The sequence below is a fragment of the Capsulimonas sp. genome, assembly GCF_039929585.1.
Classification (GTDB): domain Bacteria; phylum Armatimonadota; class Armatimonadia; order Armatimonadales; family Capsulimonadaceae; genus Capsulimonas.
On record NZ_JBDSQY010000039.1, the window covers coordinates 1 to 42685 of the forward strand.

Genomic DNA, 42685 nt, shown 5'->3' on the forward strand with positions numbered 1-42685 from the left:
GCGCTTCGCGCGAAGCGCGGGGGTAGGTCACTCGGGGCCGAGTCCGGGATAGGTCTTCACAACCCGCCCATCCCACAAATCAACTCAAAATGCGCTTCGCTCACCGGCTGAACCGACAGGCGCGAGCCTTTCTGGATCACGACCAAGCCGTCCAAGCCCTCGGTCGCCTTCAGTTCCGGGAGCGACACTTCGCGCAGGAACTTAGAGACGAACTTGATCTCCATCATCATCCAAATCGGTTTGTCGGGGGTGGACTTCGGATCGAAGTGATCGTTGGTTGGGTCCCAGGCGGTGTGATCGGGGTACGCCTCGCGGCTGATTTCGGCGACGCCGACTATGCCGGGTGGGTCGCAGTTGGAGTGGTAGTAGAGGACTTTGTCGCCCAGCTTCATGCCGTCGCGCATGAAGTTGCGCGCCTGGTAATTGCGCACGCCGTCCCAGTGGGTCGAGCCGTCTTGCGCCAGTTCGTCGATGGAGTAACACGTCGGTTCGCTTTTCACAAGCCAATAATTTGCCATGCGAATATTATACTCGCTCGCCGGCGCTCTGCGATCCTTCATGAAGGTCCTGTGCGCTGGGAATACGGCGGCTGGCGTCCAGCAGCGTCGTGAGAGCGCTGAGGGCTGCGGCGCACTCGTCCTGGTCCAGTTGTGAGAGTACTTCCCGCACACGGCTGATACGGCGGCGCTGGCGTGTCTCCATCACATCCACACCATGCTGCGTGAGGGAGATATGGCGGATACGCCGGTCGATCGGGTCGGGGATCCGCTGGACGAGACCGGCTCGCTCCAGGCGGTCGGCAAGCTGCGTGGCGGCGCTGACCGAAATGTCCAGCTCTTCGGCGAGCGCGGTCATTCCGGAGGGACCGCCGAGCAGAAAGCCGCAGACGCGAAGCTGGGCGAGGGGAAGATCCCCCGTGGGGTCGCCCGGGGGGATCTCGAAGAGGCGGCGATTGAGGCGCGGCAGCAGGTCTTCAAGCTGCCGCGCCTGATCGGTCAGCGCTTCTCGGGCGGGGTCGGCGGGGGCGTTCATACTTCCAGTCTTTCTGACGGCTCTGCCGCCAGCGATCCGTCGCCTACCGCTGCTGGGGTCGGTCCCACCAGCACCGGAGCGGAAAGGTCTTTGTCGTTCTTGCGGAACCGACGGCCCAGGTCGTCGAACAGCGTGTAGACAGTGGGAACGACGAACAGGGTCAGGATGGTCGATGTCAGCAGGCCGCCGATCACGGCGGTCGCCATCGGTCCGTTGGTCTCCGAACCCTTGCCCAGCTCCAGCGCGATCGGCATCATGCCGAGCACCGTGGCGCTGGTCGTCATAAGGATGGGGCGCAGACGGGTGGGGCCGGCTTCTAATACGGCTTCGTCGCGTTTATAGCCCCGGGAGCGCAATACGTTCGTATATTCTACCAAGAGGATCCCGTTTTTGACGACGATGCCCACCAGCATCAGGACGCCGATCAGCGCCGTCAGGCCAAACGATCGTCCCGTTAAGAATAGCGCGAGCAGCACCCCGACGGCGGCCACGGGGACGGAGCACAGAATGGTCAATGGGTGGACGAACGACTCGAATTGCGCGGCGAGCAGCATGTAGATCAGCGCGATGGCGAGCGCTACGGCAATGCCCATGCCGCCGAATTCCTGCGCCTGCTGCTTTTGCCGATAGCCCCAATCCCAGTAGTAGCCCTGCGGCATCTGGTAACCTTTCAAAGCCGCCGAGATGTCTTTTTGTAGATCGCCCGTCGAGCGTCCCTGCGGCGTGCCGGTGATGGCGATATAGCGCTGCCGGTCTTGGCGCGTGATCTCGCCCGGTCCTTGATTGTATTCCGGGTGAGCCACTTGCTGAAGCATGATCGTGTGCGGAGTCGCGCCAGCGAGCGTCGGGGTGATCGGCAGGGTATTGAGCTGCTGCTCGGTGCGCCGCTTTTCTTCCGGGACCTGCACGACAATGGGGTACTGGAAGCCGTCTTCCTGGTAGTAGCTCGAGATCGAGCCGTTGGTCGCCGCGCCGAGCGTGGTGGCGATATCCTCGAACGTCACGCCCTGCTGGATGGCCTTGTCCCGATCGATCTTCCACTGCATTTCCGGGGAAGACTCCTGCCAGTTTACATCCACGCCGCTCATGCCAGGAACCGAGCGAAGCTTCGCCACGATATCCTGACCGATGCTGGAAAGCTGCGGGATGGAGCTTCCGAAGACATCCACCTCGACATTGCTGTTTCCTCCTGTGAGGATGCGCGAGACCACATCGACCTGACTGACGCTGACACGGGCGCCAGGGAAGCCCATGAACTGCTTGCGCATGTCATCGACGACATCCGCAGTCTTTTGTTTGCGGTCTTCTTTGAGGCGCACCATCAGCGCGCCCTGGTTTCCGTTCATTGCCGCGCTCGTGCCGCGCAGGCTCAATCCCGATCCCGAGGCGGCGAAGACCTGCTCCACATTCTCATTCTTTTTCGCCGCCGCCGCGATGTTCTGGATCACTTTGTCCGTGGTCGCCAGCGCCGTTCCCGGCTGCAGTTTGACGTTGATCTGCATATCGCCGCTGTCGGTCTGCGGCATAATCTCTGTTCCAATGTGCGGGACCAGCAGGAAGCTCAGCGCCGTCACGCCGATCACGCCGACGATTACGATTGGGCGATGGCGCAGCGTCCAGGTCAGTCCGCGCCGGTAAGAGTTGTCCAGCGCGTCGAACCAGCCGCCGAATTTGTCGAACATCTTTTGCAGAGGGCTGTGCGACCGTTTCGCCGGATCGTGATCGCTGTCGTTCATCAGGCGCGATGCAAGCATCGGCACGACCGTCACGGCGTCGAGCAGAGAAATCGAGATGGAGAAGATGACAACGAGCGCGAACTGCGTGAACATCTGCCCGGTCTGCCCTTTAATGAGCAGCAGCGGCAGGAACACGACGATGACCGTGATCGTGGAGGCGAAGACCGCCGACATGATCTCGTTCGTCCCCGCGATCGCCGCGTCTGCGGGTCTCACTTTGTCTCGCTCAAAGTGCCGGTAGATATTCTCCAGGACAACAACGGCGTCGTCTGCGATAAGCCCCGTTGCGAGCGCCAGACCACCCAGAGACATCGTATTCAGCGTGAAGCCGCACATGTACAGCAATGTGAAGGTTGAGAAAATCGAGATGGGAATGGAGATCGCCACAACCAGTGTGCTGCGGATGCTGCGCAGGAAGAACAGGAGAATGATGATCGCCAGCGCGCCTCCAAGAACGGCGTTGATCTTCAGGTCCGTGATGGCGACGTCGATAAACTGCGACTGATCGTAAACCTTGCTGAACTTGAGTTGTGGGTAGCGCTTCTCGGCTTCCGCGACTTTCTCCTCCACGGACTTCGCCGTTTCAATCGTGTTGGAGCCGCTTTGCTTGCTGATGATAATTCCCGCGCCAAGCGCCCCGTTAAGTCGCGTGAAGAGCCGCTGCTCCTGCTGGGAATCCGTGACGGTTGCGACATCGCCGACGGTCACGATGCGCCCGTTCGTGGATTTGATCGGGACCTGCGCGATCTGTGACGGATTGTCGAACCAGCCCAGGCTGCGGATGGTGAGTTCGGTATTGCTTTGCTTGGCGATGCCGGCCGGCAGGTTCAAATTTTCCTGCATGATCCGCTTGCTGATATCGTCGATCCCCAGTCCATAGGCGCGGAGCCGATCCGGATCGGCGTTCACCAAAATCGATCGGGTGTTGCCGCCGGTGGTGACGGCCGAGGCGACGCCGTTCGCCGCTTCGACAAGCGGGGAGACTTCGTTTTCCAGCAGGGTGCGCAGCTTGACGGGATCGTCGATCCCGCTGACGCCGTAAACCAGAATCGGCTGCTGAGACGGGTCGAACTTAAAGACGGTCGGCGACTGAATGGTCGGGTCGTTCGGGAGCCGCTGGCGCGCTCGCTCCACGACTTGCAAAACGTCAATGGCGGCCTGTCCGACATCCGTGCCCCATCCGAACTGGATACGCACCGTCGAACTGCCCAGAGTGCTGGAGGAGGTGACGGTGGCGACGCCTGGGGTGGCTGAGACAGCCTCCTCGATCGGGCGCGTCAGCTCCGTCTCAATCTCCTCGGGAGAGACGTTTGGCCACTGAGTTACGACCGCGACGGTCGGAATGGAGACGTTCGGCAGCAGGTCCACCGGCAGCTTGCTCAGACAAACCGCGCCCAGCAGTACCAGCGCGGCGATACGCATTGTGACCGCAACGGGGCGGGTGACGGAAACTCTGGCGATACTCATAACGACTGGCTCGTTTCTAAAACAACGTGCTTATTTCTAAATCGATCGAATCGGCAATGTCCAACAGATATCCAAGTTAGGCGCGGCGCTTTTTGCCGCCGCCCTTCTTGTTACTGATCTCCGTCGGACTGTTGATCTTGACATCCTGCCCATCCTTCAACCGTCCGCCGCTGACCGTGACGACCTGATCCCCAGGCTGGATTCCCTTTGTGATCTCCACGGCGGCGGCGCTGCTTGCGCCAGTCTGCACGGGAGTGCGCTGAAGCTTGCCGTCGGGAGTGATAAGCCAGACGAACGAGCCGTCTTGATCCTTCTCCACGGCTTCTGGGGGAATGGTGGTCACGTGGGGGTAAGACTCGGTGATCAGTGAGACGCGGGCGAACATACCGGGCTTGAGCGCGCCGTCTCCGTTGTTCATCGCCAGTCGCACCGTGAAGTCACGGCTGGCCGGATCACCCGAGGGATTGACTTGAATGACGCGCCCCGTCAATTTCCGTCCGGGGAGCGAATCAACCGTGACTTCGGCGTTTTGGCCGACGCCGATATGCCGGATCTGCTCCTGCGGAACGGCGATCGTGGCCCACACTTGTCGCAGCGCCTGGAGCGCAAGCACCGGTGAGCCGGGGGAGGCCAGCGTGCCTGGGTCCGCGTAGCGCGCGGAGACGAAGCCGTCGATGGGGGAGATCAGGGATGTCTGAGCGAGCTGTGCGCGCGCATTGGTGAGATCCGCCTGCGCCGACGCGACATCGGCCTGCAGCGCGGTCAGATTGGCCCGGTATGCGGCCGGTTGGGTAGTATTCGCCTTGGCGTTTCGCAGAGCCGCCTGCGCCTGCGTGACCTTGGTCAGCGAGGACGCGATGGTCGTCTTCTGCGTTGTCCGTACGATCTGGGCTTGATGGCGCGCGGATTCGAGCAGGGACTGCGCGGAGGCCCGGCTGGCTTTCGCGGAATTTAGCTGGGCGATTGCGACATCGACGTTGCCCTTCTGCACGGCGGCTGTGGTGCGCGCTGTGTCGGCCTCCTGCTGCGCGACGGCGCCCTGCTGAAGCAGCGAAGTCGTGCGCGTCAATTGCGTGTTGGCGTTGTCGTAGTTCGCCTGCGCGCTGCGCACGCCGGCCTGCGCGTTGGCGATCTGGGCATCCGCCACCCCGACTTTGCTCTGCGCGTCCGCAACGGCCGCGTCGGCCGTCGCCACTTGCGCATTGTAGGTCTGACGGGCCTGAGCGTAGTCCGCCTGCGCGGCGGCGACGCCCGCCGCCTGCTGCTGGATCTGCGTGCCGACGCCGACGCCAACGGTGTTTTGGGTCGCCTGCGCTTGAAGAAGCCGCGCCTGCGCCTGCGCCACCGTGGCGACCTGCTTGCGGACGGTGGCCTGAAGCTCGGTGTCATCCACCTTCGCCACGATCTGGCCTCGCCGCACGGAATCGCCTTCGTGGAGGGCCAGCATGACGATCTGTCCCGCGACTTTGGGCGAAAGCTTCACAGTCTGCGGCGATTCAATATTCGCCGTTGTTTGGAATGTCTTGACGATATCGCGCACCGTGGCCTTGGAGGCCGCCACGACTGCGGCGCCGCGTCCACGATCGGATTGCAGTTTCGTCGCGTCCGCCTTGTTGACGTTCAATCGCCAGACGATCAGCGCTCCGATCAGGACAACGACGATGACTATTGGGATTATACGTTTCATGGAAGCCAATCTAAATGTGAGATCTCGCGAATTAATAATTAATGTACCTTAAGTATATGCGTAATTGCAACAGGCAAGGGTATAGTTATAGAAAGCTAATCGTTGACTTTCTATTGTCTCAGACGACATCTTTCATAAAGATGTTCAGACACAAGCGCGGATCTTTTAAACTTGGGTATTCGTATTCATGAGAAACCGTGTGTATTGTATTCCTTCGGGCCGCGTTCGATCTTTCCAAAGCGCTGCTGGTGATGCTGAGACAGGAGACTGGGATGAGCAGCGCGCACTTGCCGGTTCCATGGCCGCCTGATTTGACGCCTGAAAAGGCGCCGGTCTATAATTTTCATGAGCTGTACATTTCTGCTTCGCCGGCAATCATCTGGCACTGGCTGATTTATGTACAGCTATGGTCGCGATACAATCCATATCTTTCCGATATTATTCTTTTGGATCCCGCCGCTACGGAGTTGATGCTGGGCACGTCGTTTCAATGGCGCCGCAGCAACTATACTCTTTTGAGTACGGTAACCGATTACCTGCCTTACGCAAGAATCGGCTGGAGGGTGGAGGGGCTGTGGCTGGACGGGTTTCAGGAGTGGCTGCTGATGGAAGACAGCGGCGGCTGTCTGGTGCGCGTCGAAGAGACGTTGTCGGGATTTGTTCCTCGTCTCCTGCACCGCTCCATGTCTCATGGTTTGGAGGTAGTACAGCATGAGTGGCTGAAGTCGCTGCGCCGCGTCTCAGAAAACGGTCCACCGCCAGTGTTGTTCTGAGCGCGCTGATCGGTAGCGACGCAATCGGCGCCGGCGCTATACTGGCGCATGAGTTTGGAAATCTCGTGCGGTCTCTTCCCCCACGCCTCCAAAGTTTTCCGCGATTTCTCGGGCGCGCGTCAGAGCGGCGTCGACATGCGGCAGAATATTCTCCGATCCGACACGCTGGACGAATGTGGACTGCGTCAGCAGCTGCTCGGGCTGATCGCGCGCTCCGCAGAGCAGCAGCGTGCGGCCCGAGGCGCGCAGGCGGTCCGCGAACTTCTCCAATTCATGCAGCCCTGTTGCATCGATCGCCGTCATATTGCGCAGGCGCAGCACCACGACTTGCGCGAGATCCCGCAGGTCGGCGGTTTCGTCCGCTAGTTTTTCAGCTGCGCCGAATAGGAACGGACCATGAATGCGCAGGATGGAAACATAGGCGGGAACGATCTTGTCCTGCAGAATATGCGCGCGCCCAGCGCGAATATACTCATCGGTGACAGTGGACACGGTCGTCGTTTGCGAGACGCGCTGAATATACAGAAGCGCGGCCAGAACCATGCCGACCTCTACCGCCACCGTCAGGTCCGCCAGCACCGTGAGCGCGAAGGTGACGATCCAGACCGCTTTGTCCGCGCGGGAGAGGCGCCAGATGATCGCGATCTCCCTCCATTCTCCCATATTGTAAGCGACCACGAACAGAACGGCGGCGAGCGTCGCCAGCGGGATATATCTTGCCAGCGGCGCCGCCACCAGCAGGATCAGCAGGAGCGTAAGAGCATGCGTTATTCCCGAGACCGGCGACACGGCGCCCGCGCGGATGTTCGTTGCAGTCCGCGCGATGGCTCCCGTCGCCGGCACTCCGCCCACGAGTGGACAGGCGATGTTGGCGATCCCTTGCGCGATCAGCTCGACGTTGGAGTTATGCTTGTCGCCGCTCATACCGTCCGCCACGACCGCCGACAGCAGGCTCTCCACAGCGGCGAGCAGCGCCACGGCGACCGCGGAGGGCAGCAGCGGCAGGATGAGTTCAGGCCGAAAATGCGGCGCCATGAAATGGGGAAGCCCGGTAGGGATGCCTCCGAATTTGGAGCCGATCGTCTCAATCGGGATGTGAAAGCCAGCGCAGATCAGCGTGCCGAGCAGCATCGCCACAATAGAGCCCGGGATTTTCTTGGTGACGCGAGGCCACAGGAGAATCAAACCCAGCGAAACGCCGCCTACCAGCAGCGTGCGCCAGTCCGCGGTCGCGATATGGGCGCACAGCACTTCCATACGCCCGAGAAACTCGCTGGGAACGGCGGGCGTTTTCAGCCCCAGAAAATCCTTGATCTGTGTCGACGCAATCAGCAGGGCGATTCCGTTGGTGAAGCCGATGGTGACAGGGCGCGGGATGAACTTGACTGCGGAGCCCAGGCCCGTAACGCCCATCAAGATCAGTATGACTCCCGCCATCAGCGTCACCATAAATAGTCCGGACAGTCCGAATTTGGCGATGATGCCCGCGACGATGACCACGAACGCGCCCGTTGGTCCGCCGATCTGGGTGCGCGATCCGCCGAGCGCCGAAATCAGAAATCCCGCGACGACGGCGGTGTAAATGCCGGCCTGCGGCGTCACCCCGCTGGCGATCCCAAAGGCCATGGCGAGCGGCAGCGCGACGAGCCCGACGGTCAGCCCTGCGACCAAATCGGCGATGAAATTTTGCCGCGTATAGGTTCGAAAGCAGAGAATGCTCTTGGGGGTCCAGCGATCCGATGGCTTCGCGCCCTTGTGGCGGGTATTTGCGTTCATTCCACGCTCTCTTCCAGCTGCGCGGATTTCAGAACGGCCATGGATTCTTCCAAATGGACTTCAAAATAGTTTCTCATAATGTCCAGAATTTCAACGATCATCGGATCGCGTATGGAATAGAAGACTTGGTTGCCTTCCTTGCGGCTGGTCACGATATGCCGGGCGCGCAGGACCGCGAGATGCTGCGACGCATTTGCCGGCTCCAGGCCGATTCGTTCGAGAATCACGCTCACCGCGACTTCCTGGTCCCGCAGCAGCTCCAGGATCGCGATGCGCGTGGGGTGCGCAAGGGCCTGAAACACAGCGGCCTTGAATTGTCGTAACGCGTTCGTCATGATGCGCGCCTTTCTTGGCTCCCCGGCTGTCAATGGAAAGGGAAATGATATGCTTATTATACCGTAAGTAATTTCGAAATTTCGAAATTGCATTTGCGTTTGACGGGCAGCGCCGCTTGGGTCTCGTGAAGATGTCGACAATCTTCATCTCAATCGGCTACAATAACGCATCTATGATTGCAACACTTTCACTCTTACGAACCCGATTTCAGGAAGCCGTCGCGCGGGCGCACGGCGTCGATGGCGTTGATGTGCAGGTCCTGCCGGCGAGCAACCCGCAGTTCGGCGATCTGCAAGTCAACGTCGCTTTGCAGCTCGCGAAGGCCGTTGGTAAGCCGCCGCGCGCCATCGCCGAGGGCATTGTCGCCGAGCTTCAGCTGGACGATTTTTGCGAGACGCCGACCATCGCCGGGCCGGGCTTCATCAATCTGAAGCTGAAGACGTCTTATCTCGACGCGACGCTCAACGCGACCTATGCCGACACGCGCCTGGGCGTGGCGCCGGCTGCGCAGCCCTTACGCACGGTCGTGGACTTCTCCGGGCCAAACATCGCCAAGGAGATGCACGTCGGCCATCTGCGCTCGACGATCATTGGCGACAGCATCGCGCGCATCTATGAGTTTTTAGGACATGATGTCCTGCGCCTGAACCATGTCGGTGACTGGGGCACGCAGTTCGGTATGCTGATCGCGTTTCTGCGCGACACACAGCCGTCCGCGCTGACCGACGCAAGCACGCTGGATATCGGCGACCTGGTCGGCTTTTACAAGCGCGCCAAGCTGCGCTTTGACACCGATGACGAGTTCAAGGAGCGTGCGCGCCGCGAAGTCGTCAAGCTCCAGAGCGGCGATCCCGAGAGCCTGTTCGCCTGGAAGCTGCTTTGCGACCAATCACGCGTCGCCTTTGAGAAGATCTATCAGACGCTCGATATCAAGATCACCGAGCGCGGCGAGTCGTTCTATAACCCGCTGCTGCCCGCCGTGGTCGAGGACCTGGAAGCCCAGGGCTTGCTGACGGAGAGCGACGGCGCCCTCTGCGTCTTTGTCGATGGGTTCATGAACAAAGAAGGCAACCCGCTGCCGCTGATCATTCGCAAGACCGACGGCGCATACAACTACGCCACGACCGATCTTGCCGCCGTGCGCTATCGAATCAATGAAGACCACGCCAAGTGTGTGGTGATCGTGACCGACATCGGCCAGTCCGATCACTTCGCGCAGGTCTTCGCCGTAGCCCGGCTCGCCGGCTGGCTGCCGGACGATGTCCGCATGGTGCACGTCCCCTTCGGTCTGGTGCAGGGCGAGGACGGCAAGAAGTTCAAGACCCGATCGGGCGAAACCGTCAAGCTCAGTGACCTGCTGGACGAAGCCGTCGTTCGCGCTCGCGCTCATTTGGACGAACGGCTGGACTCCGAAGGCCGTGAGGAGACGGAAGAGTTTAAGGCGGATCTCGCCGACAAGGTCGGGATTGCGGCTGTAAAGTATGCGGATCTCAGCGTCAATCGCGGCAGCAACTACGTCTTCAGCTTCGACAAGATGCTCGCCTTACAGGGCAATACGGCGCCGTACATGCTCTACGCCTATGTCCGCGTGCAGGGCATCGCACGCAAGGGCGATGTGGACTTCGCATCGCTGGCGGGTCTCGACAACATTCACATCGTCGAACCCTCCGAACGCGATCTCGCCAAGCACCTTTTGGAACTCGACGACGTGCTCGCCCGGATCGCCGAGGACTTCCTGCCAAGCCGCCTTTGCACCTATCTGTTCGAGCTGAGCCAGAAGTTCAACCACTTCTACGAAAACTGCCCGGTGCTAAACGCCGAGGAGCCTACGCGCACGTCGCGCCTGGCCCTCGCGGATTTGACGGCGCGGACGCTGCAATTGGGACTTTCGCTGCTGGGGATTTCGACGGTGGATCGACTGTAGGGAGGCCCTCACCCCCCAACCCCCTCTCCCAAGTTTGGGAGAGGGGGAGCCAGATTAAGATAGAGATATTCGGTTCCGAAATTCTAAAAACAAATACCCTCTGACTCCCCTTCTCCCAGAATTGGGAGAGGGGGTTGGGGGGTGAGGGCCACGCGCCCAAACAACAAACCCGGAGAATAACCATGGCTCAGTCACCCGCGCAGCGTCAGAAGGCGCTGCAAAAGAAGTCGAATAAGCGCAAGGAGAAGGCGGCGCAGCTGCGCCGGCAGTCGCAGAACCAGCCGGCGCGGCTGGATTCCAAGTCGCAGATCGAGGCGGCGTTCGCGTGGCCGATTCTCGAAACGTATCTGACCGAGGCGTGGGATGAGGAAGGCCAGATCATTCAGGCGCTCGTCTCGCGGGAAGGACCGAACGGACGGATCGCTGTCGGCATTTATCTGGTCGATCTGGGACTGCTGGGCGTCAAGAATTCATTTGTGCAGATGTTCGAGTCGCATTCGGCGTACAGCGAACTGCGGACCTCCGTGCTGGAAAGTCAGCCGATGATTTCCGCCGATATCAATTTGATCGCCAAGATCCTGCGTTCGGCGGTGGAGTACGCGGCGCAGTTCGGCTTCCGTCCGAACTCGGATTATCGGCTAGCATCCCGAATGCTGGCTGGGGCGGACCCCGACGCTTCACCTGCGGAGATTCCGTCCGGTGGTCCTGAAGGCAAGCCGCTCTTCATCCCCGGACCGCACGACAATATCGAAGCAATTCTTCTGCGCCTCGAAGACCGGGTCGGTCCGGACGGCTATCACTATGTGATGGACGGCCCCGAAGGCGGAGAGTGGATCGACGGCTACGGCGACGTCGATGAGGAAGAGGACGACGAAGAAGAGCTTGGTGAAGAGGCAGAGGAGCTTGAGGAAGTGGAAGTCGTGGAAGAGCCGGTGGAACCCAAGCCATGACCGATCTTGTCACTCGATGCTCCTGGGCGCAAAGCCCGGAGATGATCGAATACCATGACACGGAGTGGGGTGTTCCCGTACACGACGACATACGCCTCTTTGAGATGCTGACTCTCGAAGGCGCGCAGGCGGGCCTGAGCTGGGCGACGATCCTGCGCCGTCGCGCTGGGTATCAGAAGGCGTTCAACGGTTTCGATATCGCCAAAGTCGCCGCATTCGACGACGCTCGGATCGAGGAGATCGTCCTCGATCCGGGCGTGATCCGTCACCGAGGCAAGATCGCGGCGACGGTTGGCAACGCCAAAGCAACTCTGGCCGTCCAACAGGAGTTCGGCAGCTTCGACGCCTACCTCTGGCGCTTCGTGGACGGCGCGCCCATCGTCAACCACTACGCCTCACCCTCCGAACTCCCGACGAAGACCCCGACCTCCGACGCACTCAGCAAAGACCTGATGAAGCGTGGCTTCAAATTCGTTGGCTCCACGATCTGCTACGCTTACATGGAAGCTGTCGGGATGGTGGACGATCACATGGACGACTGCGTGCGCCGCACGGCAAAAAAATCCCCCCATACAGCGTAATTTTTACCCCATTCGGATAAACTACTTCCATGACAGGCATATTCCACTCGATCTATTCCCACGGCTTCATCCGCGCCGCCGTTTGCATCCCCAATGTCCGCGTCGCGGACCCCGTATACAATGCCGAGCATACTCTTGGGCTCGCCCGGCGTGCGTCGGAGCTGAACGCCGCTGTGGCGTTGTTTCCTGAAATGGGCCTCTCGGCCTACTCCAACGACGATCTTTTCCATCAGGATGCCCTTCTTGATGCAACGATTGTGGCGGTCGGGAAGGTCGTGGAAGAGAGCAAAACGCTGACCCCGGTTCTTCTTGTGGGCGCGCCGTTGCGCTTTGAAGGCAAGCTGTTCAACTGCGCGGTCGTCATCTATCGAGGGGCGATCTTAGGGATTGTTCCCAAGTCGTACCTGCCGAATTATCGGGAGTTTTACGAGAAGCGGCAGTTCGCGGCGGCGCGTGAAGCCGTTGCGCGGGAGGTGACACTGCTTGGGCAGCGCGTTCCGTTTGGCAGCGACATCGTGTTCCAGGCGTCGAACGTGCGCGATTTTGCGATCCATGTCGAGATTTGCGAGGACGTCTGGACGCCCGTTCCGCCCAGCACCTTCGGCGCCCTGGCTGGAGCGACCGTGCTCGCCAATCTCTCCGCGAGCAACATCACGATTGGAAAAGCCGAATATCGGCGCGATTTATGCGCGTCGCAGTCGGGTCGCTGCGTGGCGGCGTATTTGTACTCGGCGGCGGGGCCGGGCGAATCGACGACGGATCTCGCCTGGGACGGTCATGCGCTGATTTACGAGAACAACGAGCTTCTGGCGGAATCGACGCGCTTTTCAGCGGATGAGCAGATCATCGCAGCGGACATCGATCTAGAGCGTCTCGCGCAGGATCGGATGCGGCTGAGCAGTTTCCATGACACCGTGGGAGATTATCGGGAGAAACTCAGAGAAATCCGTCAAGTGGAGTTCGCGTTCCAAATCCCCGAAGGTGAGATCGGCCTGCTGCGGAGTGTCGAGCGCTTCCCGTTTGTGCCGAACGACCCGGCGGTGCGCGATGAGCGCTGTTTCGAGGCGTACAACATCCAGGTCCATGGTCTGATGAAGCGTTTGGCAAGTACAGGATTACAAAAAATCGTGATCGGTGTGTCGGGAGGATTGGATTCAACGCATGCACTGATCGTCGCCGCCCGCACGATGGACCGTTTAGGACTGCCACGCAAGAACATCCTCGCCTTCACGATGCCCGGTTTTGCGACCAGCGACATCACGCTGAAGAATGCGCGCGCCTTGATGGAATCGCTTGGGACGACAGCGCACGAGATCGACATCAAGCCGTCGTGCCTGCAAATGCTGCGCGACTTAGGCCACCCCTTTATCGGCGGCGAGCCGGTCTACGATATCACCTTCGAGAACGTGCAGGCGGGCGAACGCACCTCGCATCTGTTCCGATTGGCGAACTTCCACGACGGCTTTGTGCTGGGGACGGGAGACCTGAGCGAACTGGCGCTGGGGTGGTGTACCTATGGGGTGGGCGACCATATGTCGCACTACAACGTGAACGCTTCCGTGCCCAAGACGCTGATCCAGCACCTGCTGCGCTGGGTGATCGGATCGCAGCAGTTCGACGCCGCGACGAGCGACACGCTCCAGTCGATCCTCGATACTGAAATCTCCCCCGAACTCGTCCCGCACGACGCGGACAACAAAGACAAGCCCGCGCAAAGCACCGAGCAGAAGATCGGCCCCTACGAATTGCAGGACTTCAACATCTACTACGTCACCCGCTACGGCTTCCGCCCAAGCAAGGTTGCCTTCCTCAGTCTGCACGCCTGGTCCGACAAAACACACGGGGATTGGCCAGCCGGCTTCGATCTTTCCAAGCGCAGCGAGTACGATCTGTCGACGATCAAGAAGTGGCTCGGGATCTTCCTATACAAGTTCTTCAAGACCAGCCAGTTCAAACGATCCTGCATCCCCAACGGCCCCAAAGTCGGCAGCGGCGGCTCGCTCAGCCCGCGCGGCGACTGGCGCGCCCCGAGCGATTCCGAGGCGAATGTGTGGATGGATGAGCTGGCGGCGAATGTGCCAGACACGAATTAGGGCTTGATGTTACTCAAACTCTACGACTGGCGATTGAAATCGCAGCTAGAAGTGCACGATGTCGGCCTCCGCCGACTCCAGAAAGTAAACGCATTCGAAGACGCTCTGCTGGAGTGCCCGCAGGGGCACATCGTGCATTTTTAGCCGCGATTTCAATCGCCGGGCACGACGTGCGTCACATCAATAACGTAAGCCTTTAGCCGGCAGAATGAACTCGCCGGCTATCTTACGTGGAGCTGGGTGGGAAATTCGGGGGACGGCTCCACTTTCCTTCGCTTTGGCGTAATGTGTCCTGGACACGTTTCGCCACGCTTGCTCCAACTCCCGGACTGATGCTATTGAGCTGGTCATCCCGCGCCGCAGCGTCGGGCATGCCGAATGGGAAATTCTCGACGTAGGAAGTGCTGCCGAAGCCTGTGCATTTTGCGAACACTCGCTCAATATCCGACAGAGACTTCCAAGAGCGAAGATGAAGCCCGGCCGGCGTGAGTGTCGAACGTCTGGGATGGTGCATGGAGAAGTACAATCGCCGCCATTCCGAAGCGTCCAGCGCGACGAGCTCGTAGATATCGAGGTTTTTGGACGGCCCCGCAGTCGTACTGGAGCCTATGCGATGCCACAGAAAACCGCATCCGTTTTTACAGCGCAGTTGGTTGAGGTAAATCACTTCCCCATCGGGACCGTTGACGGGGATCGGGCTGTCGGCGCTTTCCCCAAACGGTCCGGATGATCCGGGCAGTTCGTCGCAGGCCGATAGTAAATGAGGAGTGACGCCTGTTCCCTCGCCGACGGCTCTACGCCACCACTCAAAGGATTCCTGTTGGCTCGCGATTGGCTCATCGTCGACGGATTGTTTGCCTAGCAGGCGTTTTAGAAGGTTCATAAAATACTACTCAGCGGAGAAGGGGCGATCCGGAAACATCGATGATTGCTTTTTTTCTCTATTATACGGTTACTTCTTTCACCATGCAAGCACATACTATTTGCCCCAGTCTGGCTGGTTGACAGAAATTCTTAGAGGGCAGTATAATTCTGACAGCAGACTTTCCCCATAAGGAAAGTCAACAAAAGGCAAGCTGACTGGGCGACTGGAGGCTGGGGAATGTTCTGAGCAGGACGTTCGCCAGCCTTCGCAATTTTGAAAAGGAGACTCGATGATCGTTCTTGTGCCGGAAATGCTGTATGGACGGCTGCTCCCAGAGGCTCGGCGCCTCGCTCCGAATGTCACGCTGCACCCATACTCGGAGGACGCTGAGACGCATGTCGAGGGGCTGGACGAAGCGGAGGGAGTGCTGCGCTGGGTTGGGGGGAATCGATTCGGACAACTCGTCGCCGATGGACCTAAGATTCGCTGGCTGCACACGGCGAGTGCGGGCGTCGATCACGTTCTGCGCCCCGCCGGCGTGCGCGACAAGCCGGGGCTGGTGCTGACCGACTCCGGACCAGCGTTCGAGATCGCGATCTCCGAGTTCGTGATGGCGTGGGTACTTCTCGTCGCGCGTCGCATGCCGCAGCTGATGGAGAGCCAGCGCCAGCATGTCTGGAAGTCCGAGATTCAAGATGAACTGTACGGCGCGACCGTGGGGATTATCGGTTTGGGACCGATTGGGCAGGGGGTTGCCTCCCGCGCGAAGGCGTTTGGAATGAACACCATCGGCCTGCGCCGCAAGCCCGAACCCGTCGCGAATATCGACGAAGTTTTGACCGGCGAAGACGGCCTGAATCGTCTGCTGGAAGCGAGCGACTATGTGGTGATCGCCGCAGCCGCTACCGATGAGACGCGCGCTTTGATCGGCGCCGATCAGCTCGCCAAGATGAAACCGGCGGCGTGGCTGATCAATATCGCGCGCGGCAGCCTGATCGATGAGCCGTCACTGATTGAGACATTGCAGGCGGGGCGGATCGCCGGTGCGTGCTTGGATGTTTTCGCCAAAGAGCCGCTGTCTGCGGACAGCCCGCTGTGGGATTTGCATAACGTCCACATTGCTCCGCATAATTCTTCGGGGTGGTCGCCGGGATTACGCGAGCGTCAGCGGGCGATCTTTTTAGAAAATCTTCGCCGCTTCGCCGCTGGCGAGCCATTGGAAAACGTCGTGGATATTGCCCGCGGTTATTGACACAAGACCATCACAAAGCACGATCTGAGTCTGGGCGGTATTATCCCGAAGGCAGCGGCGTTGGCGGCGTGTTTGGCGCTCTCTGGTTCTTCGTTCTCTGCCTGCCTTCCGCGATGGTCTGAGTCCGATCTAGACGGAGATGGGCATTCTGCCACGGCCTGCGACAGAATGCCCATCTCCGTGTAGATCGCTCAATTCATAATCTCCACCATCGCCTGCTTCCAATGCAGGCGGCGGCCGTCTTCCCACGCGGCGCCATAGGCGTTATCGCCGAGCGCCGCGTGGGCCTGGGCCATCCGGGCGTCGAGCTTGGCGCGGTCGTTGGGTGAGACGACCATCCCGACGCTCTCCCGCAGCGCCGCGACGGCGCCCCAGAGACGCGTGGTGCTTGTTGGCGTTCCCTGCGCCAGTGATACAGAGGCAATCCCGTCCAGATCCTCTGCAATCCCATCTAAGTCCTCCGCCACTTGGAAGAGTGTCAGGCTGTCTTTGTAAAACGCGCGCGCTTCGGAGAAGTCGCCACGCGCATACGCGATGTCGCCTAAGCCGTTCAGCACCCAGGCGATGTGCAGCTTGCTCCCCAATTCCTGAAAGAGGCGCAGGGCTTCTTCCTGATACTGCTGAGCGCGGTCGCAGTCGCCGAGGTCACAAACGGCTTCCGCGAGTTTCATCAGAGAAAAACCGATGCTGTGCTGATCGCCCCCGGCCCGGCGGATTTCCAGGGCTTCTTCGTGAATCCGCACGGCCTCCGCGCTTTCGCCCCGGGCCTGCGCTAAGTCGCCCAGGCAGGTCAAAGACCAGGCGATATGCTGCGCACGATCCGCATCCCGAGCATGGCGCAGCGCCTCTTCGTATCTTTTTTGTGCTTCGTCTAACTCCCCCAAGGCGTAATAGACATTGCCCAGACTGTTGAGCGCCGAAGAGGTTGCAACCTTGTTGCCCGACTGCCTCCGAATGCTCAGGCTTTCCTCCAGCAAAGCCCTTGCGGTGGGATAATCGCTGAGCTGATTGGATATTGTCCCGGCCGCATTCAGCACGAGCGCTCGTTCCGGGGTTGCTTCCTGCGCTCCCGGATGATCCAGAATCCGCTGCAAATGCTGTCGCGCCTCTGCGCTGTAGCCACGCGTGTACCAGAACGGCCAAAGCGCGCCTCCCAGACGCAGTCCGGCTTCCCCTCCCTTCGGGTCTCTCGCGCACCCGGCCAGCGCCGCCCGCAGATTGTCGTGCTCCCGTTCGATGCGCCGCAGATTACTCTCCGCTTCCGGCCCCGACATATACCGATCGCTCACAAGCGTCATGCACCAGTCGAAATGCCGATCTCGAACGGCTTCCGCCCCGGCGCCGTCGCCGAGCTTTTCCGCGCCATATTGCCGCATCGTTTCCAGGAAACGGTAACGGCCTCCAGTCTGCTCATCGCGCATTTCAAACACTGCAAGAGATTTGTCCACCAAGCCCGTCAGCAAATCCGGGACCTGGCTGCGTCCGATCCCATTCCCCGCGCAGACCTGCTCCGCCGCCTCCAAGGCCCAGCCGCCGGCGAATACCGATAGCCGCGCGAGCATGAGTTGTTCCTGGATGCTGAGCAGCGCGTGCGACCAGTCCAGGGTCGCGCGCAAGGTTTGCCGACGAGGCAGCGCTTCGCGGCTGCCGCCGGTAAGTAAGCCCAGCTGATTGTCCAGGCGTTCGACAATCTGGGCCGGGGTCATCGCCTTGATCCGGGCGGCGGCCAGCTCAATCGCCAGCGGAACGCCCTGCAAGCGAGCGCAGATTTGCGCCACGGCCGGAGCATTCCCCGGCGTCAACGCAAACGACTGATGGACCGCCTGCGCACGCTCCACGAAAAGCCGAATGCTTTCATATTGGAGCAGCAATTGCTCGGGATCAGTCTCCTCCGCAGTCAGCATTTCTGGGATCGGGACCGAGAGCGAGGGGACCGCCCAGACCGCTTCGCCGGTGATTCCCAGGGCGGTCCGGCTGGTGGCGAGGACTTTCATACCCGCGCTGTTTTGCAGGAGATACCCGGCAGCCTGCGTGCATGCTTCCAGAAGGTGCTCGCAGTTGTCCAGCACCAGAAGAACGCGCTTTGCGCGCAGATGCTCGGCGAGGGTTTCCAGCAGGGTGCAGCCCGCTTCCTGACGCACGCCCAGCACGGCGGCGATTTGCGGCGCCACCCGGTCCGGCTGGGAGAGCGCTTCCAGGCAAATCAGCCATACCCCGCCCGGGAAGTCCGGGGCGGCTTTGGCGGCGACGGCCAGCGCCAGCCGTGTTTTGCCGATCCCGCCCGGCCCGGTCAGCGTCACCAGACGGGATCGCCGCAGCAGGCTGGCCGCTTTTCGCTGCTCGCCCTCCCGGCCGACCAACTCGGTGAGCGGGTGGGGCAGGAAACCGGCGATCACCGGCGCGGCGTCGTCTTGTGGTTCCGCTCCTGGCGCCTTGACGGACAAGCGCGCCTGCCGCGATTCTTTGCGTAGGCGTGCGTACAGGGCGCTGGTCCGTTCATCTGGCGCGGCGTTTGGGTCTCCCTGGAGCAGTTCGAGAAACTCTCGGTAAACTTCCAAGGCGGCGTTCGTTTCGCCATCCCGCGCCAGGGCTTCCATCAGCCCGCGCCGCGCCGTCTCCCACCAGGGCGCCAAGGTCACGGCGCGCCGCCAGTAGCCCGTGGCGGCGAGGAACTCTTGGGCGGCCTGCGCGGCCTCCGCCAGCGTCTCCAAAGCGCGAAGACAGCTTTGTTCGCGCGCGCCGCGCTCCGACGCTACCCACTCTTCGGTCAATCCCTCCAGCAGCGACCCCTGATAGAGCGCGATCGCTCGCTCCAAAGACGTTGGAGTATTTGCCGAGATCGCTGTATCGAAAAGGGTGACGTCAATATCCACGCCCGTCAATTCCAGACAAAGTGTATGACGGTGGGGTGACTGTAAATGCCCGGCTTGAGCGCCAAGCGCCTGGCGCAATTCGCTCAGAACCGCACGCAGGCTGGCGGCCGCCCGGTCCCGATCTGTGTCCGGCCACAGCGTTTCGGCAAGCCAGGCGCGACCGACGGGCCGCCCGTGGCGCAGCGCGAGCAGCGCCAGCAGCGACAGGGCTTTGCGCGATCGCAGCGGGGGCAATGGCTGGTCTTGGACGCGTACTTGCATCGGCCCAAATAGCGTGAGAGTGAGATCTTTGTTAACGATCTCGGGTGCGGTCATGATCGGGTCCTCAATACGGGAGGGCGTCACGGAATAGACGCTTCGGAATACGCCTTCGACTCGTCGAAACAATATTCCTCCCAAACCGGAACGTTACAATAACGCTCACCTGGGATAATGACGGCAAGTCTGAAAAGACAATGCCTAAGATGGAGGAACGAAAGCATGAGTACGATCACGACAAAAGACGGAACAGACATCTTCTACAAGGATTGGGGAACGGGCCGCCCCGTGGTCTTTTCGCACGGCTGGCCACTGAACGCCGACGCTTGGGATGGCCAGATGGTCTTTCTCGGCGAGCGTGGCTACCGGGTGATCGCGCATGACCGGCGCGGACATGGGCGTTCGTCGCAGACGTGGACCGGCAACCACATGGATACTTACGCCGACGATCTCGCCGAGCTGTTCGAAGCGCTCGACCTGAAGGACGCCATTCTCGTGGGCCATTCCACGGGCGGCGGCGAAGTGGCGCACTATATTGGCCGCCACGGAACGTCACGCGTCGCCAAAGCCGTTCTGCTCGGCGCGGTGCCGCCATTGATGCTCAAGACCGACGCCAACCCCGGCGGCCTGCCGATCGAAGTCTTCGACGGCATTCGCACGAACACGTTCAATAACCGCTCGCAGTTCTTCAAGGACCTTGCCGTCCCATTCTACGGCTTCAACCGCGAGGGCGCCACACCCAACCAGGGAGCGATCGACGCATTCTGGCTCCAGGGCATGCAGGCCGGGATTAAGAGCGTGCTGGATTGCATCCAGCAGTTCTCCGAGACCGACTTCACCGAGGACTTGAAGAAGTTCGATATTCCCACACTAGTCGCGCACGGCGACGCTGACCAGATCGTCCCCATCGGCGCGTCGGCGCTTCTCACGGCAAAGCTTGTCAAGGACGCCACCCTGAAGATCTACCCCGGCGCCCCGCATGGCCTCGCCACTACACATCAAGATGAGTTCAACGCCGATCTGCTGGCGTTTATCGAATCCTAAAGAGGGATCGGCTCGGCGCGAGCGGAATACGCACTCGCGCCGAACCAGACCGTCCCATCACATCCGCCCTTCCGAGGAGAGTATCATGACCGAAAGTACTTCCGTTCCAAAACTTGCCGATACCATCGTCCTGGTCCACGGCCTCTGGATGACGCCACGCAGCTGGGAGCACTGGGTCCAGCGCTACACGGACAAGGGCTACAAGGTGATTGCCCCGGCGTATCCCGGCCTGGAAGTCGAGGTCGAAGCCCTGCGCGCGGACCCATCGCCCATTACGGCGCTGACCATGCCCGGCGTGGTCAAGCACTTCGAAGACATCATCGGCGCTCTGGATACGCCGCCGATCCTGATCGGCCACTCCCAGGGCGGAGTGATCGTGCAGATCCTGCTCGACCACGGCTTCGGCGCGGCGGGCGTCGCGATCGACTCCGTGCCGGCCGAGGGTGTCTACGTGGTCCCGCTGTCACAGGTCGAGGCCATTTTCCCAATCCTGAGCCACCCGTCCACGCGTCACGACGTCGCGCCATTCACACCCGAACAGTTCCACTTCGCGTTCACCAACACCTTGACCGAGGAAGAATCCCAGGCGGCGTGCGAGCGCTACTACATCCCCGCGCCGGGCGCCTTCGTGTGGGAAGGCGTCCTGGCGAACTTCACGCCCGGCCACCAGTCCGTCTACGTCAATTACCATAACGACGACCGCGCGCCCTTGCTCTTCCTCGCCGGCGGCGCCGACAACATCATGCCCCCCGCCGTGAACAAGGCCAACGCGGAGCATTACAACAAGTCGAAAGCCGTCACTCACTACTACGAGTTCCCCGGCCGCAGCCACTACACCGTCGGCCAGCCCGGCTGGGAATCCGTCGCCGACTACGCTCTCGACTGGGCGATCACTGCGCAAAAATCAGCGGCGCCCGCCGCTGTTTAGCCGCAAACGAAACACGCCGCCAACTCTGCATTGAGATGGCGGCGTGTTTTTTGTTTGAGAGTAAATGGTTAAGGTCCAATAATCGTAAAAGGCGTTTTTCGTCCAATACGGTATGTGGAAAAATCTTTGCGATCTACCGTAAAAACCTTGGTGAGTGATAGGCGTTCCGCCAGCGCCACGAGCGACGCGTCCGCGAAGTCCATCGGCCGATCATTGTACTTACTCATCAGTTCCTCCATGCGAACGAGTTCGCTTGCGGAAGGATGAGACAGGAGCAGATCGCCTCGGTTGATGAGTCGCCAGAGCGCCTCTTGGGCTCGCCAGCCCGCTCGGTCCATGAGGATATACATAGCCTCCGTAAGTACCGGCAAAGTTGTGTAGAACTCACAATTTAGACTGAGCATCGTTTGAGTGCATACCGTGTGATGATCGTCGCCTCGGTGGAAAATAGCAACCAGTGGACCGGCATCCATGAGAATGTCAGTCATTGGATTGTGTCGCCTCGTACTTTCGGTTTAATATTTCACGAAAAACCTCTTTGTGTCGTGTCGATAAATTGGCTTCACCACTATCGAAAATTCCGATAATATCACTGTAACGGCTTTTTTGCGGCAGGTCGCTCTCGCGCTCGAAATATTGCTCCAGAGCTTGGCGATGTACTTCAGAAACCGAAATCCCTTTCCTTGCCGCCATTTGACGTAACTTATCCTGAGTGGTAGAATCTAGTCGAACGCTGCTCATAGCGATACCTCCATCGTTATTGTACCACATTGTATTACACTGTGATGCAATGTAATACACAGGACACTCATGCCCATCCGTACCTCCCAAAAAGCTTCGCTCTTCGGCGAGTCCGTCATCCGGGAAATGACGCGCCTCTTTCTGGCGCGCGGCGATAAGCCCGGCGTCAACCTCGCGCAGGGCTTTCCGGACTTTCCCGCCCCCTTGGCGATGAAGGAAGCCGCGTGCCGTGCGATCATGAATGACGTGAACCAGTACGCCGTCACGTGGGGCGCTCGCTCACTGCGTCACGCCATCGCGGATAAGACCGCGCGCTTTTACGGGGATCGCCCGGACCCGGAGCGCGAGATCACGGTGGCGTGCGGCGCGACCGAGGCGATGATGGCGGCGCTCATGGCCGTCGTCGATCCCGGCGACGAAGTGATTGTCTTCGAACCCTTCTACGAAAACTACGGCCCCGACGCTATTTTGTCCGGAGCCACCCCACGCTTCGTCACCCTGCACGAACCCGATTGGTCGTTCGACCTTGCCGAACTCACGGCGGCGTTCAACGACAATACGCGCGCGATTATCATCAACACGCCGAATAATCCGACCGGCAAAGTCTTCACGCGCGAAGAACTCACCCAGATCGCCGATCTCTGCCAAAAATGGGACGTCACTGCGATCACCGATGAGATCTACGAGCACATGGTCTACGAAGGCCCGCACATTCGGATCGCCGACCTTCCCGGCATGCGCGAGCGGACCATCACCATCAGCGGCCTTTCCAAAACCTACAGCGCCACCGGCTGGCGCATCGGCTGGCTTATCGCGCCTCCCGAAGCCACCAACGCCATCCGCAAAGTCCACGACTTCCTCACCGTCGGCGCCGCGGCGCCCCTCCAAGAAGGCGCCGCCCTCGCCCTGACCTTCCCCGACGAATACTACACCCGCCTCACCAACCTCTACCGAGAAAAGCGCGATTTCATGGCGAACGTCCTCCGAGAAACAGGCTTCCAAGTCTACGACCCGCACGGCGCCTACTATATCATGACCGACATCGGCGGCCTCGGCTGGGACAACGACATTGCCTTCACCCACTGGCTCATCGAAACCCACGGCGTCGCCGTCGTCCCCGGCAGCAGCTTCTACCGCGATCCGGCGCTGGGCCGCACCAAGGTGCGCTTTTGCTACTGCAAGAAGCCCGAGACGTTGGAGACGGCGGCGAAGTTACTGCGCGGCTTGCGGGGCGGGTGAGAAAAGACGATGGATGAAATCGCTGAAGACGACAATTGGCTTAACGCTAGTTTTCTCAATTGTCAAAATTGCCAGGTCGCGCTTTATCGTGTCGATCATTCGGGGTTTCATGACTGCCACTTCCTCTATTGTGACTCCTGCGCCATCTGTGCGGAAGTTGATTTTTATGATCCCGTTTATGCCGAGATCAATCGCTCTCTTGTCACAGATGCCGGTAAGTCAAAATATCGGCTTATCATGGATGCGATTGAGGAGCGATTGAAGCCTTGTGATTGCGGAGGCAAATTTCTGGCAAATGCTGCGCGCCGATGCTATTCCTGTGCGGCGGTTGTGCTGCAAGATACTCCTGATGTCGATCTCTATCCCGCTTTATTTGGCGTTGATCCTGATGAACATGAGATCACGGAACAAGAGGAGCAGGCGGCGGAAGAATTTCAAGCGAAGTTTGTCAGAACGGAAGATCTATGGAAGCCATAGACGATTACGAGCGCAGTGCGATGGATTGGTTTCTGAGGACGCTGCAACATACCAGCAACGGAACATTGTATGGGGCAACACTGACCGTTGCGCCGGAGACATGGCATCTCTTCCAAAGCCGCCAGGACTTAATGACGGACGATGAGCGTGCGGCAAGGCTTTATCTGGCGATGGACGACTACGCGAATGCTTTTACGACAAAACGGGAGCGTGTCAAAGGGCAGAATAGGGCGAAGCGAATGCTGACGCCGGCGATTGAAGCGCAACTGAAAGATGGCTCGAATGCGTTTCTGGCTTCCGTGGCGGCGCGAATTGTGCGGGAGCACGGGGCTGGAGTTCTCAATTACTGCCCGAAGTGCGGAGCGCTGGCGCGCACGCCACAGTCGCGTCAATGCCCTAAGTGCTTCCACTCATGGCGCAACGCGTAATGTGTTCGAGGTGGCGATCTTGTCTGAGTCGGACACAACTCCGGAATGTGGCGGCAAGGTGGCGGCGTTCCGGAGCGGTGTTTCTTCCGCGGCTTTAAAGGGGACTAAAGGCGGCCGCGAAATCGTTCGGTAATGGGCGGCGCATTTGCGCCTATTTCTTTAGATCTGTGATGATTATAGCGTAGCAATCGTGACGGCGCCGTGACGATTGGCGCCCAAAACGTGACGGATCAAAATCGATCAGTGCGTGGATCCTACCAGCGCCCAGTCGGCGCTCAGGGTGGTGGGGGAGACGGGAATGGGGCCGATCTCGGGGTCGATGCGGCTGCCGGACAGCAGCTGGGCGCGGGCCATGAGCCGGTCGAGTGGTTCGGAGATGGACGGCATGTTCCAGACATCTAACTGATCTTTCGTGGACACCAGAAGTCGATTGCCGGTGAACTCAATGCCGTCGCTGGAGAAGAGTGGGTTCTGCGCTGAGAATAGCGGGCTGATAGCTTCTCCTGTATTGGCGTCCCAAATCCGGCACATTCCGTCCCCACCCAGCGTAGCCGCCATGGTTCCATCCGGGCTAAATTCGGCTGCGACAATACCATTCTGATGGAGCGGCGCCGTCACCGGCCGTCCGCTCCGTGCGTCCCAGACATTCGCCGTACCGTCCGCCAGGACTGTCAGCACGCGGGCGTTATCAGGGCTGAAGACGGCGCTTTCCGGCGGCGTGGCGTAGTCGATCGAGAGCGGGATGGGCGTGAGACGCTCCGTATTCCATAGCCAGTTCTTCCAGCCAGGCGCAACGAACGTTTTCCCATTTGGGCTGAAGACCAATGAATGCGTCCCAGCAGGCTTAAGCATGCGTGGATGAAGCGTGTTGTCTCCCGTGAGGGGCCAGAAATAGCTGTACGTTTCACACACGGTGATGGCGTACCGGCCATCTGGGCTGAACTGCACGGATGCTGCGTAATCGGCCCGGTTTCGATGAATAACGCCCGATGCAGGCGTCCCGCTGGGGAGATTCCGTATCTGTGTCTCGGCGTTATCCAGCATGAGCACGAGATAACGGCCGTCCGGTGAAAACACCCAATTCACCACACGATTTTGCTGCTGCATGCTTGCGCCGAGCGGGAGACCGGTCCGTGTGTCCATCAGACGGACACTTTGGGAGCCTTCCCGTATCAGAACGCCCCGGCCGTCTGGGGTGAACGGGGATGTAATGTCGTTCCGGCTTGGCTGGTCTGGAAATGGCGGCAGCAGGGCGCGTCCCGTTGCGGGGTCGAGGATGCGGAGCGATCTACGCGCGCCGTCCGCTTCCCGGAGCATCAGCATTTTCCCGTCCGGGCTCAGAAATGCTTGGACCCCATGCAGAATTGGCGAGATCGGCGTCCCGAGCTTTTGGTCCCAAACCTGGAAGTCCTGTGAGCCGTAAAGTCCTGCATGGGGCCCATACGCGGTCACGAAGCGTTCTGAGCGGGGCGGAGGTTTGTAGCACTGGTTTTGGGTCGTGGCGCGGGAGGAAATCAGGTTTGCCGATGCGAGGTCGTACATCGAGATTTTTTTGTTGGCGACGACTAGCCTCGCCCCACTGGCGACGACGATGTGACTCTGGACAGACGTAAAATGCAAGTCCGGCTGCGGGGTAGAGGGCGGCAGCGCCCAGAGCCTGGCGGTTCCATCGTGGCCGGCGGTGAAGACATGGGAGCTATCCGCGCCGAACTGCGCCGCTACGAGAGGTCCTGCGTGACGCAGAGGAGCGCAAACGGCTGCTCCCGTGGCGGCGTCCCAAACGTGCGCCGAGCCGTCGTCACAGGCCGTTAAGATCCGGCGTCCATCCGGACTGAATGAGACATGGGTGACGGACCGCGTGTGTGTGAGCGGCGGCGTTACGGGAAGGCCCGTGGCGGCGTTCCAAACGCGCGCGACGCCATCCGCGCCGGCAGTGGCGATCCGCCGTTCGTCGGGACTCCAAGCAGCGTCCGAGGCGAACTGACCGTGCCGCATGAGCGATGTCAATTGAGTGGTGGCGAGCCTCGAAGGAGCCTGGGAGGAGAAAACGCAGGCGCCGGCCTTCTCTCCATTTTGTCCAAACATACCAGCGACCAGCAGACGCTGGCCGTCGCGGCTGTACGCCGCTCGGAATCCTACGTAGCATCCGCCCAGCGCTTTCGATCCTAACGCGGTAATCGTATGGCGACCAGGAATGGAGATCTGCAGACCGATAAAGTTCGTGGCGATGATCGTGGCTCGCTCGCCATTCGGAGAGAACACGATGCCGGACAGACGGGCGCCTGGAAGCTGTGGCCGCGGAGTTGCGAGGATCGGCTTGCCGTTCTTCTGGATATTCCAGATGTTCATGGCGCTGCCCCAGACCACGGCGATGCGGCGCCCGTCCTGGCTCCATGCCGCCCGTGTTGTCTGGGTGCGTCCATCCGTCTGCGCCAGATTGAGTTCCTGGATTGGGGCGAGCGGGCCCAGTGTCCAGAGCAGGCGGCGCGCGTTTAGATCCCACACGCGCGCGCGCGCGTCCTCGCCGCAGGTCATCAATCGGCTGCTGTCCGGGCTGAAGACGGCGTCGGTGATCGCGCCGTCATGGGCCATCGTCAGCGGCAGTTCACGGCCCGTCGCCACATCCCAAACATGCGCTCGCCCATCCTGGCCGGCGGCGGCGACGCGCTTCTTATCGGGCGAATACGACGCCCAGCGCAGCGGGCCGCCGGGCTGCCATAAGTACTGGATCCGGGGCGCCAGCGCGAGAGCGGCGGCGAAGCGCATTCGGTGCTGAACCATGCGCGTCGGGTCGTTGTGATCCAGTGTCATCGCTTCCACGAGGGGCGCCAATGCGGCGCCGGCATCGCCTGCGTCCACAAGACGAGTGGAGTCTTCCACATACGCGCGGCTCAGTCGCGCGCGCGCGAGCGTTTCCTCATGGGCGGCCAGCTTGCTTTGCGCCACGGCGCGCGCCGTGGCGAGGCGCGCGACATCGGCGCGGTTGATGGCGACCCCGGCCAGCGCCGCAACCAGCAGCAGGATCGCGCCGCCCGCCGCCGCCGTCCGCAGGGCGCCGCGCAGATACGCCTGGCGCTGCCGACGCACTTCTTCCCCAGGCAGGCTCGACAGCACCCAGGCGCGGTCAAATACCTCCGCGTAAATACGATTGCGGACGATCAGCCTGTCTCCAGACCGCGCCACGATCCCGGACAGCAGCAGCAGAGAGCAGAGCGGGTTTGCGGGATCGTCCCGCACGCGCTTTCCCTGCCGGATCGTTAAGTAAAAGTCCAGCAGCGTTCCGACATCGGCCTCACTGTGGAGCAGCCGGTTACGGACGAATGCGAGATTGTCGTCGGTTTCCTGGGCGGCGTGCGTCAAAAACAAATCACGGCAGCGGTTGTCCACGAGCGCGCTGTCGTAACGCGGGCCAAGCGGCTTACTGTCGGCGGTCAATCGTTCCGCGACACTCCGGCACAGGCGCTGCGTCATGTATGGGTGACCGTTCGTCCAGGAGAGGATGCGCTGGATCAGGCGCCGGGCGCGCGAATCCTTTCCCGCCAATCCCTTGGTCAGCGGCTCCGCTTCGTCCAGCGTGAAGTCGCGCAATTCGATCCGGCGTCCAATATTAAACGGGCTGATGCGCGTGTCCCGAACCAGATCCGTGGGGGCGGCCACTCCCAGCAGGCAGAATGTCAGGCGCTCGAACGCCGGGTCCTGGGGGCGTCGGTTGTAGCACTCGCGGATGCCCGCGAAGAACTCATCCGCAGAGAACGGCAAGATGCGAACAGCGTCGATTTCGTCCACGAACAAGACCAGATCAGCGACGGAATCGACGCCGGGCGGCGGCGTGAGCAGCACCTCCCGCAGTGCTTCGAGGAAGCGCTGCATTGGCCCCAGGTCTTTGTGCTCCTTCCAGAAGGCCATCAGCTCCGCCATTCGGCCCGTCTGCGTGGCCGTCCGGCTCAGCAGGCCGCTGTACCACTGCTCGACCGTGAGGTTCTGCCCCAGCGCCGTCAGATCCAGCACCGCCACACGCCGGCCATCTTCCCGGAGACGCTGCGCCGTCCGCACCATCAGGCTGGACTTGCCCATCTGCCGCGTGTCGAGGACATAGCAGAACTCACCGGCGCGCAGCCCGTCCAGAAGCTCGGCGTCCGCCCGGCGTACGACATAAGATTCGGCCGCCGGCGGCAATGTGCCGCCCGTGATATAGAAGTTGTCGCTCATGTGGAAGCTGGTCACCATCTCCCGGACAATCCGTCCGCTGTCCAGAAGAGTCTAACACGCCATTCGTGACGGCGGTGTGACGATTGGGGCGCGAAACGTGACGAAATGCCTTGTCTCCACAAGACTCACTTGCGGGGACAATCACTCATCTCTAAAACGCCGGGCGAAGAACGATGCGTAGAGAGGACAGCGGAACTGGGCTTCCTGTGAGGATGGCCCGGAAAGGATGCCGGCGGCGCGCAGGCGAAAGAATGATTCCGGGGATGGGCGTCCGCGGCCGTCGATTATGTCTCGGACGGCGTCGGCCTCGGCGGGCGCCCGCGAAAGGGACATCCACAGACGGCGCAGGTGCTCGCCGAACAAGCCGTCGTCGCCGACGGCCTCCGCTTCGATCTGTTCGGGTGGGATGCCCTGCGCCGCCTGATCCAGTCCCAGGCGCACAAGGTACGGCTGGCCGCCGACCAGCGCCCCAAAGCGCGCCAGATCGGCCACCGTCCACGGGCTGCCGTAGCGGCGATTGAGTTCGGAGATCTCAGTCGGGTTGAAGTCCGCCAGCGCCAGTCGCGTGCCGACATTGAACGGAGACTGGTTCGGATCGGTGATGAAGAGATGCGCTTCAGTGGCGTAGGCGATGGCGAGGGTCAATCGGCACAGCGGGCTGCTGGGGTCCAGCGAACGTTCGTTATGCCAGGATCGAAACAATCCAAAGACTTCCCCGCCGAAGGGGCAGGAGAATAAGCGGTCCACTTCGTCCAGCCCCCAGAGCAATGGCCCAGGGAGAGCGGGGAGGATGTGCAGGCGCAGAAACAGCTCCATGTTCATGTTCGGGCCGAAATCTTCGTCCCACACGGCGCGCGGCGAGACGGAAATCCCAAGCTGCCGCGCGATGTCGGCGGCCAGCGCCCGGTAGAGCGCATCGGGCGTGGCGAGCTGATCGGCGTTAAGCTTTTGGAAATCCGTGGTCACGACCGAAGCGCCGGCGCTGCGCGCCTGCTGAAGTCCACGCGCCAGCAGTGACGTTTTGCCGACTTGCCGTGCGCCCTTGACTAGCACGATGCTGTCGCCGCGTGTCAGGGCGGCATGGAACTCCGCGTCCGTCACACGCTCAATATAGAACGGCGATTGAATGGGCACCGCGCCGCCAGGCGCATCCAGTGTCAGCGTCTCCATCTCTTGCGCCAGCTCCCGAACCGGGGCGGGTGTCGGAACGGGAGCGGGGCGAGGCGTCTCGGTTTCCCGCGCCCGGCGCAACTCTGCGGCCAGTTCCACCGTGTCCGTCTCAAGCGTCCGCCCCGCCCCCGTCGCCGCCTGTGACAGCTTCTCTAGTACCCCAAGAGACTCGGCGTGACGCCCGCCCACCGCCAGCACCCTGAGCAGATCGCGTCCTGCCTCTTCGTCACTGGGCCGCGAAGCGAGCAGCAGGCGGAGCCACTGTTCCGTCTCCTCTACGCGCCCGTCCCGACGAGCCCGCAGCGTCAGGCGCCGCAGTACGTTTTCATACTGGAGCCGCCGCTGCGTCCGCGCCTCCACTGCCCAATTCTCTCTCCACCCATCCAGCAGCCCCCCCCGGTAAAGCGCCACGGCGTCCCGCTCAGCCTGCGCGGCCGCATCGCCATCAATTCGAACCAATCGATCGAACGCGAGCATATCGCACTCAACCCCAGTCAAATCCAGCTGTACAGCCGCCCGGCTCGGCCGTGTCAGTCGCTCCGCGTCTGGTCCCAGCGCCTGCCGCAGCGACCGCAGCGCCTGCCGAACGCTGGGGAAGTCGCCCTGTCCGTCCAAACTACCCTGCGCCTCGGCGGGCCAGAACTTCATTGCCAAATCCCGGGATGCAACAGGCTCCCCGGCATGCAGCGTCAAATACGCCAGCAGCCGTTCGCCCTCGCGCAGATGCAGGCCAGGCAGGGGGACGCCGCCCTGTGTGGCTTCAAACTTACCGAAAAACCGCAGTGTGAATGGAGAAAATTGGGTCATTGAGGATTGCGTATGAAAATGGGAGCCTGTAAACTTACCGTGCTCTGAAACTTCGACGCGCAAGAAGGATTTTCCTGCCATTTTACGAAATTACGCTTACTTGTCAGCTGGAAGCGATTGGGGATGAAGATATGGGTGGAATGGAGCGATCTCTGGTTTCGCCGGAAGAGATGAAGGCGCTGTGGCGTGTTGTCCGTTCTGTTTATGTCATGCAGGCGATTGGCGCTTGCCTTGGCTTAGGATTCCTGCACCACTCCGACAGATTTTCCGATGTCTGGATTGGGGTCGCCCTGGGTACGATGATTGGCTTTATCGTAGGCCTTTGCTGGCATTTCTCGGATCCCGATCGACGTAACGGTGAACATCGTAATGCTCTGCTTTTAATGGGATGCGCGGCGGTTGTTCTGTGTGTCTCGGGGATTGCCTTGACCCTAAATCCTCTTCCCCCTGGCGCCAGTTCACCCATCGGCGGGAAATAGTTTAGCGCCAGGAAATACAATTATTGTGCTCAGCAAGACGCTTCAAGACCTTGACGGCGTAGATTGGGGCGAGCCAGATTACCCCAGCCATCTCGTGACGGAATGCCATCGTCTGCGCACTGTGCCGCTCAAGGATTTCACTGCGGGAAACTTGCGTATCCTGATCGGGCAGAAGTTCAGCCTGGACTATCTCGTTCCTTTGGCGTTAATGCTTCTCGTCAATGAGCCGTTCGTTGAGGGGGACTACTACGAGGGCGATCTCTTAGGACCTATTCAAAAATAACCGCTTCTTCTGAGTTGGGGCTGATCCGATAGTTCCAATCGGGATGAAATTGACTGCCGCTGATGTTCAAATCGGCCATTTGCGCGTCTGAGACTTTAATGCCGCTCGGATATTCTCGGGTGTCCAGCTCACTGCGTACGATCAATCCCGTTGTGGTTTTCGTCCCAGCGATCAACTCCACGACCGCCATGCGACTGGTCAAGGGCGTCCCCCGCCAGTTCTGAGTGATGTGGCAAAACAATCGGTGCTCGATCTTATTCCACTTGGAGCACCCCGGGGGATAGTGGCAAACATAAATTTCGATCCCTAATTCGTCGGCGAGCTTCTGAAGCTCAAGCTTCCACATGCGAACCCGAGAACCATTGGATCCGCCGCCATCGGCGCTGATCATGAGCCGCTGCGCATTGGGATAGCGCGCTTGTCCCATCAGAAGCCACCAGGCGCGGATGCTATTGACGGCAAACTGCGCGGTGTCATGATCGACGCCCACGGAGACATAGCCTGTATTGGCGCCGACGTCGTAGACGCCGTACGGAACGGCTTTGCCAAGCTCGGGATCGATAAAATCGTGGACACGCACCTGTTCTGGGCATCCACGAGCGCGATAGTCACTGCCGGCGTTCTTGAAGTTGCCGATCAGTTCTTTCTTCTTGGTGTCGACGGAAATGACTGGCTGCTCCGCTGCCAGAAACGCCGTCGCCTGCTGGTTGATATACTCGAACTGAGCCTCGCGATCGGGATGACTGCTGCGCTCATCGGTTTTACGGACGACCAGTCGCAGGTAACCAATTTCTTCGATCAAGCGACTGACGGTGTTCTTGCTGACGCTATGGTTCAACTCCTTGAGGGCGAGCACGATCTTGGCCAGACTTTTGGAGACCCACAGGAGCGGACGCATCGGATCGCCCATGAGTGTCGGCTCGATCACCCGCTGGAGATCGGAAATTAAGGTCGGGTCCGTCAGAATGAGTGGCGGTCTCCCGCCCCCGGCGCGCCGCACGCTCCCTGCGAGGAGGGGCTGATGATCTAAATCTTTGAGTCCTCTTCCAATGGTGCTGCGGGCGACTTTTGTCGCCAGGGAGACGGCCAGGATCCCGCCATATCCGGCCGCGCGTGCTTCCGCCGCCGCCCATATTCGGCGGTCGCGTTCATCAAGATGGGCGGCCACGCACTCAAAGCGCGCCCGGATGGCGTTTTGGTCAATCATGCAGCTATATTCGACACCGAAAGCGGAAAAGACTCCCGCATTTCAGGATTAACAAGATTCACTTATATTGGACCAAGTCCTAAATGGTGTGCATATATTCTTGTAGTGCCTGCCGATTTACACCGCTACCATCGATGCCCCGCCCGCCTCACTTCTCCAGCCGCCTCCTAATCCCCGCCAGCAGCCGCAGCGTGTGATACTCCTCCGCCTCGCCGCAAGTGGGGTAGGGGAGCCTACAACCGCCCTGCGTCCAGACAGCTTGTCTGGCTGCAATGGCTACAGTGTCTCAATGCATCATTCCATTGCTTACACTGCGTTGTTAATTCAGTACATCAGTAAAATATATTCTATCATCTACACGCTCTTTAGCAGTCCATCCATGCTCAGTAGCGAAAGGCGTCAGCTTCACCAGGATGTTCTCCTCGCTTCCTACTCCTAACGCATCTTCAACATCCTCAATCATGACGCCAAACGACGCATATGTAAGTAAAGATTGCGCTACATAAAACGCGAGCTTCTGAGGAGTTTCCAGAAACATCCGTGCCTCTGCCCGTGCTTCATTTACTCTAACTTTCATGTTGCCCAAGCCTCCTCATTACCAAGCAGGTGGATTCGTCACTGGCGGCTCGCCGACAACAGATCCTGACCAGTCGCCGGGCGTTTCAGGTGCCGCTTTGGCCTGTGTCGCCGCCAGCGCTAGAGTCGCGTAGACCTGCGCTTCAGCAACATAGCTAGACCGCATGGCTGCCGCCGCTTGGATCATTGGGGCCTCATTTGCTATAAGCGTCGGAGTGAGCTCATAAGCGGACGCGAGACAGTTTTTTGCCTTCTCTGCGTAATATTCCGGTCGTTCCATAATCAATTCTCCTTAAACCAAAATCGATGCTTACTTGCCGGAGTCTACCACAAACAGAAGTTCGAATGCGAATCAATAGAAAATTTTTGTATCTTTAGTGCGTGGAGACGTGACACTGCTTCCACGATTACTGCCATGAACGCCATTCATCACTCCCACTCTATTTTTCTGATCAATCTAAATCACCATATCGCTCTCGACTCACTCTGCGCGCTTCACGGTCCTCTGCCGAAGTATGCCTATAGGAGTTGTGGATTAACTGATCGAGAACGTGGTCGAATTCGTGATCGCCATTAAAATTTCCGTACTTCTCTTCCCATGCGGGCATACATACATTTTTGTGAAGAATGACAGCAGCACGGCGTGGTATAGCTGTCGATGTTTGTTGGTCATAGAACCCAATCCATCCATTCTTAAATGCATCGGAAATAGGTTCACCACACAGAGCACAAATGAAAGTTGGTACAATATCACCTTCATTATCAAAAAATCGAATAGGGAATTCTGCTGCCATAGTTTTTCCTTAAATTATGTAGAATAACGGATCATTGGATATGGTTTGATCCGTCTCTAACTACCGCTACTAATAACCACCAGGAACCCGCGTGTGATGTAACGACTGTGTGAATGAGTGTTAATCAGTGCGTTGAGGGCCGATCCCTACATATTCCATCGGTTCCCATCGTAAAATCTCGCCCTACCGCTCTTCCACGGGAATATCCATTCCAGCCTGGATTGTTATTGCTTCCAAATCTAAAGTTTGAAGAAGGAGAAGCTTAACTAAATATGCCTTGTAAGCTACATGCCTAAACACTGGCAGATTAAGAAGATTATCTTCCTGAGAGTCGTCAGGGACAGTTCGAACGTATTGAGGATTGTGGTCTTCAATTCCGACCAGAGGTATTTTAAAAAGCCCCTTCAGTACATATGCGGTATGGGACCCATTCAATATGTCCTCAACCAGTTGCTCGCGTGATTTGACACCGCCACGCTCATTTACACCAAAACCGGCCGGAACAGCATACTCGAAATGGCTAATATGCTCATGACTATCACCTCCGAAGAAACGGATAAGTGTAATTTTCAGATCGCTCATCTTTACTCCTAAAATAGCTTCCCGCTCTGCTGATCGCGTTGCCACATGCGCAGTTCGTCGGCCACCATCGCCAGTTCGTCGATACTCACGATCGCTGCATAGCTGTCAAGTCTCATCGTGATTGCTGGGATCAGGCACAAAGATTTCAAGCCGGTGGTCCGCGAGGATCTTGAAGACGACTTTATTGTCGTCACCGTTAATTGTAAATATTCTGTCGATGCCTGCCATCGGCCAATTCTCCTTTCTTCCGCCACTTACCTCACCGACCCCGCGCTACCCCACCTTCCGAGGCAACGAAAGCAAGTTGTCCGTCCAAACGTCATCGCGCTTCGTCCGAACATAGGGCGGATCATGTCCTTCGACCACCAGCACCGACACTGTGTTCACGCCATCTGTGACATAAGCCTTATTGAACTCGCTTTCGTTCAGCCAAGCGACCATTTGCTCGCGCGTGAAAACACCGCACATCGCAGGAATGTCTGAACGACCATCAACCGCCCACCAAAGTCGGCTAATATGCTCGTGCCACTCGCCGCCGGTCAGTTCAACTGCAACAATTTGTATTTTGACCATGTTCACTCCGGTTTTTGACCACCAAGGCCCTTATGGAATCAGCGATCCGTCCATGTTGCGATGCTCGATATCGTGTTCATTTTCAGCTTCCCATGCAGACTTGACGAATTGACGTTCTGCCTCAGTCGCTGTTGCAGCCCACTTTATAGTGAGCCGTCCTTTATGATCTGACATAGAATCAATTTTCATTCGCAACGCAGCCGAAGCTTGCTCCAGAGCGTAAGTTAGCGTTCGTTGCAATCGCTCTTCGCTAGGCCGGTGTGCATTTGGGTGTATAAAAGTATCCTGCGACATAGAAATCCTCCCTATCAAGCTAGCAAACTAATGTTCGCCATCTGAAGAGGAGTCTCCTCCACGAATTGGGGAACGTATCGTTTTCAATCGCCGCCGCCTGGACAAATTGCCCAGACGCAGAGCATCATCGCCTAATGCCCTCCAGCAGTCACTTATTTGTCTTCCTGCTTTGCCTCCCATTCCGCCAGCGCCCATTTATCGTCCTGTCGCACAAACATCGCCTCTTTACTCAGAATGGGGCCATCAGCCGCGCATATACAGGGGACATCGTCGTACACCCCGCAACCTCCATGGCTCGCGCCAGATCCACCTCGTCCAGCGGCCGCCCATTAGTCCGAAGTGCCTTCTCCGCGTAGTCCTGGACGCGCTCGCCGGCAGGCGCCGCCGTCCCCGTCGAACCTCGTCGCGTCGGTTCCCTCCGCTTCGAGCCTCTGACCGCTTTAGGCAGGGTATCTTCCGGGAGAGGCAACTCCAACCGGAGGGTGGGGATGTAGTCACCGACAGCTTCTTGATCGCCGCCCAGTGCGCATCTCCGGCGGCGCGGACGGCAAGCCATTTTTCTTCTGTGTCAATCGGAGCAAAGTCTACCCTGACATCAAATCGCACTTCCATCATAAGTTATTTGTCCTCTACCCGCTTCCGCAGAAACACCATCGCCCGATTAAGTAGCACCTGATCAACTCCCGCCGTCGCCAGCGCGTCGTCTTCACTCTCGACGGTGTCACCGCTGTCTCATGACTATGCTCTCCTTAAACGCGACTGACCGTTATCCGTTCGCCGAGTATGTCTGACTCGCCTTTCGTTAGCGCTATCGCAAAGTGGACCGATGCTGTATTAACGGAGACGAGACACCGAGAAACAGCGCCTCCCCAATTGAGGAGGCGCTGTTTTATTCCCTTGTATAATTGATACTTAGACGTTTGCGGGATCTAAGATCGTGAGCCCGGAAGCGACACCATACTTTACGAAAGCTTTAGCTTCATAAGTCAGTATTGCGTCCAGACGATTGGCTTCGGCGACTGCGACGATACGACGCCATATCGTGTAAACCGCATGCGGTTCTGGAATCAGAACAAACTTTCTCTCATAAGCGTTCATGACAAGCGCTGTTTGTGTAGATGTCCAGCCGAGCCCATTTGATGCTGTCGGCCTCGTTGCTACTTGGCGAAGTTCCCCCATGTTTTGCGGGCAAATATTTAAAATCGTATTTTCGGCTGCCATTTTTGCCAGTATGTTCACCACCTCAGTGTGCTTTGGATCTGAGGGAGTAGCTAAGCGAACTAGGATATTGGTATCCAGCAAAACGGAGGAACTCTCAATCGGCATAAATAGCCTCGCGGGACAAATCAGCGACATAGCCGGGGCCAGCAACTTCGTCTGCGAGTTTCTGTACCCAGTCCGCAGAATCCGCGATCTTCTCCATGAGCAAGCGAAGCGCGTATTGGTCGAGCGAAAGCCCTGCGCGTGCGGCTTCCTCCGAAAGTTTTGCTTCGGCTTGCGGCGTCAAATCAAGTGTCAGTGTCATGCTTTTTCCCTCGCCTGGTGACAGACAGTTGTCATTACTATTTATGTTACCACGAAGTGAGTAGGGCGGCAACAAGGTGCAAACAAAACAGCGCCTTCCCGACTGGGGAGGCGCTGTTTCGTGGTGTCTCTGGCGGCGAAGCGTTAGTGCTTCGGCTTCTCGGGGGCGTGGTCCGAGGAGTGGCCGGGGTTGACTTTGGCGGTGGGGTCAACGAAGCCCTTGGCGTGGTTGACGGCGATGGCGGCTTCGCCGAAGCCGGTGGCGATGAGCTTGAGCTTGCCGTCGTAGGTGCAGATGTCGCCGGCGGCGTAGACGCCCGCAATGTTCGTCTCCATGCGCGAGTTGACGAAGATGGAGTTCTTCTCGATCTCCAGGCCCCATTCCTTGATCGGGCCAAGGTTGGTCAGGAAGCCGAGGTTCAGCAGCAGCGCTTCGCACTCAAGCTTGAACTCTTCCTTGGTGCGGTTGTCGAAGATCGTGACGGCTTCGACGTGCTCCTCGCCATGGACTTCCTTGAGCTCGTGGAAGGTGCGCAGGTCGATCGGCAGGCTCTTGACCTTCTCGATCGTGTCTTCGTGCGCCTTGAACTTGTCCGAGCGGTGGATCTGGGTGACGCTGACGGCGTCGCCGTGCAGGTTGATCGACCAGTCGAAGGCGCTGTCGCCGCCGCCGACGATCACGAGCTTCTTACCCGCGAGCGAACTCTTGTCGCTGACGAAGTAGTGCAGGCCGCGGCCTTCGAGTTCTGCGATACCAGGAATATCCATCTTGCGCGGCAGGAACGCGCCGACGCCGGCCGCGATGATTACGGACTTGGCGTAGTGCGTTGGGCCCTTGTCGGTCTCCAGCGTGATGACGTCGCCGGGGATCAGTTTGGTGACCTTCTGGTCGAGCGCCAGGGTGGGTTCGTACTGAGCCGCCTGCTCGTTCAGGTTCGCGACGAGGTCGCGGGCGTACACTTTGGCGTAGCCGGCGACGTCGAAGATGTACTTCTCCGGATAAAGCGCCGCAAGCTGGCCGCCGACTTCGGGAAGGCTGTCGATGATCTTCGTCTTCATACCACGCAGCCCCGCGTAGTACGCCGCATACAGGCCGACCGGCCCGGAGCCGATGATCGCTATGTCAAAAATTTCTTCGGGGTCGATTTCGTTTTCCGCCAAGGTAGTCTCCACATTTCCAAGTTTTTCTTTAAAATCTGTGCTTAAGCCCCATTATTATGGTGCGTACAGACCAATTTTGTCAAGGAATGCGCGCATCGCGATTTGACACTCTTCTGTCTTTCCGGGTAAACTATCGCGGTGTTTTTGTGTGCGCCGGGATCGAACAGGCGCCGGAGTAATGAACTTTTGACAACCAAAGTCGGTCTGGTGCAGCTGGGCTGCGCCAAAAATCAGGTGGACGGCGAGGAGATGCTCGGCGCGCTCGCCGGTGAAGGCGACGTGCAGTTCGTGGGCGACAAGAATGACGCCGATGTCCTGATCGTCAATACCTGCGGATTCATCGAGAGCGCTAAAGAAGAAAGCATCAACGCGATCTTAGACGCCGTGCGGCTGAAAAAGCGCGGCAAGATCTCCCGCGTCATCGTCACGGGCTGCCTCGCGCAGCGTTATGGCGCCGAACTGGCGCTGGAGATCCCGGAAGTCGATGCGTTTCTCGGAATCGAAAGCGCCCCCGCCGTCGGCAACGTTGTCTTTGGGCCGCGCCCAGGCATGAAGAACCTCGTGGTTCCGGTCGCCGACAAATACCCGCTGGTTCCCCCGGTTCGATTGCGCGCTTCGGGCGCCCCCTGGACCGCGTATCTTAAAGTCTCCGAAGGCTGCGACCATACCTGCACGTTCTGCGCCATCCCGGGCATCCGCGGCAAGCATCGCTCCAAGCCGATCGAACGATTGGTTCAGGAAGCGACGCAGCTCGCCGCATCCGGAGCGCTGGAACTGAACTTGGTGGCTCAGGACACCACGGCGTATGGAATGGATCTCTACGGTCGCCTCGCGCTTCCCGAGCTGCTCGAAAAGCTTTCGGCCGTGCCCGGGATTATGTGGATCCGTCTTCTGTACTGCTATCCCACGATGGTGCGTCCGGCGCTCATTGAAGCGATCAACAGTCTGCCGCAGGTCATTCCCTACATCGACATGCCGCTCCAGCACGGCGATGACGCCATGCTCAACAAGATGAAGCGCGGCGGTAATGTCGATCAGTACCGCCGTCTTTTTGACAGAATGCGCGAGGCAATCCCGGATTTGACCCTGCGCACGACCTTCCTGGTCGGATTCCCTGGCGAGACCGAGGAACAGTTCGACAACTTGGCCCAGTTCGTGCAGGATGTCAAATTCGACCGTGTCGGCGTATTCACATTCTCATCGGAAGAGGGGACGCCTGCGCATGAAATGGCGGATCCCGTTCCCGACGCCGTGATGCGCCGCCGCAAGGACACGCTCATGGCGATCCAGCAGCCGATCAGCCGCGAACGCAACGACCGCTGGGTCGGACGCGATCTTGATGTCCTCATCGAAAGCCGGCGGGGCGAAGCCGCCGTGGGGCGCTCGTTCCGGGACGCGCCGGAAATCGACGGCGAGGTTTTGGTGACAGGGACAGACGCCGCGCCGGGAACCGTGGTGCGCGCGCGGATCACCGAAGCGCTTCCCTACGACCTCTGCGCCGCCGCAGTGTCGCATTTGACCTCGTAACGGCTGCAAGATTTGCGTGACATTAACCCGTAAAGTTTCGGGCGCGCCGGGGCGCCGCACACACTATTTGTTTATTACCTCGAGGAGAACGCATGGCGACCACGAAGACCGCAGAAAAGAAGCCGACCGGCAAGAAGACCGGCGCGCAAACAGACGCCGACCCCAAGGCGGCTACCGCCAATGAACTTCTGATCGCGCGCTTGCATCAGGCCCTGGTCGCTCTGGGCGAGCCGGTCCGTATCAGCGAACTGGTCCGTGAGATCGGCGACGAAGGCATCACGACCGGGCTGGTCCGGCACACGCTGGACGCGAACCCCCGCCGCTTTGTTGCGGTAGACCGCCGCTGGGACATCGCGCAGCGCTACCTGGATAAGCAGCGCCCCGTGGGCCGCACGCTGGAGGAGATCGTCGGGATCTACGGCCAGCCGATGCCGGTTCTCGAAGCCGCGACGGAGCTCGGCCGCATCTATGGCCGTGTCCACGAGCACTTCGATCAAGTCGCGCCGCGCCTGTTCCGGGGAACCGCCTACTTCCCCGCCGGCGATAACGCATTCGGCCTGAGCTCCTGGCTGCTGAACGTCGAGAGCCCCAAGGAAGCCGATGTCCTCTTCTACAACTATCTGACCGCGGACAGCGTCGCCCCGTTCGCGGAAACCGCCGCCGGTCTGGACTGGGAGAGCGATCCTGTCGGCTCCGCCAGCGTCCTGGTCGACTCGGTCGATGGCGCCCCGATCGACAACCGCGTGGTCCAGTACTACGCCTGGAAGTCGCTGGGCGATGACTTCGACGGTCCCGCGCTCTACGAATCGATGTTCCGCAGCCCCGATCTCTTTATCGCGCTTCCGGAGCACCGCTGGGCCTCCGCCGCCGTGCTGGAGGATGTGTGCGCCGCCTGGGCCGCCCTGGCCGCGCAGGTCGGCGAAAGCGCCGATGACGCCGCGCCGGAAGTCAGCGATGAACCCGCCGCGCCCCTGTCCGTCACCGAAGGCGATCTGGTCGAACTGCAGCGCTACTTCGCGGACCGCGACGAAGTGGTCACCGCGCAGGAGCTTCTGGAGAACGTTCTGGAAGTGGCGCCCGGCGCCAAGACATTCGACGAGGATGTTGTCACTCTGACCGAATATCTTCGCTCGCAGCCCGATGACTTCATCTGGGTCGGCGCCAATCGCTTCCAGGCGCCGGACACCTTGCCGCCTTACCTGGGACAAGTGCCCGAATCGCTGACCTTCCCAGCTCTCCCGCGCTTCGAGATGGCCGACGGTGAAGTCCTCGATCAAATGCTGTCCGACGACGCCTTCGATCGCGGCCTTCAGGACGCCGTTCTGGACCCGATCGCGCAGGATGTCAACGATCAGGAAGACGGCGCCGACACGCTGTGGCCCTCCGGCGTTTCCGCCGCCTCCAAGTCGCTGCGTCTCGTGCTGAAGTCGCACCACAAAGAGATCGGCACCTTCCCGCTGGCTCAGATCCCGCGCGGCTTCTTCCCGGCCGAGCCGAACATCGTTGAAGTAACCCTACGCGACGTCGAAGGCGTGGCGTACTCGGTGTATGTCGACTACAACGTCCAGCTCGTCTACGGCCTGTTCGATGTCTACGCCGAGATCGCCGCCGACTCCGGCGCGGTCTTCACGCTGGAGAAAACGGACGATCCCGCCGAGTTCAAGTTCGTGTTTGGCAACGAGACGGACAAGGACGTATACGTGAGCGCCGATCGTTTCGCCGTGCTGACCGATTACCGCGCGGAAGTCGAGGGCGGCCCCGTATCGACCTACGATATTGTGCGCACGATCCTGGAGCACTACCACAAGGGCGCTTCGTTCCTGACCCTGCTGACGGAAGTCAACATCGTCCGCCGCACGCCGCGCCGCCTGCTGGCGAGCATTCTGAGCGGCTACACTGCGTTCTCGGAGCGCGCCAACCGCTGGACGTTCGACTCCAAAAAAGAGCCGGAAGGCTTCGACAAGAAGAAAGTCGAGTTCATCCTCCAGTAGCCTCTCGCGAAACGGCGGCCGCGAGGCCGCCGTTTTGCTTGGCTCAACATTCTCATGATTTACGCGATTGGGGACATACATGGGCAGGCCGAAATGCTTGCCACGGCGCTCAACTTTCTGATCCAGAGCCTTTTGGAGCCGCAGGATATGGTCGTCTTTATGGGCGACTATGTCGACCGCGGGCCGGACAGCCGAGGGGTCTTTGAGCTGCTGCACCAGTTCCGCAATCTCCACGGCGCCGACAATGTCGTGTTCCTGCGCGGTAACCATGAAGACATGCTGCTGACGGCGCGCTTCGATCCCGAAGAAGAAAGCCTCTGGCTCTTCAACGGCGGCTGGGAAACACTTGCCAGCTACGGCATTATCCACTCGCCGGAATGGTTCAGCCAGCTCCCGGAAGCCGACCGCGACCTGATCGCCAGCACTCAGCTGGAATTTCCCGCCGGCCGTTACCATTTCGTCCACGCCGGCATCCCCCCCGAAGGCTTCGAGCCGATGCAGCGCGATCCGCGCCTCTGGATCCGCGACGAGTTCATCGACAGCGAACAAGACTTTGGCGCGATTGTCGTCTTCGGCCATACCATCATCCCGACCCTTCAGCCGCTGGTCATGGGGAACAAAGTCGGCATCGATACCGGCGCCTTCCTGCCCGAAGGCAAATTGACGATGGCCGCCTTCGATCCCGAGGCCGAGATCGACGGAATGCCTGAGTTCACCTACTACCAGATCAACCACCAAAACAAGATCGAGGCGTTTCGCCTGCGCAAACCCAAGCCCAAACCCAAGCGCTCCCTGCTCCGCCGAAAAGCCGAGGAGCATTCCAAGGCTGAAGAGCCGAAGGCGGACGAGCAGGCCAAGGCAGAGGAGACTCCGATGGTGGAGGAACAGCCGCAGGCGGACGATGAGTTGAAGTTTGAAGAACAGCCTTCGGTGGGCGAGCCGCATCTGGAAATGCCGGCTGAAGACGCTGACCCCATCCCCCCATCGAGCTAAAGCTCGATTTCCCCCTTTCCCTGCTAAAGGCCCTTCGGGCGGGAAAGGGGGCGTT

The 42685-nt window shown here is 59.7% G+C and carries 39 protein-coding genes; 17 read left to right on the forward strand and 22 right to left on the reverse strand.

Translation table 11 applies throughout. The features are described 5' to 3' along the window. Positions 1-56: 56 nt before the first annotated feature. From ABIZ35_RS02315 to ABIZ35_RS02330, 4 genes are all read right to left on the reverse strand, one after another. Positions 57-518 carry an EVE domain-containing protein gene (locus ABIZ35_RS02315; RefSeq protein ID WP_348218256.1) on the reverse strand — a complete coding sequence of 154 codons (462 nt, stop codon included), beginning with the start codon at positions 516-518 and terminating at the stop codon, positions 57-59. 7 nt (positions 519-525) lie between these two features. Beyond that, positions 526-1032, reverse strand: a complete 507-nt coding sequence (locus ABIZ35_RS02320; RefSeq protein ID WP_348218257.1) for a MarR family winged helix-turn-helix transcriptional regulator — start codon at positions 1030-1032, stop codon at positions 526-528. Continuing rightward, the gene (locus ABIZ35_RS02325; protein WP_348218258.1) at positions 1029-4235 is read right to left on the reverse strand and encodes an efflux RND transporter permease subunit; all 3207 of its coding nucleotides are present in this window, start codon (positions 4233-4235) and stop codon (positions 1029-1031) included. The genes ABIZ35_RS02320 and ABIZ35_RS02325 overlap by 4 nt, the downstream gene beginning before the upstream one ends. 76 nt (positions 4236-4311) lie before the next feature. Continuing rightward, a complete protein-coding gene (locus ABIZ35_RS02330) occupies positions 4312-5922 on the reverse strand; it encodes an efflux RND transporter periplasmic adaptor subunit (RefSeq protein WP_348218259.1) in 1611 nt (536 codons plus the stop codon). A gap of 197 nt (positions 5923-6119) precedes the next feature. Between ABIZ35_RS02330 and ABIZ35_RS02335 the strand changes: the two genes are divergently transcribed. Continuing rightward, complete coding sequence (locus tag ABIZ35_RS02335) at positions 6120-6695, forward strand: hypothetical protein (RefSeq protein ID WP_348218260.1); 576 nt, start codon at positions 6120-6122, stop codon at positions 6693-6695. A 36-nt stretch (positions 6696-6731) separates the two neighbouring features. Here ABIZ35_RS02335 and ABIZ35_RS02340 read toward each other — a convergent pair whose 3' ends face one another. Both ABIZ35_RS02340 and ABIZ35_RS02345 read right to left on the reverse strand, forming a co-directional pair. Further along, on the reverse strand, positions 6732-8471 hold the full coding sequence (locus ABIZ35_RS02340; protein ID WP_348218261.1) for a SulP family inorganic anion transporter: 1740 nt from the start codon (positions 8469-8471) through the stop codon (positions 6732-6734). Continuing rightward, positions 8468-8806 carry a metalloregulator ArsR/SmtB family transcription factor gene (locus tag ABIZ35_RS02345; protein ID WP_348218262.1) on the reverse strand — a complete coding sequence of 113 codons (339 nt, stop codon included), beginning with the start codon at positions 8804-8806 and terminating at the stop codon, positions 8468-8470. Before ABIZ35_RS02345 ends, ABIZ35_RS02340 begins: the two co-directional genes overlap by 4 nt. Positions 8807-8979: 173 nt before the next feature. Here ABIZ35_RS02345 and argS point away from each other — a divergent pair, with 173 nt between their 5' ends. The 5 genes from argS (at position 8980) to ABIZ35_RS02370 (ending at position 14499) form a co-directional block, all read left to right on the forward strand. Next, entirely contained in the window at positions 8980-10731 is a 1752-nt protein-coding gene (argS, locus tag ABIZ35_RS02350) for an arginine--tRNA ligase (protein WP_348218263.1), read from the forward strand. Positions 10732-10913: 182 nt separating this feature from the next. Then, entirely contained in the window at positions 10914-11681 is a 768-nt protein-coding gene (locus tag ABIZ35_RS02355; protein ID WP_348218264.1) for a hypothetical protein, read from the forward strand. Next, the gene (locus ABIZ35_RS02360) at positions 11678-12262 is read left to right on the forward strand and encodes a DNA-3-methyladenine glycosylase I (RefSeq protein ID WP_348218265.1); all 585 of its coding nucleotides are present in this window, start codon (positions 11678-11680) and stop codon (positions 12260-12262) included. Before ABIZ35_RS02355 ends, ABIZ35_RS02360 begins: the two co-directional genes overlap by 4 nt. A 29-nt stretch (positions 12263-12291) precedes the next feature. Then, positions 12292-14355, forward strand: coding sequence for an NAD(+) synthase (locus ABIZ35_RS02365; protein WP_348218266.1), 2064 nt, complete (start codon positions 12292-12294; stop codon positions 14353-14355). A 3-nt stretch (positions 14356-14358) separates the two neighbouring features. Beyond that, positions 14359-14499: a hypothetical protein gene (locus ABIZ35_RS02370; protein WP_348218267.1), complete on the forward strand. Its 141-nt coding sequence runs from the start codon at positions 14359-14361 to the stop codon at positions 14497-14499. An 82-nt stretch (positions 14500-14581) separates the two neighbouring features. Here the strand turns inward: ABIZ35_RS02370 and ABIZ35_RS02375 are convergent, their stop codons facing one another. After that, a complete protein-coding gene (locus ABIZ35_RS02375; RefSeq protein ID WP_348218268.1) occupies positions 14582-15238 on the reverse strand; it encodes a hypothetical protein in 657 nt (218 codons plus the stop codon). Between the two features lie 271 nt (positions 15239-15509). On the opposite strand from ABIZ35_RS02375, the gene ABIZ35_RS02380 reads away from it, so the two are divergent. Next, positions 15510-16472: a D-2-hydroxyacid dehydrogenase gene (locus tag ABIZ35_RS02380; RefSeq protein ID WP_348218269.1), complete on the forward strand. Its 963-nt coding sequence runs from the start codon at positions 15510-15512 to the stop codon at positions 16470-16472. Positions 16473-16663: 191 nt separating this feature from the next. Here the strand turns inward: ABIZ35_RS02380 and ABIZ35_RS02385 are convergent, their stop codons facing one another. Beyond that, positions 16664-19732 (reverse strand): tetratricopeptide repeat protein, encoded by a 3069-nt coding sequence (locus tag ABIZ35_RS02385; RefSeq protein WP_348218270.1) that lies wholly within the window; start codon positions 19730-19732, stop codon positions 16664-16666. 93 nt (positions 19733-19825) lie between these two features. Here ABIZ35_RS02385 and ABIZ35_RS02390 point away from each other — a divergent pair, with 93 nt between their 5' ends. Both ABIZ35_RS02390 and ABIZ35_RS02395 read left to right on the forward strand, forming a co-directional pair. Continuing rightward, positions 19826-20647, forward strand: coding sequence for an alpha/beta hydrolase (locus ABIZ35_RS02390; RefSeq protein WP_348218271.1), 822 nt, complete (start codon positions 19826-19828; stop codon positions 20645-20647). Positions 20648-20732: 85 nt separating this feature from the next. Beyond that, the gene (locus tag ABIZ35_RS02395) at positions 20733-21575 is read left to right on the forward strand and encodes an alpha/beta hydrolase (protein ID WP_348218272.1); all 843 of its coding nucleotides are present in this window, start codon (positions 20733-20735) and stop codon (positions 21573-21575) included. Between the two features lie 68 nt (positions 21576-21643). Here ABIZ35_RS02395 and ABIZ35_RS02400 read toward each other — a convergent pair whose 3' ends face one another. After that, entirely contained in the window at positions 21644-22063 is a 420-nt protein-coding gene (locus ABIZ35_RS02400; RefSeq protein WP_348218273.1) for a PIN domain-containing protein, read from the reverse strand. Continuing rightward, the gene (locus ABIZ35_RS02405; protein ID WP_348218274.1) at positions 22056-22316 is read right to left on the reverse strand and encodes a ribbon-helix-helix protein, CopG family; all 261 of its coding nucleotides are present in this window, start codon (positions 22314-22316) and stop codon (positions 22056-22058) included. Before ABIZ35_RS02405 ends, ABIZ35_RS02400 begins: the two co-directional genes overlap by 8 nt. Before the next feature lie 69 nt (positions 22317-22385). On the opposite strand from ABIZ35_RS02405, the gene ABIZ35_RS02410 reads away from it, so the two are divergent. Genes ABIZ35_RS02410 through ABIZ35_RS02420 form a run of 3 tightly spaced genes read left to right on the forward strand, consistent with a single transcriptional unit; the run spans position 22386 to position 24460 of the window. Further along, positions 22386-23555: an aminotransferase class I/II-fold pyridoxal phosphate-dependent enzyme gene (locus tag ABIZ35_RS02410; protein ID WP_348218275.1), complete on the forward strand. Its 1170-nt coding sequence runs from the start codon at positions 22386-22388 to the stop codon at positions 23553-23555. A gap of 9 nt (positions 23556-23564) precedes the next feature. Continuing rightward, positions 23565-24032: a hypothetical protein gene (locus ABIZ35_RS02415; protein WP_348218276.1), complete on the forward strand. Its 468-nt coding sequence runs from the start codon at positions 23565-23567 to the stop codon at positions 24030-24032. Further along, positions 24020-24460, forward strand: a complete 441-nt coding sequence (locus tag ABIZ35_RS02420) for a hypothetical protein (RefSeq protein WP_348218277.1) — start codon at positions 24020-24022, stop codon at positions 24458-24460. Before ABIZ35_RS02415 ends, ABIZ35_RS02420 begins: the two co-directional genes overlap by 13 nt. A 240-nt stretch (positions 24461-24700) precedes the next feature. Here the strand turns inward: ABIZ35_RS02420 and ABIZ35_RS02425 are convergent, their stop codons facing one another. Both ABIZ35_RS02425 and ABIZ35_RS02430 read right to left on the reverse strand, forming a co-directional pair. Further along, positions 24701-28687, reverse strand: a complete 3987-nt coding sequence (locus tag ABIZ35_RS02425) for an AAA-like domain-containing protein (RefSeq protein ID WP_348218278.1) — start codon at positions 28685-28687, stop codon at positions 24701-24703. 123 nt (positions 28688-28810) lie between these two features. After that, positions 28811-30646: an AAA-like domain-containing protein gene (locus tag ABIZ35_RS02430; RefSeq protein WP_348218279.1), complete on the reverse strand. Its 1836-nt coding sequence runs from the start codon at positions 30644-30646 to the stop codon at positions 28811-28813. Positions 30647-30786: 140 nt separating this feature from the next. On the opposite strand from ABIZ35_RS02430, the gene ABIZ35_RS02435 reads away from it, so the two are divergent. Then, entirely contained in the window at positions 30787-31125 is a 339-nt protein-coding gene (locus tag ABIZ35_RS02435) for a hypothetical protein (RefSeq protein WP_348218280.1), read from the forward strand. A 25-nt stretch (positions 31126-31150) separates the two neighbouring features. Next, a complete protein-coding gene (locus ABIZ35_RS02440; RefSeq protein WP_348218281.1) occupies positions 31151-31408 on the forward strand; it encodes a contact-dependent growth inhibition system immunity protein in 258 nt (85 codons plus the stop codon). Here the strand turns inward: ABIZ35_RS02440 and ABIZ35_RS02445 are convergent. The 10 genes from ABIZ35_RS02445 to ABIZ35_RS02490 form a co-directional block, all read right to left on the reverse strand. Continuing rightward, positions 31395-32615 carry an ISAzo13 family transposase gene (locus ABIZ35_RS02445; protein ID WP_348218282.1) on the reverse strand — a complete coding sequence of 407 codons (1221 nt, stop codon included), beginning with the start codon at positions 32613-32615 and terminating at the stop codon, positions 31395-31397. The two genes, ABIZ35_RS02440 and ABIZ35_RS02445, sit on opposite strands and share 14 nt — an antisense overlap. Before the next feature lie 319 nt (positions 32616-32934). Then, positions 32935-33192, reverse strand: a complete 258-nt coding sequence (locus ABIZ35_RS02450; protein WP_348218283.1) for a hypothetical protein — start codon at positions 33190-33192, stop codon at positions 32935-32937. Between the two features lie 18 nt (positions 33193-33210). Then, a complete protein-coding gene (locus tag ABIZ35_RS02455; protein ID WP_348218284.1) occupies positions 33211-33471 on the reverse strand; it encodes a hypothetical protein in 261 nt (86 codons plus the stop codon). A gap of 172 nt (positions 33472-33643) precedes the next feature. Continuing rightward, positions 33644-33985, reverse strand: a complete 342-nt coding sequence (locus ABIZ35_RS02460) for a hypothetical protein (RefSeq protein WP_348218285.1) — start codon at positions 33983-33985, stop codon at positions 33644-33646. A 183-nt stretch (positions 33986-34168) separates the two neighbouring features. Beyond that, complete coding sequence (locus tag ABIZ35_RS02465) at positions 34169-34567, reverse strand: DUF3892 domain-containing protein (protein WP_348218286.1); 399 nt, start codon at positions 34565-34567, stop codon at positions 34169-34171. A 273-nt stretch (positions 34568-34840) separates the two neighbouring features. Continuing rightward, positions 34841-35140 (reverse strand): DUF3892 domain-containing protein, encoded by a 300-nt coding sequence (locus ABIZ35_RS02470; RefSeq protein WP_348218287.1) that lies wholly within the window; start codon positions 35138-35140, stop codon positions 34841-34843. 30 nt (positions 35141-35170) lie between these two features. After that, positions 35171-35434, reverse strand: coding sequence for a hypothetical protein (locus ABIZ35_RS02475; protein ID WP_348218288.1), 264 nt, complete (start codon positions 35432-35434; stop codon positions 35171-35173). A gap of 912 nt (positions 35435-36346) precedes the next feature. After that, on the reverse strand, positions 36347-36760 hold the full coding sequence (locus ABIZ35_RS02480) for a PIN domain-containing protein (RefSeq protein WP_348218289.1): 414 nt from the start codon (positions 36758-36760) through the stop codon (positions 36347-36349). After that, entirely contained in the window at positions 36750-36959 is a 210-nt protein-coding gene (locus ABIZ35_RS02485) for a hypothetical protein (RefSeq protein ID WP_348218290.1), read from the reverse strand. The genes ABIZ35_RS02480 and ABIZ35_RS02485 overlap by 11 nt, the downstream gene beginning before the upstream one ends. Before the next feature lie 143 nt (positions 36960-37102). Then, complete coding sequence (locus ABIZ35_RS02490) at positions 37103-38119, reverse strand: NAD(P)/FAD-dependent oxidoreductase (RefSeq protein WP_348218291.1); 1017 nt, start codon at positions 38117-38119, stop codon at positions 37103-37105. Between the two features lie 186 nt (positions 38120-38305). Between ABIZ35_RS02490 and rimO the strand changes: the two genes are divergently transcribed. The 3 genes from rimO to ABIZ35_RS02505 all read left to right on the forward strand — a co-directional run bounded on the left by rimO (position 38306) and on the right by ABIZ35_RS02505 (position 42630). Continuing rightward, positions 38306-39646 carry a 30S ribosomal protein S12 methylthiotransferase RimO gene (rimO, locus tag ABIZ35_RS02495; protein WP_348218292.1) on the forward strand — a complete coding sequence of 447 codons (1341 nt, stop codon included), beginning with the start codon at positions 38306-38308 and terminating at the stop codon, positions 39644-39646. A 92-nt stretch (positions 39647-39738) separates the two neighbouring features. Then, a complete protein-coding gene (locus ABIZ35_RS02500; RefSeq protein WP_348218293.1) occupies positions 39739-41637 on the forward strand; it encodes a hypothetical protein in 1899 nt (632 codons plus the stop codon). 54 nt (positions 41638-41691) lie between these two features. Further along, positions 41692-42630 (forward strand): metallophosphoesterase, encoded by a 939-nt coding sequence (locus ABIZ35_RS02505; protein WP_348218294.1) that lies wholly within the window; start codon positions 41692-41694, stop codon positions 42628-42630. Positions 42631-42685 lie beyond the last annotated feature (55 nt).

Excerpts from the sequence above, each read along its gene's own strand:
- ABIZ35_RS02315 (WP_348218256.1), bottom strand. The coding sequence starts at position 518 with ATGGCAAATTATTGGCTTGTGAAAAGCGAACCGACGTGTTACTCCATC.
- ABIZ35_RS02320 (WP_348218257.1), bottom strand. The coding sequence starts at position 1,032 with ATGAACGCCCCCGCCGACCCCGCCCGAGAAGCGCTGACCGATCAGGCG.
- ABIZ35_RS02325 (WP_348218258.1), bottom strand. The coding sequence starts at position 4,235 with ATGAGTATCGCCAGAGTTTCCGTCACCCGCCCCGTTGCGGTCACAATG.
- ABIZ35_RS02330 (WP_348218259.1), bottom strand. The coding sequence starts at position 5,922 with ATGAAACGTATAATCCCAATAGTCATCGTCGTTGTCCTGATCGGAGCG.
- ABIZ35_RS02340 (WP_348218261.1), bottom strand. The coding sequence starts at position 8,471 with ATGAACGCAAATACCCGCCACAAGGGCGCGAAGCCATCGGATCGCTGG.
- ABIZ35_RS02345 (WP_348218262.1), bottom strand. The coding sequence starts at position 8,806 with ATGACGAACGCGTTACGACAATTCAAGGCCGCTGTGTTTCAGGCCCTT.
- argS (WP_348218263.1), top strand. The coding sequence starts at position 8,980 with ATGATTGCAACACTTTCACTCTTACGAACCCGATTTCAGGAAGCCGTC.
- ABIZ35_RS02355 (WP_348218264.1), top strand. The coding sequence starts at position 10,914 with ATGGCTCAGTCACCCGCGCAGCGTCAGAAGGCGCTGCAAAAGAAGTCG.
- ABIZ35_RS02360 (WP_348218265.1), top strand. The coding sequence starts at position 11,678 with ATGACCGATCTTGTCACTCGATGCTCCTGGGCGCAAAGCCCGGAGATG.
- ABIZ35_RS02365 (WP_348218266.1), top strand. The coding sequence starts at position 12,292 with ATGACAGGCATATTCCACTCGATCTATTCCCACGGCTTCATCCGCGCC.
- ABIZ35_RS02375 (WP_348218268.1), bottom strand. The coding sequence starts at position 15,238 with ATGAACCTTCTAAAACGCCTGCTAGGCAAACAATCCGTCGACGATGAG.
- ABIZ35_RS02380 (WP_348218269.1), top strand. The coding sequence starts at position 15,510 with ATGATCGTTCTTGTGCCGGAAATGCTGTATGGACGGCTGCTCCCAGAG.
- ABIZ35_RS02390 (WP_348218271.1), top strand. The coding sequence starts at position 19,826 with ATGAGTACGATCACGACAAAAGACGGAACAGACATCTTCTACAAGGAT.
- ABIZ35_RS02395 (WP_348218272.1), top strand. The coding sequence starts at position 20,733 with ATGACCGAAAGTACTTCCGTTCCAAAACTTGCCGATACCATCGTCCTG.
- ABIZ35_RS02400 (WP_348218273.1), bottom strand. The coding sequence starts at position 22,063 with ATGACTGACATTCTCATGGATGCCGGTCCACTGGTTGCTATTTTCCAC.
- ABIZ35_RS02405 (WP_348218274.1), bottom strand. The coding sequence starts at position 22,316 with ATGAGCAGCGTTCGACTAGATTCTACCACTCAGGATAAGTTACGTCAA.
- ABIZ35_RS02410 (WP_348218275.1), top strand. The coding sequence starts at position 22,386 with ATGCCCATCCGTACCTCCCAAAAAGCTTCGCTCTTCGGCGAGTCCGTC.
- ABIZ35_RS02415 (WP_348218276.1), top strand. The coding sequence starts at position 23,565 with ATGGATGAAATCGCTGAAGACGACAATTGGCTTAACGCTAGTTTTCTC.
- ABIZ35_RS02420 (WP_348218277.1), top strand. The coding sequence starts at position 24,020 with ATGGAAGCCATAGACGATTACGAGCGCAGTGCGATGGATTGGTTTCTG.
- ABIZ35_RS02425 (WP_348218278.1), bottom strand. The coding sequence starts at position 28,687 with ATGGTGACCAGCTTCCACATGAGCGACAACTTCTATATCACGGGCGGC.
- ABIZ35_RS02430 (WP_348218279.1), bottom strand. The coding sequence starts at position 30,646 with ATGACCCAATTTTCTCCATTCACACTGCGGTTTTTCGGTAAGTTTGAA.
- ABIZ35_RS02435 (WP_348218280.1), top strand. The coding sequence starts at position 30,787 with ATGGAGCGATCTCTGGTTTCGCCGGAAGAGATGAAGGCGCTGTGGCGT.
- ABIZ35_RS02445 (WP_348218282.1), bottom strand. The coding sequence starts at position 32,615 with ATGATTGACCAAAACGCCATCCGGGCGCGCTTTGAGTGCGTGGCCGCC.
- ABIZ35_RS02450 (WP_348218283.1), bottom strand. The coding sequence starts at position 33,192 with ATGAAAGTTAGAGTAAATGAAGCACGGGCAGAGGCACGGATGTTTCTG.
- ABIZ35_RS02455 (WP_348218284.1), bottom strand. The coding sequence starts at position 33,471 with ATGGAACGACCGGAATATTACGCAGAGAAGGCAAAAAACTGTCTCGCG.
- ABIZ35_RS02460 (WP_348218285.1), bottom strand. The coding sequence starts at position 33,985 with ATGGCAGCAGAATTCCCTATTCGATTTTTTGATAATGAAGGTGATATT.
- ABIZ35_RS02465 (WP_348218286.1), bottom strand. The coding sequence starts at position 34,567 with ATGAGCGATCTGAAAATTACACTTATCCGTTTCTTCGGAGGTGATAGT.
- ABIZ35_RS02470 (WP_348218287.1), bottom strand. The coding sequence starts at position 35,140 with ATGGTCAAAATACAAATTGTTGCAGTTGAACTGACCGGCGGCGAGTGG.
- ABIZ35_RS02475 (WP_348218288.1), bottom strand. The coding sequence starts at position 35,434 with ATGTCGCAGGATACTTTTATACACCCAAATGCACACCGGCCTAGCGAA.
- ABIZ35_RS02480 (WP_348218289.1), bottom strand. The coding sequence starts at position 36,760 with ATGCCGATTGAGAGTTCCTCCGTTTTGCTGGATACCAATATCCTAGTT.
- ABIZ35_RS02485 (WP_348218290.1), bottom strand. The coding sequence starts at position 36,959 with ATGACACTGACACTTGATTTGACGCCGCAAGCCGAAGCAAAACTTTCG.
- ABIZ35_RS02500 (WP_348218293.1), top strand. The coding sequence starts at position 39,739 with ATGGCGACCACGAAGACCGCAGAAAAGAAGCCGACCGGCAAGAAGACC.
- ABIZ35_RS02505 (WP_348218294.1), top strand. The coding sequence starts at position 41,692 with ATGATTTACGCGATTGGGGACATACATGGGCAGGCCGAAATGCTTGCC.